The organism is Brevundimonas sp. FV1ye29L, assembly GCF_058681095.1.
In genome coordinates this window covers 1,063,809-1,117,086 of sequence record NZ_CM178730.1, presented here as the reverse complement: position 1 = coordinate 1,117,086, position 53,278 = coordinate 1,063,809, and the positions used below count along the sequence as shown (strand labels likewise).

Below are 53,278 nucleotides of genomic sequence, written 5' to 3'. Positions count from 1 at the left end.
GTGATGCGGACGCCGAAGACTGCGCCGCCGCCAGGGACGGCGCGGTCGCAACCAGGGTGGCGAGGCCGACGGCGGCCGCGAGATGAGGTCGGGAAGCAGCGTTCTTCATGGGCCGTAATTCACCCGGGAAAGGGGGCGACAGCAAGGCCGTTCAGGCCGCAGGAATCTCGACCCAGAAGGTTGCGCCCTGGCCCGGCGACGAGATGACGCCGATCTCTCCGCCCTGCAACTCAACCAGCCGCCGCGCGAGGGCGAGGCCCACGCCATGTCCCTCGACGGAGGTCCGCTCCAGGCCCAGCCGGTTGAACGGCTCGAACAACTGCGCCTGCTGGGCCTGAGACAATCCTGGCCCCTTGTCGGCCACCTCGATCCGGACGCCGAGCGCGCAGTGTTTGACGCGGAAGATCACCGAGCCGCCCGTGCCGCCGTACTTCAGGGCGTTCACCGCCAGATTGTCGATCACCTGCCGCAGACGCTGCGAGTCCGCCTGGGCGATCAGGCTCGACGCTTCCGGCACGACTTCCATGATGACGTCACGCGCCTCGGGTCGCAGGGCCGCCGTACGACGCACATCCTCGACCAGGTTGACGATCTCCGTCGGCCGGGGGTCGACCTTGACCGTTCCGGCCTCGGCCCGCGCCACATCCAGCAGGTCATGAGCCAGGGTTTCCACCTGTCGCGCCGTCTTGACCAACATTCCGGCCATTTCCGCCTGGGTGGCGTTGACCTCTCCCAGTTGACCCGAGGCCCACATCTCGCCGATGCCGATGACGCCGGCGACGGGGCTCTTGATCTCGTGCGCCACATTGGCCAGCAGACGCGACTTGGCCTCCGACGCCCTTTCGGCCGCCGCCAGGGCGGCTCTGGCCTGGGCCCAGAGCCGGTCCCTTTCCTCGATCAGGGCCGCGACCATAAGATAGGGAACACAGGCGAAAATCAGGACCAGCTGGGCCATGACCACGCGAATCGGGATCGGCATGCCCGCCGTCGCCGCCGGCCCCCGCCCGAGGAGGATCCCTCCCAGAAGGCAGATCGACACCGCCAGCATCGCCACGGCGAGGCCATTGATCCGCAGGCGCACGGCAATGACCAGCAGCAGGGGATTGATGAGAAAGGCCAACGGGGAAGAGATGGTGAAACTCAACACATAGGCGGCGCCAATCGTCAGCCCGAGGAGCACGACCGCCTCGACCAGACGGATCGGCGAGCGGAATTGCGCGATCGCCTGCCGATCCACCGACAACAGCAGGGGGGTGACGATCACCAGACCCAGGGCGTGCCCGAAGCTCCAGACCTGAAGGCCTGTCGCCAGAGGCGTACCGCGCAGCCCGGCCAGGACAAGGGCGCCCACGACCCCGCCCAGCAGGGCGGCCAGACCCAGAGCCGCCATGACCTGCAAGGCCGAACGCACCGAAACGATCGACAGACCCGGAGACAGACGGCGGATCAGCAGCACCGCCGCCACGACCTCGACCATATTGGCCAGGGTCAGCAAGGCCGCCTCTGCCGGCGAATAACCTGACAGGAACTCGCCCGCCATGATGCCGAACGCCATCAGGGCGCCGAAGCACAGGTCATAGGCGCCGCCCCTGCCCGATCTCAACCAGACGCCGGCGGCGACCGCATTGGTGATCCACAGCACCACAGTCCTGTCCGGAGCATGACCCAGGCGGATGGTCAGCATGGTCAGGACGGCGACAACCAGAGCCGTCGCAATCGGGATCAGCGGCTGGTCAAAGACCTCCCCCCTGCCGCTGCCCGGCCGCAGGACGGGATCTTTCATCGGGGTGGGGCGCGCGGAAGAGACAGCCGCGATGACGGCGGCTTCACCCATATCCATGGCGCGGCTGAGGTTCATGAGAATTCCGGCAGAGCTTCAAGTCCCGCACCAGAACATCAGCTTCCTAAATATCCCCTGAAGTCACCCACAGGAATCGTGAGTGTGGGTGCATCATGACCGGATCACAGGGCGGTCAGCGCACCCGCGAGGCCTGCATTGAGCGCCCTGACCCCGGCCGCAGCACCGTCGGGGTGGCGCCAGACCGCCGCACTGACGGCGACGAAGTCGGCGCCGGCCCGCGCCAGCTGTCCCGCTGTCGCGGCTGTGATGCCGCCGATGGCGACACAGGGGATTTCGACGGTCTCCTGCCAGACGGTCAGGATCTCGGGATCGGGCCTGTGGGTCGTTGTCTTGGTGTCGGTCGGGAAGAAGGCGCCGAAGGCGACATAGTCGGCCCCCGCCTCCGCCGCCTCCATGGCCAGGTCGCGGCTGTCATGACAGGTCGCGCCGATCATGGCGTTCGCCCCCATGATCCGTCGCGCAGAGGCCACCGAGGCGTCCGACTGTCCGACATGCACCCCGTCGCAGCCCAGGGCCTGGGCCAGGTCCGGCCGGTCATTCAGGATCAGGGCCACATCGCGGGCCCGCGCGATCGGCCCCAGTCGTTCGACCGCCGCCCGGATCGTCGCATCGTCGGCGGGCTTCAGCCGCACCTGCAGGGCCGCGACGTCTCCTGCCCCAAGCGCGGCCTCCAGATCCTGCGCGAAGGCGTCCAGATCATCAATGACGGGCGGGGTGATCAGATAGAGCCGCGTGGGCGGACGGTCGGGGATTTGCGGGGTTCGGGCCATGTCGCGGAAGTGGCGCGCTGGGCCGCTGTCGTCAATGCCGCAGCCTTCTGCGAACGACTTGCACTCGCTCTGGCATCGCGATAGAGAATGATTATCAGTCGGATTAAACCGGATTCGCCGCTCTTGTACGTCTGCAACTGCAACGGTCTGCGCCAGCGTGATGTCGCCCTCGCCATCGAGGCGGGGGCCTGCCGTCCGCGCGACATCTTCGCCGCCAACCAGTGCCAGGCCCAGTGCGCCAAATGCGTCTGCGAAATGCGCGAGATGATCGACGAAAGCCGTCAGGCCTTCGCCATGGCGGCGGAATAGCCGGGCGGTCACCGCGTTCAGACGCGACTCTCGCCGCCAAAAGGCATCAAAAATCACTCGCAATATCAATGCGGTGATATTCCGACTCAAAAGCCCCGCCCGGCATTTTCCGTGGTATTTCTGTTGGACCCGTCGATGGGGATCCAGATTCGCCGCCCGGGCGGTCACTCCGTCGCCAGACCAGAAGAAGAGGCCTGACCATGAAGGGCGATCCTGCGATCATCCGCACCCTGAATGCGGTTCTGACCAATGAACTGACGGCGGTGAACCAGTATTTCCTGCACGCCCGCATGTTCGAGAGCTGGGGCCTGGCCCACCTGGGCCAGGTCATCTACGAGGAATCGATCGGCGAGATGAAACACGCCGACATGCTGATCAAGCGCGTCCTGTTCCTCGACGGCCTGCCCAATCTGCAGGACCTGCACAAGCTGAAGGTGGGCGAGGACCCCATCGAATGCCTGGGCGCCGACCTGCAGCTGGAGCTCGACAGCCGCGAGACCACCGCCGCCGCCGTGACCCAGTGCGAACAGGCCCGCGACTATGTCAGCCGCGACCTGCTGATGAAGATCCTGGCCGACACCGAGGAGCACATCGACTTCCTCGAGAACCAGCACAAGCTGATCGAACTGATGGGCGCCCCGAACTATCTGCAGTCGGCGATGAAGGAGATCGTCACCGACAACGGCGCCACGGGGGGCTGATCGGGGTCAGAGCACCTCGCGCCGGGCGAGGTGCAGGATCGCCAGCGCCAGAACGACCAGACCCAGGCCGCCGCCGAGGCCCAGTGCGGTGTTCACCCGCCAGGCCTCGGAGGCCATGATGTTGACCGGCATCTGCCAGGGCATGAAGACCCCCTGTTTAGCCGCTGTGGCCACCACGGCGAAGAAGGTCCCGCCGATGCCGACGACCAGGGCCGGGACGAAGCTGGCGAAGCGCAGCGCGACCCAGAACTGGATGGCGATCATCAGGGTCCCGGCCAGCGCCATCAAACCCAGGGCCCTGGCATAGGCCGCCAGTTCGAACGCCCCGGACGGCGCCACGACGGGCTTGATCTGGGAGGCCAGGGCGACAGACCCCGCCGTCAGGACCAGCACGCCCGCGCTCATCAGCAGCACCAGACCGATGACGCAGATCGCCTTGGCGGCGTAGAGTTTCCAGCGCGCCACCGGCAGGGCGCGCAGATGATCCCAACTCTTCGGCCCATGCTCCATATGGGCCACAAGCGCAGTCAGGGCGGTGACGCTCATGGGCATCATGAAATAGGCCCATATCGCCGACGCAGCGCCGATCCACATGTCCCAGGGCTGGGGCCTGTCGCCTCGCAGCACCATGAAGAAGCCGAAGACGGCGATCAGGCTCGGCGCCGCCACGGCCAGCAGCAGGGCCAGAGACCGGTTCAGCTTGCGGATCTCGACATTCAGGACGGCGAGCATCAGGCGGCCTCTTCGGTTCGGACGGACGTGGCGGCGGCCACGCTATGATACAGGCCCTCCAGCGAGCGCGGGCGGGGACCGATGGCGAACACCGCCACACCGGCCTCGACGAGGGCCGCATTCAGTCCGGCAGAGGCGGCGTCAGCATCCGCGCCGGGTTTGAGGTCGACGGTCAGGCCCTCGGAGGCCGGATCGCCCGACAGGCCCCGGGCAGCGATCACCGCCCTCGCCTTTTCCGGATCGGCCGTCCGGATCAGGATTTGAGGCGCCAGTCCCGCCTTCAACGCCGCCAGTTTCCCCTCCAGCACCAGCCGTCCGTCGTTGATGATGCCGACATGGGTGGCCGTCTGTTCGATCTCGCCCAGCAGGTGGCTGGACAACAGGACGGTCGCCCCGGTCCGGTCCGGCAGGTCTCGCAGGAAGCGGCGCATGTCGGCGATGCCGTCGGGGTCCAGCCCGTTGGTCGGCTCGTCCAGAACCAGCACCGGCGGAGCGCCCAGCATGGCGCGGGCCAGACCCAGCCGCTGACGCATGCCGAGGGAATAGTCGCTGACCCGGCGCGGGGCGTGTTCGGCCATCTCGACCACCTCGATCACCCGCCCGATCTCACTGGCAGGCAGGCCCAGCAGGGTGCGGGTCAGGTCCAGGTTCTCGCGCCCCGTCAGATTGCCGTAGAAGCCGTGGGCCTCCAGCAGGGCCCCGACCCGGCGCGAGGCCCCGATCCGGTCGCGCGCCACATCGACGCCGCAGATGACGGCCGAACCCGAGGTCGGCTGGATCAGGCCCAGCAGCATCTTCAGCGTCGTGGTCTTGCCGGCCCCGTTGCGACCCAGAAAGCCATAGACCGCCCGATCCGGCACCGTCATCGACAGGGCGTCCACGGCCGTTCGACTCCTGAAACGGCGGGTGAGCGCGTGGGTTTCTATGGCGGCGGCCATCGGGCGGCCCTCCCGTTTGTTTAAGTCAGATATAAAGTTGCGCAGGCCTGCTCTTTAAGTCAAGATTAAAGACAAGACAGGTTTCCAGCCCCGGACAGACCCCATGGCCGCCGACGATCTCGCCCGTTTCCGCCGCATGTGCCGCCAGTTCCGCTGGCTGGCGATCTTCATGGTGTGCAGCGTGGGGGCGGTGCTGGCGCTGATGTATGTGATCGCGCCCCTGGTGTTTGTCCTGCGGGGAGAAAGCCGCCAGATCGACCTGCTGCTTCGAGAGGTCCTCTGGGGATCGCCCGCCCTGCTCTATCTGTTCGCGGTCTGGTCGATCGGGTCGGCGTTGGGGCAGCTGTCCCGTGGGAGGCTGATCCAGCCGACGCTATCCGCGGCCCTGCGCCGGGTCGGGCTGGCCCTCGGGGTCGGCGGCCTGCTCAGCGTCTTCGGCATCACCAATATCGTGCGGCTGCTCGGGGACGGGCGCGGCAGCTGGGCCTATTTCGACGTGGCCGGCATGACCCTCGGCATGATCGGCGGCGCCCTGTTCCTGCTGGGCCGGGTCATCGATCAGGCCGGCCGGCTTCAGGCCGAGCTGGACGAGATGGTCTGATGGCGGTTCGCGTCACCCTCGACGCCCTGATCGTCAAGAAGGGGCTGAAGGCGCGCGATCTCGCCGCACAGGTCGGCATCAGCGAGACCCAGCTGTCCCTGTTCCGCTCCGGCAAGGTGAAGGGAATCCGCTTCCGCACCCTGGGCCGGCTGTGCGCGGCCCTGGGCTGCAAGCCCGGCGACCTCCTCGACTACGACCTCGACCCGGCCGACCTCGCGCCGCCGGAGGGGGATGAGGAGGCAGTCTGAGGGAACCGTCCCCAAGTCCGCCCATTGAACCTTCACGGTTAAGGAGGCGGGACCATGAGCAGCATCGACGACAGACTGGACGACGTGGCCGATGCGGCGACGGAGTTTCTGAACAGCGACGGACGCAGCCCCGGGCATGTGGCGTTGGGCATTGCCGTGACGGCCGGCTTCGCCATCCTGGCCACCGCTCTCGCCACGGGGGCCATCAAGCCGCGCCGCACGCCGCGTCATCTGCGTGACCAGGCCGGCCCCATCACCGAACGGCCGACGGGTTCGCTGAGCCTGATCCTGCCCGCGGTCTTTTCCGCCACGACACTGTCGGCCTTGCGGGTCTGGAATGCGCCGTCGCGGCCGGGGCGCAACCGCTCGCTCGGCCTGTGGGCGATGGCCCAGGGCGTCAACGCCCTGTGGCTGGCCGCCCGCCCCTCGACCCTGTTCGGCCAGATGGCTGCGGCCATGACCAGCGCCGGCCTCGCCGCCGCCTTCGCCCACGAGGCGCGCAAGCTGGATGACGGCGCGGGCAAGGCCGCCGCGCCTGCCGGCGCCGGAGTCCGGATCGCCAACATGGTCGAGCGCAAGATCGACGAGCAGCGCGCGTCCGTGCACTGAAGGCCGGGTGAAGCCGCCCCCATTGCCCTTTTGAACCGCTTCCTCTAGGGATCGCGCCCTCTTTTGCGCGCCCGTCACGGGACCGGCGCGTCCTTCAGACAGTGAATCTCCGATGGCCAAGATCAACGGCAATACCATCAAGCCCGGCATGGTCCTTCAGCACAACGGCGGCCTCTGGGTCGTGACCAAGGCCAGCCACGTCAAGCCCGGCAAGGGCGGCGCCTTCGCCAACGTCGAGGCCAAGAACCTTGAGACCGGCAACAAGCTGAACGAGCGTTTCCGGTCGGAAGACAAGGTCGAGCGGGTGACGCTGGAGCAGAAGGACTTCTCCTATCTGTTCGACAACGGCGACAGCCTGGTCTTCATGGACGACGCCACCTACGAGCAGATCGAACTGCAGAAGGACTGGGTCGGCGAAGACCGCATCGCCTATCTGCAGGAGGGTATGAAGGTCGTCATCGAGATGCACGAAGAGCGCCCGATCGGCCTGTCGCTGCCGGATCAGGTGACCCTGACCGTCGCCGAGACCGAGCCGACCGTGAAGGGCCAGACCGCCTCGTCCTCCTACAAGCCCGCCCTGGCCGACAACGGCGTCCGCATCATGATCCCGCCCTATATGTCCGCCGGCGAGCGCATCATCGTCGACACGACGACCGGCGAATACGTCCGCCGCGCGGAATAGGGGGTCGGGGGGCGCAGTGCGTTTCGGTGGTTAGTGGTTAGTGACGAGTGATTGTCGCTGCAGCACCAGTGCCGATCCCGAGAGACCGGCACCCGAGCCAACAATCACTAATCACTAGCCACTAATCACCCACCAGCCACCGATCACCAGCCACCCGGCTGACCCCCACATCGTAAAGCACCCCCGCCCATGGCCCTCGCCTCCGCCCTCGTTTCCGTCATGATCGACGCGGTTCGCAAGACCGCCCGGCCGATGCTGCGCGACTTCGGCGAGGTCGCCCAGCTGCAGGTGTCGCGCAAGGGCCCCGGCGACTTCGTCACCGCCGCCGACATCAAGGCCGAGGACACCCTCTACGAACTGCTGATGAAGGCGCGCCCCGGCTATGGCTTCCTGGGCGAGGAGCGCGGCCTGACCGAGGGCACCGACAAGTCCCACCTGTGGATCGTCGACCCGATCGACGGCACGACCAACTTCATGCACGCCATGCCCCATTTCGCCATCACGGTGGGGCTGCAACGCACCGCGCCGGACGGCAGTTCGGAAATCGTGGCCGGGGTCACCTACAACCCCGTGATGAACGAGCTGTTCTGGGCTGAAAAGGGCAAGGGCTGCTATCTGAACGACCAGCGCATCCGCGTCGGCGGCCGTCGCGACCTGTCGGAAAGCCTGATCGCCACCGGCCTGCCCTTCATCGGCAAGTCCGGCCACGCCCAGGCCATCAAGGATATTCACGGCATCGGTCAGCGCGTCGCGGGCATCCGCCGTCTGGGCGCGGCCTCGCTGGACTTCGCCTGGGTCGCCGCCGGGCGGTTCGACGCCTATTACGAGCGCAACCTCAAGCCCTGGGACGTGGCGGCGGGCATATTGTTCGTCACCGAGGCCGGGGGTCAGGTCACCACCATCGAGGCCGACGGCGACCCCAAGACGGGCGTGTCCATCCTGGCGACCAACGCCGAGCTTCATCCCCAGCTGCGCCGGGTGCTGCAGGCCAGTTGACCCGACGTCGGACGATGAACGTCATCCGCCTGTCTCGGTCGCAGTCTATCCGGCGGTCATGTTTCGCCTCATCCTGTCTCTCGCGGTCCTGATCATGGCGACCCCTGTCGTGGCCCAGCCCGTCCCCTCGCCGCTCGTCATCGCGCATCGCGGCGCCTCGGGCGAACGCCCCGAGCACACGCGCGCGGCCTATGAACGGGCCATCGAACAGGGGGCGGACTTCATCGAGCCGGATCTGGTCATGTCAAAGGACGGCCATCTGGTCGTCCGGCACGAGAACGAGATCGGCGGCACGACCAATGTCGCCGACCATCCCGAATACGCAGATCGCCGCCGCCGTCAGGTCATCAACGGCCAGACGGTAGAGGGCTGGTTCACCGAGGATTTCACCCTGCTGGAGCTGCGCTCCCTGCGCGCCCGGGAGCGGCTGCCCGAACTGCGTCCGGCCAATACCGCCTTTGACGACCAGCGCCTCCTGACGTTTCAGGACGTCATCGACATCGCCCGCGACGCCTCCGTCCTGGCGGGTCGCAATGTCGGGGTCGCGCCGGAGCTGAAGCATCCGTCGCATTTCGCCGCCCATGGCCTCGACATGGAGGCGGCCCTGCTGAAGGCCCTGCGCGCCAACGGCCTGACGGGCGCCGACGCCCCGGTGATCATCCAGTGTTTCGAGGTCGGCCCCCTGCAGCGGCTCCGGACCATCATCGACACGCCCCTGCTGCAGCTGATGGCGGTCAACGAAAGCCCGGCGGACCGGCCGGATCTGAAATGGGGCGACCGGGTATCGCCCGAAATTCTCGCCGCGATCGCCCCCCACGCGGACTATATCGGCGTCGACACCAGTCTGGTCCTGCCCCGCGATACGGACGGCCGCACCACCGCCCCGACGACCCTGGTGGCCGACGCGCACGCCGCAGGGTTGAAGGTCGTGGTCTGGACCCTGCGCGCCGAAAACGCCTTCCTGCCGCTGGAGCGTCGGCTCGGCGAGAAGCCGGGCGGCCGGGGCGACATGGCGGGCTATGCGCAAGCCTTCGCGGATCTTGGCGTCGACGCCGTCTTCACCGACTTCCCGGGCCTGCTCAAGGCCGACTGATCAGATATTCGTCACCCTCGGGCTCGACCCGAGGGGTGGCTTCAACTTCCGATCCCCGGGTCAAGCCCGAGGAGGACGGAGGGGACAGACGTTTTCACACCCCCCAGGCGGCCCCGCCGGCGCCATAGGCGTCGATGGTGCGGAACAGGGTCTCGACCAGTTCACGCTCTTCGGCCGTCAGTTCCGGCTTCCAGACGTCGAAGATCAGGATGGTGCGGTCCCGGCCGCTGCGATTGACCGCTTCGTGTTCGATGGTGTCGTCGAAGGCCCATGCCCGGCCCTGCTCCCATTCGCGCACGTCGTTGCCGACGCGGAAGCTGCAGCCCGGCGGGGTGATCAGCGGCAGGTGGCAGATCAGACGCGTATTGATCAGCCCGTGATGCGGCGGAATCCTCGCTCCCGGCGTCAGCCGCGAAAACAGGATGGACGGGGTCCGGCCCTCGATCCGGCAAAGGGGGACGTCGGCCAGGACCTCCATGGTGCGCGGGCAGCGGCGGGCGATGTCCGGCTGCTCCGTCCCGTCCTTCCAGAGAAACAGGGCGCTCCAGTCGGGATTGGCCATCATTCCGGCCTGATCCGAGTTGGGCCGGTCGTCGCGGGGCTGGATATAGGGCTGGAACAGGCCCGGCTCGTCCAGCAGGCCCCGCAGCTCGGCGGCGATGTCGTCCGTCGCCTGCTCCACGGCCGACAGCCAGGGCAGGGTCTCGCGCGGCTGGAACTGCACCTGCGGCAGGCCGGGAAACAGATAGAAGCGCGGCTGCTGGAAATACAGCTGTTTACGTCCGGCCATCAGGTCCAGCGACAGGGCGAAACGATCGCTGGAGGTCGCCGGTTCGAAACCGGCGGCCGCCAGACCCTCGGCCAGATGGGTCTGGAAGGCCTCGGCCTGGGCCTTCACCGCCGCCTGGGCCCGCCGCAGCTCGGGCACGAGTTGAGGCGGCAGGGCCCGGCCTTGTCCCTGCGCCTGCCCGGCCGATCTGAGCGCCGCGTTGTAGAAGGTTGAGGCCGCACGGGCGTCGCCAAGCCCTGCCAGCGCGTCGCCCTTTGCAATCAGGCCGCCCATGTCGCCGGGATCAGCCGCCAGCCGTCCTTCGGCCTCGGCCAGCCGCCTCTGGAGGTCTTCCCTGTCGCTGAACGCCATCCCCGGATCGGATGTCGCCGATCCGTGATCGTCAAGCCCAAAACGAGAGGTTCAAGCGGTTAGCGTCAACCGTGGCTACTCGTCTGCGTCGGCCACGTCGCGACCTTCGGTCTGGTCAAGGGCGTCCGGATCAGCATCCTCGTCTTCAGTCGGGGTCACGACGCCGCCGGGATCGCGCTGGGCGGCCAGTTCCCGTGCGCCGACGCCCAGACCCTGTTCAATGGCCAGGTTGGCGTCGACCTCGTCGGTCTCGAAATGCGGGGTCTCGGCGTCGCGATTGTCAACGTCGGTCATGTCGGTCTCCTTGAGGTCCAGATGAGACAACCGGTCGGCCCCGCCGGGGTTCCATATCGTCAAATGCGCCGCCGGAATGGCCTGGGGAATGAACCTTTGCCGTCAGTCCGGCGTATGGGGTGTTCAAGCGTCACCGAAAGTCCGCCCATGTCCTCCATCGCCCGTCCTACCCCGACCCAGCGCACCCGACGCCTGGTCGTCCTCTCCGCCGCCGTCTTCGCGGTCGTCGTGCCGTTGGTCCAGAACCTCGCGGGGCTGGGACTGACCCAGGCCGAGTTCGCCGCTGACGGCAATACGACCCTTCGGGTCGCGGGATATGCCTTCTCGATCTGGGGCCTGATCTACCTGGGGCTGATGGCCTATGCGATCCGGCAGGCCCTGCCCCAGACGGGCGAGAGCACCCTGATCAACCGGATGGGCTGGCCCTCGGCGGTCGCCCTGTTCGGGATCGGCTTCTGGATCATCGTCGCGGCCATGAACCTGAAGGTCGCCAGTGTGGGCGTCATCTTCGCCTCCCTGCTGGCCCTGCTGGTCCCTCTGTTGATCAATGCCGGAACGATCCGCAGCCTGCCGCGCGTCGACCGGGACCGTTGGCTGGTGGCCTGGCCGCTGGCGGCTCTCGCCGGCTGGCTGACGGTGGCGGCCCCGCTGAACCTTATCACCACGGCGACGGCGCTGGATGCGCTTCCCCCCGCCCTCTCGCCCACCGGCTGGGCGATCCTTGCGGTTGCCGTCGTGACCCTGGTGGCCCTGGTCGTGACCTGGCGGCTGCGGCTTCTGGCCTATCCCCTGCCCATCGCCTGGGGTCTGATCGGGGCCTTCGCGGCCGAACAGGAACGCAACCCGACCCTGGCCTTTACGGCTCTTGCGGCTGCCGTCATCCTGATCGTGGCGGGCGTTCTTCTGGCCTTCCGCCTGAAACCCGGAGTCGAGCGCGCGCTTTAGCCGGAACGGAAGGCCGACCATGGCTGACTCTCGTCGCGAGTCCGTCTAGAAGGCGCGGCCATGAGCGCTTCTGAAAAGACCCCCGAAAAGTCGATGGCCGAGCTGGCCGCCGAATACGGCCTGGCCCCCAATGAATACGCCGTCGTGCTGGAACGGCTGGGGCGTGAACCCAACCATGTCGAGCTGGGGGTCTTCTCGGTCATGTGGTCCGAGCACTGCTCGTACAAATCCTCCAAGATCCACCTGGGCAAGTTCCCGACCACCGGACCCCGCGTCATCTGCGGGCCGGGCGAGAACGCCGGGGTGATCGACATCGACGACGGCGACGCCTGCATCTTCAAGATGGAGAGCCACAACCACCCCTCCTATATCGAGCCCTATCAGGGCGCGGCGACGGGCGTGGGCGGCATCATGCGCGACGTCTTTACCATGGGCGCGCGCCCGGTGGCCCTGCTGAACGCCCTGCGCTTCGGCGATCCGTCGCACGAGAAGACCAGGCGCCTGGTCAAGGGCGTCGTCTCGGGCATCGGCGGCTACGGCAACTGCGTCGGTGTGCCGACCGTGGCGGGCGAGACCAATTTCCACGCCGGCTACAACGGCAACATCCTGGTCAACGCCATGTGCGTGGGTCTGGCCAGGGCGGACAGCATCTTCTATTCCGCCGCGCCCTCGGCCGGCCTGTCGGTGGTCTATTTCGGCTCCAAGACCGGCCGTGACGGCATCCACGGCGCGACCATGTCCTCGGCCGAGTTCGACGACGAGTCGGACAGCAAACGCCCGACGGTGCAGGTCGGAGACCCCTTCGCCGAAAAGCTGCTGATCGAGGCGACCCTCGAACTGATGGCCTCGGGCGCCGTGGCCGCCATCCAGGACATGGGCGCGGCGGGCCTGACCTCCTCCTCGGTCGAGATGGCCGGCAAGGGCGGCGTCGGCATCGAGCTGGATATGGGCGCCGTGCCCCAGCGCGAAACCGGCATGACGGCCTATGAAATGATGCTGTCGGAAAGCCAGGAGCGGATGCTGGCCGTTCTGAAACCCGGCCGTGAGGAAGACGGCCACCGCATCTTCAAGAAATGGGGACTGGACGCCGCCGTCATCGGCGTGACCACCGACACCGGACGTCTGGTGCTGAAGCATCACGGCGAGACCGTTTGCGACGTGCCGCTCGCCCCCCTGTTCGACGATGCGCCCCTGTACGACCGGCCGTGGGTCCAGCCCGAGCTGCACCCGCGCCTCGCCGCGGCGGACGTGCCCGCGCCGGAGAACTGGGCCGATGCGGTGATGAAGGTCATCGCCTGCCCCGACATGGCCTCCAAACGCTGGATCTGGGAACAGTACGACCGCCACGTCATGGCCGATACGCTGCAGGATTCGGCGACGGGCGCCGACGCGGGCGTGGTCCGCGTCCACGGCACGGACAAGGGTCTGGCCGTGACCAGCGACTGCACCCCCCGCTACGTCCAGAACGACCCCTATGAGGGCGGCAAACAGGCCGTGGCCGAGGCCTGGCGCAACCTGACCGCCGTCGGTTCGCGCCCGATCGCCATCACCGACAACCTGAACTTCGGCAACCCGCAGCGGCCCGAGATCATGGGCCAGATCGTCCGCGCCATCGACGGCATGGCCGAGGCCTGCCGCGAACTGGCCTTCCCCGTCGTGAGCGGCAACGTCAGCCTGTATAACGAGACCAACGGCGTCGCCATTCCGCCGACCCCGACCGTGGGCGCCGTGGGCCTGTTGCCCAACTATGATGTCGTCGTCGGCTTCGGCGGGGCGGTCGAGGGCGATGTTCTGGTGCTGATCGGCGAGACGGTCGGCGAACTGGGCGCCTCGATTTATCTGCGCGAGGTGCTGGGCCGCGAGGACGGCGCCCCGCCGCCGGTCGACATGAAGCTGGAGCGCAGGACGGGCGACTTCGTCCGCGATCTGATCGAGGCCGGCGACCTGACCTGTGTCCACGACCTGTCGGACGGCGGCCTGATCGGCGCTGCAGCCGACATCGCCCTGGCCTCGGATGTCGGTATCGAGCTGGACGCAACGTCGGCGACCCACGCCCACATCTTCCTGTTTGGCGAGGATCAGGCCCGCTATCTGACGGCGGTGTCGGACCCCGCCGCCCTGATCGCGGCGGCGCAGGAAGCCGGTTTGCACGCCTCGGTCGTCGGCCGGGTCGGCGGAGCGGACTTCGCCTCGGGCGACCTGTTCCGTATCCCCCTCACCCACCTGCGCGAATGGCACGAGGGCTGGATGCCGGGCTGGATCGAGAGCTGAAGGCGATGCCCGAGGTTTTCCGCCACAAGGGCTACCGCTTTCATTTCTATTCTAACGAGGGCACACCTCGCGAACCCGTCCACATCCACGTCGAGAGCGCGAACGGGAAAGCGAAATTCTGGTTATGGCCGGAGGTTCGCGTCGCATCCGAAAAGGGCTATGATCGCAAGACGCTGGCCGAGCTCACGTGGATCATCCGCAAGGAGCGCGAACGGATCGAACGGAGATGGAATGCCCACTTCAGCGGCTAAGAAGGTTTGGTTCGACGACTACACCATGTGGGTCGATCTCGACGACGGTCGCACGTTGGGGATTCCGTTAGCCTGGTTTCCTCGCCTTCTGGATGCAACGCCGGACCAGCGGAATGCTGTTCGCATAGGCTATGCGGGCGAAGGTCTGCATTGGGACGAAATCGACGAGGATATTTCCGTCGAAGGCCTGATCGCCGGGCGCGGCGACATGACCAACCGGCCGGCAACGGCGGCCTGATCCCGAGCCCTCAACCCAGCCTGTCTTCCCGGCGCCACGTTCGGGGCCTAGGCTTCGCGGCATGGCCGATGGTTCTCCGCTTTTCCGTCCCTGGACGCCGGCGCGACGCACGGCGCCGCTCGGAACATTGCCCTTCATGCTCCAGGCCTGGCGCGACCCTCTGGGCATCTGGTCCGAGCGCCATTTCCGCGAGCCGCAACTTTACGGCAAGGGCCCGCTGGGCGCTGTCATGGTGGTCAGCCACCCCGAAGGCGTCCGCCACGTCCTGACCGAAAACGCCGCCAACTATGAGAAGGGCGCCTTGCAGCGCCGGGTTCTGGGGCCGCTGCTGGCTGACGGCCTGCTGCTGACCGAAGGCGATGTCTGGCGGCGCGCCCGGCGTATCCTCGCCCCCCTGTTCACCCCCGCCCGCACCGTCAGGACCGCCGGCCGGATGGCCGAGGTCTGCGCCCGCCGCGTCGACAGCTGGCGGCTGGATCAGGGCGCTCGCGTCCTGAACATCGACTCGGAGATGTCGGGCCTGACCTTCGACATCCTGTCCGCCACCCTGTTTTCCGATGAACTGGACGGCGATGCGCAGGGTTTCGAGGCGGCGCTGAACCGCTATCTGGGGGTTGGCGCGCGGATCAGCCCGCTGGATGTGATCGGCGCCCCGAACTGGATCCCGCGCCTCGGCCGCCTTGCCGCCGGCGACACGGCCCGTTTTTTCGAACGCAAGGTGGCCGCCCTGGTCTCGGCGCGGCGGGCGCGGATCGAGGCGGGGGAGGCTGCGCCTGACGACCTGTTGACCGCTCTCCTGTCCGCGCGTGACGAAGCCGACGGCGCCGCCCTGACCGACCGCGAGGTCGCCGCCAACATCCTGACCTTCATCCTGGCCGGTCACGAGACCACAGCCCGCACCCTGGGCTGGACCCTGCATCTGATCTCGCGCAGCGCGGACGTGGCGGAGCGCCTCAAGGTCGAGGCCGACGGTCTGGATGTCTTATCGCCCGACTGGACCGATCGCCTGCCCTGGACCCGCGCCGTGATCGAGGAGGCCATGCGGCTGTTCCCCCCGGCGCCGACCCTGGCCCGCCGGGCGCTGGGCGCGGATGTGATCGGCGGCCAGGCGATCGAGGCCGGAACGGCCGTGATCATTTCTCCGTGGGTTCTGCATCGGCACGAGCGGCTGTGGGACGATCCCGCCGCCTTCCGGCCCGAACGGTTCCTGCCTGAGAACCGCAAGTCCATCGACCGCTATGCATGGATCCCGTTCAGCGCCGGGCCCCGCGTCTGCATCGGCGCGGCCTTCGCCATGCAGGAGGCGATGATCGCCCTGGCGACGGTCCTTCGCACCGCCGGAATTGAGGCCGTCACCCCCGTCGAGCCTCACCCGGTCCATCAGGTCACGCTGCGCGGCCGCGAGCCGATATACCTGCGCCTCAGGGCAAGGACGCCGCCTGCGGCCTGATCCCGCGCGGCCGGACGAGGGCGAGCGCCAAAGCGCAGCCGAGGGACGCCACGGCGCTGCTGGCGACCACGATGCCCTGACCGGTGTTCGGGCTGACCACCGGGTGCAACAGGAAGGTGACCGCCGCCCCGAAGGCTGTCGTGGCGAGAACCCAGATCAGGCTCGACCGGATCCATGGCGATGAAAAGGCTGCGGCCAGCCCGGTCAGGATCGAGAAGGGCAGTCCGATCACATAGGCGATGATCACCGTGAAAAAGCCGGACAGCAGCAACAACGATCTCAACTTCGGCTCATCGGCCGGAACCTGCGAGATCGTCCAGCCCAGGGCGGTCAGAAAGCCGATGAACGGCCCCACCAGGGTGAAGACCAAGACGACCGCAAGGGTCCGCCCCCATTCGATCCGCCCCATACTCTGCCTCCGCGCCTGATCCTGTGGAAACTAGGCGGACAAAACTGCCCGCGCACCTGACGGCGGCTGACAGTCGCAAGAGGACTGTCACATGGCCGGGCTAGAAGGGGGCCGAACAGTCGGAGCAGCCCCATGAGCAGGATCGATCTTTCGCGGCGGGGTCTGCTGCTGACTGTGGCGGCGGGCGGCGCGACCCTGGTCGCCGGGCGTCAGGCCATGGCCCAGATGGTCTACGAGGACAATCCGTTCCAGCTGGGCGTGGCCGCGGGCGATCCCCTGCCCGACGGGTTCGTGATCTGGACGCGGCTGGCGCCCCGCCCCCTGGAGCCTGACCACGGCATGCCGTCGCAACCCGTCGCCGTCTCGTGGGAGGTGGCGACCGAGGCCGGCTTCGGAAACAGCGTGGTGCAGAAGGGTGAGGCCGTCGCCCGCCCCGAACTGGGCCACGCCGTCCATGTCGAGGTCGGGGGTCTGGAGCCGGGCCGTCCCTATTTCTATCGTTTCACCTCCGGTCGCGAGCGGTCGGGCGTGGGTCGCGCCAAGACCATGCCCGTCGCCGGCGCGGCCCTGGCAGGGGTTCGGTTCGGCGTTGTCGGCTGTCAGGCCTATGAGAGCGGCTACTATACCGCCCATCGCAAGATCGCCGGCGAGGACCTGGACTTCATCTACTGCTACGGCGACTATATCTACGAAGGGCGCGGCAACCGTCTCTACGGCTCCACCAGCCCGCAGGAGAACCTGCGCACCCACATCGGCGGCGAGGTCTATACCGTCACCGACTATCGCCAGCGTTACGCCCAGTACAAGATGGACGCGGACCTGCAGGCCAGCCACGCCTCGGCGGCCTGGTTCACCGTCTGGGACGACCACGAGATCGACAACAACTGGGTCTCCGGTATCGATCAGGACGGCACCGACCCGCAGGTCTTCGCCCTGCGTCAGGCAGCCGCCATGCAGGCCTACTACGAACATATGCCGCTGCGGAAATCTTCCTTCCCGCGCGGATCGGCCATGCAACTGTACCGCCGTGCGGTCTATGGCGACCTGCTGGACCTCAACCTGCTCGACACCCGCCAGTTCCGTACCGACCAACCCTGCGAGGACCGGTTCAACGCCGGTTGCGACGGCATCAATGACCGCGCGGCCCAGGTGCTGGGCGAGGCGCAGGAAGCCTGGCTGCTGAGCAATCTGGATCGCTCGGAGGCGACCTGGAAGGTGCTGGCCCAGCAGATCATGGTCATGGATCTGGATCGCAACCCCGGCGCGGACTATGGCGTCAACACCGACAGCTGGGCCGGATATCGCGTGCCGCGCGCCCGCCTTCTGCAGCACGTCAAGGACCGCCGCATAGACAATGTGGTGGTCCTGACCGGGGACGAGCATCAGAACTATGCCGGTGAACTGTACATCGACGGCCGCAATCCGGAAGGCGCGCCGATCGCCACGGAATTCGTCTCAACCTCGATCAGTTCGGGCGGCGACGGATCGGACCAGCGGCCGGATCAGGAGGCCTTCCTCGCCGCCAACCCGCAGCTGAAGTTCCGCAACAGCCAGCGCGGCTATGTGATCTGTGACGTAACGAAGGAACGCTGGCAGACCGAGTTCAAGGTTCTGGACCAGATCCACGACCGCAACGGCGTCCTGTCGACGCGGCTGAAACTGGCCATCGAGGCCGGCGACGCCCGGCTCGTCAGCGCCTGATCACCCGCACTCGCGGACGACGCCTGCTCAGGCGCCGTCCTTTGCGGTCAGGAACAGCATCAAGGCAGCCCGGTCGCCGTCGAACAGGCGGTCGGTCAGGGCGTCCACCTCGGCCCGGACCCACGCCTGACGCTCAAAGGCGGGGTGGTAGCGCTGGCGACCATCCTCCCGGACCGACCGGACCGCCCCCTTGTGCATGAGCCGGTTGAGGAGGGTCTTTATGGTGGCGTCGGCCCACGGCCGGGTCGCCTTCACCTCCTCGATCAGCGAGACGTAGGACAGGGGCCCGCGCCTCCACAGGGCGGCCATGACCTCGGCCTCGGCCTCGGTGATCGCAGGAAATCCGGCCTGTCCCATCAGGCTTTCAGCACCATGCGGTCGATGCGCGATTCGATGACCCAGTGACAGATCACGGCCACCACCCCGACGGTCAGGCCCAGCACCATGAGAAACATGGCCTCCGCCAGTCCCGGCGCCAGCACATTCATCGGCTGCGGGCCGACGTTTGACAGGCCGATGAACATCATCAGACCGTTGAAGGCGGCGCCCAGCAGGCCCAGCAACGGCGCGCCCAGCCTCAACGCCGACACGAAGGCCGATCCGCCCGTCAGGTGATGGCCCGACAGGACCTTTCGCGCCGTCACGACGACGGCGGCGATCAGGGCCAGGATCAGGATCAGCATCACCAGCTTCATCGGCGGGGCGGCGTCGCCGACGACCATGGCCGGATTCATCGGCCGGGTCTGGGCCCAGGCGACGGCGGGCAGCAGAACCGGAAGGGCCGCGATGGCCAGAGCGGATTTCAGGCGGATGACAGGCACGGCGAACCTCAACGACTACGGACGTAATTAGTTCAGATTACGCACGTAATCCCGACTGTCAATCCGTAGGGACGGGGATCGCCTGACTGAGCCGTCCGCCCATCCGGATCGGCTCGATACGGGTCGCCAGGCCGGTCCGGTCGTCGGTCTCGACATAGACGCCGCAGATGGTCGCCGGCCCGTGGGCGGGGACGTAACGACCCTGGGAGATGCGGGTGGTGAAGCGCCGCAGGGGCTCTTCCTTCTCGTTGCCGATGACGGAGTCGTAGTCGCAGCAGCCGCCGGCGTCCGTCTGATAGGCCGTGCCCCCGGGCAGGATCTGGCAGTCGGCCGTGGGCACATGGGTGTGGGTGCCGACCACGAGCGAGGCCCGGCCGTCGCAGAAATGGCCCATGGCCATCTTCTCCGAGGTCGCCTCGGCGTGCATGTCGACGATCACCGCGTCGGCCACAGCGCCCAGGGGTGCGGCGTTCAGTTCCCGGTCCACAGCGCTGAAGGGGTCGTCGTTAGGGTCCATATGGATGCGACCGAGCACATTCATGACCAGAACCGTCTTGCCGCTGTGGGTCTCGAACAGATTGGCCCCGGCGCCCGGGGCGTCCATCAGCCGGGGATAGTTGGCCGGCCGGATCAGGCGCGGCTCGCGCACGATATAGGTCAGGGCCTCGCGCTGGTCCCAGGAGTGGTTGCCCAGGGTCAGGCAGTCGGCGCCCGCCATGAACAGCTCACGCGCCGTGTTCTCGGTGATGCCGAAGCCGCCCGCCGCGTTCTCGGCATTGACCACCACGAAGTCGAGTTTCAGATCGCGCTTCAGCCCGGGCAGGTGATCGGACAGTCCATCGCGCCCGGACTTGCCGATCACGTCGCCAAAAAAGGCCAGTCTCATGTCATCATCTTTGTGGTTGGGCCGGCAGGCCAGTCCTCGCAACGCAGGCCTTCGACCCGCTCGAACTCTCGTAGATTTCCTGTGACGACGATCAGGCCTCGGCTGCGGGCATGGCCGGCGATCAGGATGTCGTTGCCGCCTATGAGCTGTCCCTTGCGTTGAAGATCAGCCTTGATGTCCGCCGCATGTTCAGCGGCCTCGGCGTCAAAATCCAGCACGGACATCCGCGCGATCAGGCTGACGACAAAGCCTTGCTCGCGCTGGGGATTGGCGGACATCGCGGCCCCATGCAGCAGTTCCATGAGCACGACGGTCGATGTCGCAAGACCATGGGCATGGGCGTTCATGCGCTCCTCGAGCACACCGCTGACGAGGGGTCGATTTCGAATGAGACGGACGCAGATGTTTGTGTCGAGGCAATAGCGCGGCATCAGAACCCGGCGACCGAGTCGTCGATCGGATCATCCGGCTCGACAATGTCCCCGCCAGGTCCTGCGAGAAAGTCGGACCAGACGGCGTCCGCCGGGACGAGCACAAGGCTGCGCCCCTCCCTGATGACCCGCAGTTCCTTGACGTCATCGGGAAACGCAGCCGCCTTGGGCAGACGCACAGCCTGGGACCGGTTGGAGGTGAAGATCGTCGCCTTGAGGGGGGCTTTGAAAGGCGCGTTCATGCTTTCAATCTCGAGCTTCCGGCGCCATATGTCAATGGGATATACACAGCCGGTAGCCGAGCTCGGTCAGGACGCCGTGCAGCGCCACGTCATGATCCTCTGCCGACAGGGCTTCGACCTTCTGCCCCGCATAGGCCAGGCCGATCCGGACCACGTCCGTCCGCGCCGCGAAGGTCCGGTCGTAGTAGCCCCCGCCCTGCCCCAGCCGCCCGCCCGCATCGTCGAAGGCCAGTAAGGGCGTGATGATCAGGTCAGGATCGACGGTTTCAGACAGAGGCAAGGGCGCGGGACAGCCGGCGGCGTCCATCTCCAGCGGCTCGCCCGGGGTCCAGGCGCGGAAGATCATGGGGGCGTCGCGTTCCAGCACCACAGGCAGACACAGCCGACGGCCGGCTGCGGCCAGGCCGCGGGCCAGCGGCTCGGGATCCAGTTCCGACCCCATGGCGCGATAGACGGCCGCCAGCGCCCCCGGCGGCAGGTCCGCGACGTGGGCGGCGGCGCGTTCGGCCGCCTCCGGTTCGACCTCGGCCAGACGCTTGCGAAGGGCGCGCATTTCCGCGCGAAGGGCCGCCTTGTCGATCATCCGGACAGACTACACCGCATTTCGAACAGAACGACCAAACACACGCAAGGCGAGGCGCAGAACTCAAGAGCGGAGATAGGGCACGCCGACGGCGCTCAGGCAGCGAGCCGCCGCGCGGCGAACCATAGCGCAAGAACAGCGCTCAAGCAGCGAGCGACCGCGTCGCGAGGGTTAGCGCACTAAAAAAAGGGAGGTTGGCGGCGCCGTAAGAGCCGTGAAGGACGGTTTAAATCCTCTCGAGCCTGGGTAGCCAGGTGGGCTCCGTGTGCCCGACCCCACGAGGTCAGACAGGGACAGATCCCTTCGAGTGAATTAAGGCCGCGAGGATATGTTGCCTTCGACGTGAGCCACAGCATGACCCGCCGTCGATCAAGATAGGCCCTACCCTGTCGCCCCACAAGCGGCGGAGCGCTCAAAGACTATTCCGCGTCCGGCTGATGTTCGGCGGCCGTCAGGCGGAAGGCGTCCAGCGTCAGACATTCGGCCTCGATGGCCTGCAGCCGGGGCCAGCGCATGACGCAGCCGAACCGGCGGGCATTGGCCATCTGGGGCACAAGGAAGACGTCGGCCAGGGTCGGGGCCGCGCCGAAGGCGAAGGGGCCCGGCGCATCGGCCAGCAGGGCCTCCAGCGCATCGAACCCGTCCTCGATCACCTGCCGCGCCCAGGCCTGATCGTCCTGTCCCAGATCGCGCAGACGCTTGAGGATCTTCAGGTTCTGGATCGGATGGATGTCGGCCGCCACCACCAGGGCCGCCGCGCGGACCCGGGCCCGCATCGCCGCGTCGCCCGGCAGGATCGACGGCTCGGGCGCGATCTCCTCGAGGTATTCGCAGATGGCCAGGGACTGGGTCAGGACCTGTCCGTCATCGGTGACCAGGGCCGGCACCAGCCCCTGCGGATTCAGGGCCAGATAGTCGGGCGCGCGCTGGCCGCCGTGGCGCAGGTGATGGGGGACCTGATCAACCGTCAGCCCCTTGAGCGCCAGGACGATCCGCACCCGCCAGGCGGCTGTCGACCGGTAGTAGCCGTGCAGGATCATGCGCCCCCCCCTTCCCTCACGCCGGATCGCCGACTGTGATGGTCAGGTCCGCCAGACCCTCAATCGTCGCCACCATGATGTCGCCCGGAACCACCGGCCCGACGCCGGCCGGCGTCCCCGTATAGATCAGGTCGCCGGCCTCAAGACGATAGAGGCCCGACAGATGGGCGATGACCTCGGCCACGGGCCAGATCTGGTCAGACAGGTCGCCGGTCTGTTTCGTCTCGCCGTTGACCTTCAGGGCAAGGCCCCCGGCGCCGGGATCGAAGCCCCCGGCCGGTCTCAGCTCGCCCAGCGGCTTGGACTGTTCGACATTCTTTCCGGTATCCCAGGGCCGCCCGGTCTTCCTGGCCGCGCCCTGAAGATCGCGCCGGGTCATGTCGAGCCCGACGCCATAGCCGTAGACGTGGGTCAGGGCGTCGGCGGCAGCGATGTTGCGGCCGCCCTTGCCGATGGCCACGACCAGCTCGACCTCGAACTGATAGTCCTTCGTCGCCTGCGGATAGACGATGGTCGTCCCGGACGGCACGACCGCCTCGGCCCAGGCGGTGAAGAAGAACGGGGGCTCACGGTCAGGGTCACTGCCCATCTCACGCGCATGGTCGGCGTAGTTCCTGCCGACGCAGAAGACCCGGCGCACCGGGAATTGCTCGCCGTTGGACACGACCGCCAGGACGGTCGGGGCAGCCTCAAAAGCCAGGGTCATGCCTCATCCTCCGCTGTGGCCGCTTCGGACGCCGCCGCCTCGACCGCCAATGCCTTAAGATGCGCGTCCCATTCGCCGGTCCAGACCTTGATCTCCTTGGACGAACCGCCGCCCAGGATGGCGATGGATTCGCGCATCCGCTCGCGGGCGATGTCGCGGCCCATCAGCTCCATGGAGCGGAACAGCGGCAGGGACTGGGGCTTGCCGGTCATGACGATGAACATGTGGCGGGCCAGGTCCTTGAACTTCGCGCCGGTGATCTCGGCGACGATGCGCAGCACGCCCTCTATGGCCGCCTGCGTCCAGTCGGCCTCGCGCTCGAACCCGATGGAGGCCAGGTTCAGGGCGCGCTTCAGGGTCGGCTGGTCAAGCTTGCCGTCCAGCAGGGTCTCCAGCGACGGCTCCAGCCGGCCGGCGAACAGGAAGGCCGTGGTCGGCCCCAGGTCGGACAGGCGGGTGATGCGCGACTGGGCCATATCGGCCACCTGATCCAGATAGGCGGGCGTCAGCCAGGCGCCGATCACGGCCTTGAACCCTTCCGGCGACAGCACCTCGCGCAGCCAGCGGCCGTTCAGCCAGTCCAGCTTGGACACATCGAAGATCGGTCCGCCCAGCGAGATGTTGGACACGTCGAACCGCGACTGCAGGGTGGCGAAATCCATCAGCTCGTCGCCGTCCGCCTGCGAAACCGCCGACAGACCCAGGAAGTTGGTCAGGGCCTCGGGCAGATAACCCATCCGCTCATAGAACAGGACGCTGGTCGGGTTCTTGCGTTTGGACAGTTTGGACTTGTCCGGATTGCGCAGCAGCGGCAGGTGGAAAAGCTGCGGCATGTCCCAGCCGAAATAGCGATAGAGCAGCTGGTGTTTGGGCGCCGACGGGATCCACTCCTCGCCGCGCAGCACATGGGTGATGCCCATCAGATGGTCGTCGATGACATTGGCCAGATGATAGGTGGGGAAGCCGTCCGACTTCATCAGCACCTGCATGTCGACGCTGTCCCACGGAATCTCGATGTCGCCGCGCGCCATGTCGTTGAAGACGCAGACGCCCTCGGTCGGGACCTTCATACGCAGGACGTGGGCCTCGCCCGCCGCGACGCGCGCCTCGGCCTCGGCCGGCGGCACGTGGGTGCAGCGGCCGTCATAGCGGGGCGGCAGACCCTCGGACGACTGACGCGCGCGCAGGGCGTCCAGCCGCTCGGGCGTGCAGAAGCAGCGGAAGGCATGGCCATTGGTCAGCAGTTGATCGGCGTATTTCGCATAGATGTCGCTGCGCTCCGACTGGCGGTAGGGGCCGTTCGGGCCGCCGACGTCGGGGCCTTCGGACCAGGACAGGCCCATCCATTTCAGGGCCTTCAGAATGACCTGTTCGGACTCCCGCGTGCTGCGCGCCCGGTCGGTGTCCTCGATACGCAGGATGAACTCGCCGCCGTGCTGTTTGGCGAACAGATAGTTCATCAGGGCGACATAGGCGGTGCCGACGTGGGGATCGCCGGTGGGCGACGGCGCCACGCGCGTCTTGACGGTCATTGCAGGAACTCCAGAGATCAGGCGCGTCCTATAGCCCGCGCGGCGACGGTCTCAACAACAGTTTCCGGGCTCAGGCCCGCCTCGCGCATGTCGCGCAGGGACGGCGAGCCCAGGCGTTTGGCCAGACGACGGCCTTCGTCGTCGACGACCAGCAGATGGTGATCCCAGACCGGAACCTCCAGCCCCAGCAGGGCCTGCAGCAGTCGATGGGCGTGGGTGGCGCCCAGCAGGTCCTCACCGCGCGTCACCCGCGTCACGCCCTGGGCCGCGTCATCGACGGTGACAGCCAGGTGATAGGAGGTCGGCGTCTCCTTCCGCGCCACCACGAAGTCGCCCAGCCCGGCCAGGGAGACAGCGAAGGTTCCGCGATGGACGTCGGTCCAGTGCAGCGGCCCGGTCAGGTCCAGTGCACGACCGCCGTCGATCCGGATGGCATAGGCCTGCCCTCGCCCGATCCGTTCGGCGCGCTCGCTCGACGACAGGGCGCGGCACCGGCCCGAATAGGCATGGCCGACGTGCTCCTGGGGCGCCCCGCCCATCGCCTCGATCTCGCGCCGGATATCGGCCCGGGTGCAGAAACAGGGATAGAGCACGCCCAGCCCTTCCAGCCGATCCAGCGCCTCGCGATAGACGGACATTCGTTCCGACTGGCGCCATACCGGTCCCTCTGAAACCAGACCCAACCAGGCCAGATCTTCCAGATTGCGCTCAATGAACTCCGCCCGGCTGCGGCCCTGATCGATGTCCTCGATCCGGATCAGGAAGCGCGCGCCGAACGCCCGACCGGCGCGAGCGGCATAGGTCGCCGAGAAGGCGTGTCCCGGATGCAGGTCGCCGGTGGGGCTGGGAGCGAAACGGACGGCGAACATGGGCCCTTGTTCGCATGGCGACCGGGCGCGATCCAGAGGCGCACTGGCCGCGACCGCTGGCCAGGGGCGATCCCGACTACGCGGTCTGGCGCGACGGGACAGGCACGAACTGCCGCGCCGCCAGACGATGGTGTTCGACGTCGACAGCCGTATGACCGACGAGCCGCGCGGCCATCAGCGGGCGTTCTTCTCGACGGCTCCCCACGTGCAGCCGGGGACGTGACCAGAAGTCCTCCCCGTGCCGCTGGCGTGGGGAGGTGGCGCGGCGCCCTTGCGCCGTGACGGGGCGAGGCAGCCCTGGACATCGGCGTTGTTTTCGCTGACGGAGTCGCCCCCTCCGTCTCCTCGCAAGCGGCTCGGATCCACCTCCCCATTCGCCAGCGGCGAACGGGGAGGACCTTTTTACTCAGGCCCGCACCGCGCCCCGCGCCGCATCAACCCCCAACGCCGTCAGCGCCGAGGCCGCGATCTGTTCGGCGTTGAGTCCGGCGGCGGCGTACATGGCGGCCGGACTGTCCTGGTCCTGGAAGATGTCGGGCAGGTTCAGGGTGCGGACCTTGAGCCCGGCGTCCAGGGCGCCTTTTGAGGCCAGAAGCTGCAGCACAAAGGCGCCGAAGCCGCCCATGGCGCCCTCCTCAACCGTGATCAGGCATTCGTGCTCGCGCGCCAGACGCAGGATCAGATCGGCGTCCAGAGGCTTGGCGAAGCGGGCGTCGGCGACCGTGGCCGAGACGCCGCGTGCGGCCAGCAGGTCGGCGGCCTTCAGCGTCTCCTGTAACCGCGTCCCGAGCGACAGCAGGGCGACGGTCGCGCCTTCGCGCACGATGCGTCCCCGGCCGATCTCCAGAGGCGCGGCCAGTTCCGGGATCTCGACCCCGACCCCATCGCCGCGCGGATAGCGGAAGGCGCTCGGCCGGTCGTCGATCTCGAGGCTGGTGGCGATCATGGCGGCCAGTTCGGCCTCGTCCGATGCCGCCATCAGCACCATGCCCGGCAGGGCCCCCATGAAGCCGATGTCGAAGCTGCCCGCATGGGTCGCGCCGTCGGCGCCGACCAGACCGGCCCGGTCCATGGCGAACCGCACCGGCAGCGACTGGATGGCCACGTCATGGACCACCTGGTCGTAGCCGCGCTGAAGGAAGGTCGAATAGATGGCGCAGACCGGCTTCATCCCGTCGGCGGCGAGGCCCGCGGCGAAGGTGACCGCATGCTGCTCGGCGATGCCGACGTCATAGGTCCGGTCAGGGAAGGCCTGGCCGAACAGGTCCAGACCGGTGCCCGAGGGCATGGCGGCGGTGATGGCGACGATCGAGGGATCAAGCGCGGCACGCTTGATCAGCTCGGTCCCGAACACCTTGGTGTAGCTGGGGGCGTTGGAGACGGACTTCGACTGTTTGCCGGACACGACGTCGAACTTGACGACCGCATGAAGCTTGTCGGCGCTGCTTTCCGCGGGCGCATAGCCCTTGCCCTTCTGGGTCACGACGTGGACCAGAACCGGGCGGTCGGTGATGGCGGCGGCGTTCCTGAGGATCGGCACCAGATTGTCGAGGTCATGCCCGTCGACCGGACCGACATAGTAGAAGCCCAGCTCCTCGAATAATGTGCCGCCGACGATCATTCCGCGGGCGTATTCCTCGGCCTTGCGCGCCGCATTGCGGAACGGGCGCGGCATATGCTCGGCCACCTTCTTTCCGAACTTGCGGAAGTTCTGATAGGCGCCGCCCGACACCTGTTTGGCCAGGTAGGCGCTCATGCCGCCCACCGGGGGCGCGATGGACATGTCGTTGTCGTTGAGAATGACGGTCAGCTGGCCGGCGGTCTCGGCCGCATTGTTCATCGCCTCATAGGCCATGCCGGCGGACATCGAGCCGTCGCCGATCACGGCCACCACCTTGTTCGACCCGCCCTTCTGCTCGCGGGCGGCGGCGAAACCGAGCGCCGCCGAGATCGAGGTCGAGGCGTGGGCCGCGCCGAACGGGTCGTATTCGCTCTCGCTGCGTTTGGTGAAGCCCGACAGGCCCCCGCCCATGCGCAGGGTGCGGATCCGGTCGCGGCGCCCCGTCAGAATCTTGTGCGGATAGCACTGGTGGCCGACATCCCAGATCAGGATGTCTGTCGGCGTGTCATAGACATGGTGCAGGGCGACGGTCAGCTCGACCACCCCCAGACCCGCGCCCAGATGACCGCCAGTGGTGGACACGGCGTCAATCGTCTCGGCCCGAAGCTCGTCCGCCAGCTGGCGCAGCTGGGGAAGGTCGAAGCCGCGCATATCGGCGGGAAGACGGACCTGATCAAGAAGCGGGGTGTCGGGCATGTTACTCAGAAGTCGCAGAACGGGCGGACGATCCCTTACGCCCACATTCCGGCACTGCGAAGGGCAACCGGAACGGGCGCGAGGTCGTCAGGACCTGCGGTTTAGCACGAAGTCCACGCTCGCCTTGAGGTTTTCCGCATCCGGACCGAACAGATCGAGATGCCCCCGGGCCTGATCCGCCAGATGCGCGACCCTGTGACGCGCCTGATCGACGCCCAGAAGCGTGACGAAATTGGTCTTGCCCAGGGCCGCATCCTTGCCGCCGGCGGCCTTGCCCATCTCCTCGGCCGAGCCCTCGACGTCCAGCAGGTCGTCGACGATCTGGTAGGCCAGGCCGATGTCGTTGGCGAAACTCATCAGGGCGTTGCGATGCGCCTCCCGGGCGCGGGCGATGACGATGGGAATTTCAAAGGCGTGCGAGAACAGCGCGCCGGTCTTCAGTCGCTGCATCCGCGCTGCCCCGCCCAGATCGTCCCGCACCCCCAGCAGGTCGATCATCTGGCCGCCGGCCATGCCAAGGGCGCCCGACGCCACGGCCAGACGCCGGGCCAGCTCGCAGCGGATGGCGGCGTCGTCGTGGGTGTCCTCATCCAGCACAATCTCGAAGGCCGCGCTCTGCAGGGCGTCGCCGGCCAGCACCGCCGTCGCCTCGTCATACTGCCGGTGGACCGTCGGGCGACCGCGCCGCACGTCATCGTCGTCCATACAGGGCAGGTCGTCATGAACCAGCGAATAGGCGTGGATGCATTCCAGGGCGCAGGCGGCGCGCAATACAGCGCCCTCGTCCGCGTCCAGCAGCCGCCCGGCCTCAAGGGCGAAGAAGGGCCGCAGCCGTTTGCCCGGACCGAGGGCGGCATAGCGCATGGCCTCGGTCAGCTTCGCCTCCGGCCCCTCGCCGCGCGGCAGCAGGCGATCGAGGGCGATAGTGACCAGGTCGGCGACCTCGGCGACACGGTCGATGACGGCCTGTTCGGGGGAGTTGGCGGCGCGGGGGTTGGGGCTCAGAACAGCCTCCCGCCCACGACGGCGTCGCGATCGACCCCGACCAGCACGACCTCGCCGTCCGCATCCGGAAAGCCGAGGGTCAGGACCTCGGACATGAAGGGGCCGATCTGGCGCGGCGGAAAATTGACCACGGAGGCGACCAGACGATCCTGAAGCTGGTCCAGCGTATAGTGCCGCGTGATCTGGGCCGAGGATCGCCTGACGCCAATGGAGGGGCCAAAGTCGATGGCCAGTTTGAAGGCCGGCTTTCTCGCCTCAGGGAACGGCTCGGCCTTGACCACCCGGCCAATGCGGATGTCGACCTTCATGAAGTCATCGAAAACGATGCCCGGCGCGACGGGCGCGTCCAGTCCCGGGGTCATCAGCCGAACTCGGCCGGTTCGACGCCCTTTGCAGCACCGTCGGGACCGACGACGATCTTTTCCACCCGCAGCTGGGCGGCCTTCAGCCGGTCCTCGCAATGGGTCTTCAGGCGCGCGCCCTCCTCATACAGGCTGATGGATTCCTCCAGCGGGGCCTGTCCGGACTCCAGGCGGGAGACGATGGTCTCCAGCCGGGCGAGGGCGTCTTCGAAGCTGAGGTCGGCGAGTTTGGCGGCGGCGTCGGTCATGGCCGGAACCCTAAAGGCGGCGCCGCCCCGGTTCAATGTTCAATCCCGGCTCTGAGCGGCTCAGTTCTGCGGCGCGGCCCCGGTCGTCGCCAGGCGGCGGGCCGAGAGAATGCGAATGCGCGGCTCCAGCATCTGTCCGACCATGAAGCCCTCGCCCTCGGTTGGCGATTTCGGCGCGGCCAAAATGGTCCGCACGATGTCCATCCCCTGAACCACCCGGCCGAACACGGCGAAACCGGGGTCGCCGGGCGCGGTCCGGTCGGCGTCGAGCGTCGAGACATTGCCGACGATGATGAAGAAGTCCCCCGTGGCCGAGCCCGGCTCGTTGCGGGCCATGGAGACGGCGCCGTCCGTATGGCTGAGCCGGGTCGCGCTGGTCGGTTCGTGGGCTATGGGCGGCAGCACGCGGTCGGGCGCGTTCTGTGTCCCGCCCTGGATCAGGCCGACGTTCGACCCCAGCACCATGGAGCGGTAGAAGTCTGTCCCGTCGAACCGCTTCTCATCGACATAGCGCAGAAAGTTCACGGCCGTGACGGGCGCCGCCGGCTCAAGCGCAATGACGATGCCGCCGGCCGTCGTTTCGATCATCACCCGCTCGCGCGTATCGGCGGCGGACGGAGAGGGCGCCCCCGCCGCCAAGGTCTGCGCACGGGCCACGAGCGGAACACAGGAAAGGGCCAAGGTCAGCCCCAGAACGATGGAGAAAAGGCCGCGCCGGTCCATCACACCTCCCGCACAGTCAGGATTTTTCGAAGCGCCGCTGCGACCAGTATTTGAAGCCCTGGTTTTCAGCCAGACGCCAGCCGCGGGACTTCAGCACGGTCCCGACCATATGGTTGAAATAGCCGTGGGCGAAGACGACGACGTCCTGGCCGGCGGCTGCGGCGGCGATGACGTGGTCGGCGGCGCGCTCTGCCCGGGCTTCGGCCTCGACGCGCGTCTCCTGGCCGCCATGATGGTCGAAGACGTGCCACCAGAAGCGCGACACCACGCCCCACAGGCGCGGCGAGAGCTTGATCCACTCGGGCAGGGGCGGCGGCGGCAGGGGCGCCTCGATGAACAGGGGCTCGATCTGGAGGTCGCAACCGGGCGCCGCCAGAGCCGCAGATTCGCGGGCGCGCGGGCGACTGGAGGCGATCAGGGTTCCGGCGACCACGGCCCGGCTGGCCACAGCCTCCGGCGCGGTCTGGCCCGGATAGAGACCCAGCCGCTCATACTCGGCCCACCAGCGGCCATAGCCCTGGGCGGTCAGCAGGCAGTCGCGCGACAGGGCGGGCTTGCCATGACGGGTCAGGATGATCGCACCCGGAGGCCCGGGCGCCACGGCGTCTCCGACAGGATCAGGTGAGAGGGCGGGCAAGGTCATGATGCAAGGCGGCAGGCGACAGGTCGGTCGTCGGCGTCCCTCAATCCTCCCCGAATATCTCGACATGGCGTCCGCGAACCGCCGACCCCGTCCGGGTCGTAACCGGCTGCGGGGGCGGACACAAGCGCCTCGGCGTTGGCGGGGGCCAACTGACCCGGACAGGACCGCCAGCTGAAATTGGAGACGCGGTGGATGACGCGCCTACGCCCCCGGTGTAGTCGGCGCCCATGACCGACGCGCTGATCCGCCCTGCTCGCCCCGAGGACGCCGCCGCCCTGGGCGCACTGGGACGACGGACCTTCATCGACACCTTTGTCGACGGGTTCGGCATCCCCTATCCGCCGGACGATCTTGCGGGCTTTCTGGACGCCAGCTTCAGCCCGGCGGCGACGTCGGCCCGGCTGGCCGAGCCCGGCGCCGCCTGGTGGGTGGCCGAACGCACGAACGCCGGCGGCGGCGACCTTCTCGCCTTCGCCAACGCCGGACCCAATACCCTGCCCCATCCGCAGGCCTCGAGAGACCACGCCGAGCTGAGGCGGCTCTATGTGTCGAAGGCGGCGCAGGGGCTGGGTCTGGGGACGAAGCTTCTGGGCCTGTCGCTGGAGTGGATGGAGGTCCACAGCACAGGTCCGCTGTGGATAGGGGTCTGGAGCGGCAATCAGAAGGCCCTGAAGCTCTACACCGCCTTCGGGTTCGAAAAGGCGGGGGAGTATCAATACCCCGTCGGGCGCTGGATGGACGACGAGTTCATCTTGCGGCGCGGATAGACTATACCGGGCGCATGGACCGCGCCGAACTGCTCGAAAAACTGCGCGAACTGAAGCCCTGGCTGGAGGAGCAGGGCATCGTCAATGTGCGCCTGTTCGGCAGCTATGCCCGCGACGAGGCGGGGCCGGACAGCGACGTGGATTTGCTGGTAGATGTCTCCAAGCCGATCGGATGGGATTTTTTCAGCCTCAAGGACGAGCTCGCTTTGCGACTTGGCCATAGGGTCGATATGTGCCCGGCTGATGGGCTGAATAACCCGTATATCCGGCGGACAGCATTGCGAGATGCGATTGTCGTCTGATCGCCCGGATCCCGTCCTCTTCTCGGAACTCCGCGAGTCGGTCACCCGGATCGAGGAGTATCTGGCCGGGCATTCGGCCGGGAGTTTTCGGTCCGACATGCGGACACGCGATGCCGTTTGCATGCGGTTGATCGTCATTGGCGAGGCCGCCAATCGTCTCACCGACGACGGCAAAGCCAGACTGCCTCACCTGAATTGGCACGGCATGGCAGGCCTGCGCCATATGCTGGCGCATGACTACGGCGCAGCCAGCCCCTCCCTGCTCTGGAGCATCGCCACCGTCAGCGTCCCTCAACTCAGGGACGCTCTGTCCCAAATCACGGAAAACTGATGCTCATCCCCTTCTTCACCGCCCTCAAGGACGCCAGGGTTCCGGTGTCGATGAAGGAATGGCTCCATCTGATGGAGGCCATGGACCGGGGGCTGGCCAGCGACCGGGTGGACGACTTCTATCACCTGTCCCGCGCGGTGCTGGTCAAGGACGAGAAACACTATGACCGGTTTGATCAGGCCTTCGGCAAGGCGTTCAAGGGCATAGAGAGCCTCGGCGCCGGCGAGGACCTGACCACGGCCATTCCCGAGGACTGGCTGAACCTGCTGAACCAGAAATTCCTGACCGACGAGGAAAAGGCCGAGATCGACGCCCTGGGCGGGTTCGACAAGCTGATGGAGACGCTGAAACAGCGTCTGGAAGAACAGAAGGAGCGCCATGAGGGCGGATCCAAATGGGTCGGGACCGGCGGGACCAGTCCGTTCGGCCACGGCGGCTACAACCCCGAGGGCGTGCGCATCGGCGGGCCGGGCAAACAGGGCCGGGCGGTCAAGGTCTGGGAAAAGCGCGAATACAAGAACCTGGACGACACGGTCGAGCTGGGCACCCGCAACATCAAGATCGCCCTGCGTCGGCTGCGCCGGTTCGCGCGCCAGGGGGCGGCCGACGAACTGGATATCGACGGCACCATCGACGGCACGGCGCGTCAGGGCTGGCTGGACATCCAGATGCGGCCCGAGCGGCGCAATACGATCAAGGTCCTGCTGTTCCTCGACGTCGGCGGCTCGATGGACGGCCATATCAGGATGGTCGAGGAGCTGTTCTCGGCGGCGAAGACCGAGTTCAAACACCTGGAGTTCTTCTACTTCCACAACTGCCTCTACGAAGGCGTGTGGAAGGACAACCGGCGGCGCCATGCCGAAAAGACCCCGACCTGGGAGGTGCTGAACACGTTCGGCGGCGACTGGCGGGCCATCTTCGTCGGCGACGCGACCATGTCGCCCTATGAGATCACCATGCCCGGGGGATCGGTCGAACACTGGAACGAGGAGGCCGGCGCGGTCTGGCTGAAACGGGCCCGTCAGCAGTGGGAGAAGTCGGTCTGGCTGAACCCCGTGGCCGAACGCTACTGGCCCTATACGGCCTCGGTGAAGCTGATCGGCGAGGTGATGGAGGAGCGGATGTTCCCCCTGACGCTGGACGGACTGGACAAGGCCATGCGGCTGCTGAGCAAATAGCCGCGCATACGAAGGAGAGAACGTGGTGACCTCGACCCTTCTGGTAGTATTGGCCGCCATTCAGGTCGCGGCCGGCGGCGGCATCGTCTGGGAAACCCCGGTCGAACCCTCGGCTATTGAGGAGACGGCGGCGGAAGCGGCCACGACGGCGGTTGACGTCCCTGACCTGCCCGGCTGGGCCCTGGCGGATCCATTTTCCTGGGAGAGGTCCCGGTGCAACCCTGTTCTCCGGGGAGCGGAGGCGATGGACCGGTGCCAGGTCCGGGTGCGCACCCAGCTCAAGGCCGCCCTGGGCGACCGCCTGCCGGCCGGCCTGCAACCCGAGGGCATCGCCTCGTGCCGGCAGGTCTCGAACGGCGCGGGCGGCTATGACCTGTCCTGCGCGCCCGAGGAACGCAGCCTGACCGTGCGGACGGCGCCCGCGCCCGAGATCTGCGAGGAACGGCCGCGCGCCGTGCCCGGGGGCGGCGTCACCTTCGAGCGCATCTGCCGGGCCGAAAATGCACCGTCGCGCGACGGTCTGTCGCTTCGCCTGTTCGGCGGCGACTGACGCTCGACAAACGAAAAGGGCCGGCCCCGGGGCCGACCCTTCCGGAAGAACGAGGGATCCGCGATCAGCTCTTGTGATCGGCGTCCCGGACCGCGTCCTTGACGCCGCCGACCGTGTTCTGAACCTTGCCTTCGACCTGGTCGGCGCGACCCTCGGCCTTCAGCTTCTCGTCACCGGTGACCTTGCCGGCGGCTTCCTTGATCTTGCCGCCCATATTCTTGGCGGCGCCTTCGACGCGATCATGATCGGCCATGGGACTTACTCCTGAACTGGGGCCCGCCCGGTCGGCGCGCCTTCAGGATATGAACGGACGTCAGCGCGGCCCGTTCCCGTATTTCTGCCGGAGCCCCGTCGGACGGCGCCTCGGCTTTACTGCCTGAGCCACCGGGTCACCGCCCAGGCATGGGCGTCATGACGCAAGGCATCGAGAGCCGCGTGGGGGTCCAGCCAGACCAGCTCGTGATCGTCCTCGACCTTGGAGTCCGGGTCCCAGGACACCGACTCCACGATCCAGAGGCCGCCGGTATTGTTGACCGGGACGTCATCGGACTTGCGAAAATACTGCCCGGCCTCGAGCAGTCGCGTGACCGGCCGGACGGTCAGGCCTGTCTCCTCCCGGAACTCGCGGATCAGGGCCTGTTCCTCGCTCTCGCCCGCCTCCACGGCGCCGCCCGGCAGGTCGTGGTAGGGCGTGCCGCGGGTCACACGGACGGTCGCGATCCGGCCGTCCTGCACGAGGATTCCGAATACCGCATGGCGTTCCGCATAGGCGACATCGGGATCGGCGAGGCCGAACTGCAGCATGGGCGCTTTCAAAGGTCGAAGGAGAGCTGGGCGCGGACGCCGCGGTGGGCGGGATCGTAGGACAGGGAAGACCGCAGACCCGAAGCCATGGCTCCGATGATCTTGCCGCCCAGACCCGTGCCCTTGACCGCGCCGTCGCCGAGGCCCGGACCATCGTCCTCGACCGTCAGCAGCGCCCGCGCCTCACCGTCCGCCCGGATCCGGACGCGAATTTCGCCGCCCTGATCGGGCTCATAGGCGTATTTGAAGGCATTGGTCACCAGCTCGGTGACGACGATGCCAAGAGACACCGCCTGATCGACGCTGACGCGCAGCGGACTGGCGTCCAGAACCAGACGGGGCGACCGTTCCCCGGCGGCGAGCGAGGCGGAGAGCTCGTCGACCAGCCCCTGCAGATACTCATCGACCGCCACGCCGGAGACATCGCCGGAGGTGTAGAGACGGCGATGCACCTGGGCGACAGCCTCGATCCGCGCCTGGGCCTCTTTCAGGGCCGTGCGCGCCCCTTCATTCTCGACGTGTCGCAACTGCAGCGACATGAAGGTGGACACCAGCTGGAGCGAGTTTCCCACCCGGTGATTGACCTCGCTCAGCATGATCTCGGCCCGATCGCGGGCGAGGCGAATCTGGTCCTGGGCGGCGGCATTCTCCCGCTCCAGCCTGGCGCGGAACAGGGCGTCATCAAGCGCCGAACGCAGCAGGGCGGTGAAATTCTCCGACACGTCCTTGATGACATAGTCGGTCGCGCCGGCGCGCAGCGCCGCCACCGCCAGCCGCCCTTCCTGGGCGCCCGTGACATAGACGACCGGCGGCGCGCCGGGGTGGGCGAGAATGTCCGGCAGCACATCCATGCCGTCACGCCCGGGCATATAGTGATCCAGGGCGATGACGTCGAACGGCTGGCCGGCGAGCAGGGCCAGACCCTCATCCCCGTCGCCGGCGCACACGACGTCATAGCCGTGGCGGCCGAGGTCCTTCTGGACCAGCCGCGACAGGCCGCGATCATCGTCGATGTACAGGACGCGAACAGGAGATCCGGCGCCCGGCGAAGGTTCCCTCATTCGATCTCCGGGGCCTGGATCACCGACAGGAACAGGCCAAGCTGGCGAATGGCCGTGCCGAAGGACTCATAGTCGACGGGCTTGGTGATGTAGACGTTGCAGCCCAGGTCATAGCAGCGCTGGATCTCGGTCTTGTCGTCGGTGGTGGTCAGGACCACCACGGGCGCGCGCTTGAGCCGGTCATCCTTCTTCACCTCGGCCAGAATATCCGTGCCCTGCATGTCAGGCAGGTTCAGGTCGAGCAGGATCAGCAGGGGACCGTTGGCGCGCACCTCGTCCGAAAACAGATAGTCGAGCGCGGGCTGGCCTGCGTCGAAATGCATGATTTCGTTGTTGATGTTCGCCCGTCTGATGTTTTTCTCGATCAGTTTGGCATGACCGTGGTCATCCTCGATCATCACGATCTTGACGGCGGTGCTCACAGATCATCTCCAACATGCGACTGTGCCAGCCGTTTGGGGAATTTCAGGCGGAAAGTCGAGCCTTCGCCCGGTCGGGACTCAACCGCGATCTCGCCCCCGAGTCGCCGGACGCTGTTGCGGACAAAGGCCAGACCGAGGCCCTCGCCCGGCCGGTCCTGGCGTCCGGCCCGCCGGAACAACTCGAAGATGCGTTCAAGATCGCGCTCCGCCACGCCGCGGCCATTGTCGGCGATGGCGTATTCGACCCGGCCGTCGTCGAGCGCGCGGCCCGACACGACGATGCGACCCGCCCGGCCGGGCTCCAGATATTTCACGGCGTTGTCGATCAGATTGCCGAGGATCTGCTCGATCGAAAGACGGTCGTTCTCGAAGACGGGCAGAGGTTCGACGACAATTTCCGCCCCGGCCTCGTCAAGCTGGTGGCGCAGGCTGTCGCCGATGCGTTGGACCATGGCGGCCACGTCCAGAACCTCGGGCACCGGTATGCGACGGCCCTCGCGCGACATCTTGAGGATGGCATTGATCAACCGGTCCATCTTCTCGGTCGAGGCGCGAATGAAGCCGATGGCCTCCGGCATGTCCTCGCGGACGGCTGTAATGACCTCGGGATCGACCTCGCCGTCGGCGCCGGCCCGGACAAGAGCGCGGTCGATCGTCCGGCCCGCCTGCTCCAGCTCGGCGGTATAGCCCATGACGTTGACCAGCGGGGCGCGCAGGTCATGGCTGACGATATAGGCGAAGCGCTGGACCTCCTCATTGGCGCGCACCAGGGCGGCGGTGCGGGCCTTCACCGTCTCTTCCAGCCCCGCGTTGACCCGGTCCAGTTCGTCCCGCGCGCGCTCCACATCGACGAGATAGCGGCGGACAAGAAGGGCGATCGCGACGGCGAGAATCAGGGTGAGCAGACCGGACAGGGCGTTGACCCCCACCGCCCAGGCGGCGGAGCGGCGTGACCTGGCCGTTAGCGCCGCCACCGCCCGGCCCGTGAGTCCGTCGGCCGCGGCGATCTCGGCATTGATCTGGCCCATCAGGATCTGGCCGCGCCCGCTGCGGACGATGCTGACAGCCTCACCGATCCGCCCCCGCCGCACCGCTTCGAAGGTCAGGGCCATCTCCTCGAACTTGGCACGGGAGAGCGAGGTCAATCGCTGGAGAGAGGCAGCGACTTCAGGATCGTCGGCGGCGACGGCGAGTTCAGCCAGGGCCTCGGCATTGCGTCGGCGGGCGTCATTGTGGGCGGCGACCAGACCGGCCTGTCCGGTGAGCAGGAAGCCGCGCTGGGCGGTCTCCGCCTCCTGAACCGTGATGAGGACGGTGCGCGTGAGGCGGCGCACCCGCCAGCTCTCTTCGATGCTCGCGTTGATCTCGACCGTCCGGCGGATCATCACGAAGGTCGAGATATTGACCACCAGCAACAGGACCAGCACGCCCGCCAGCAACAGAATGACCGACCGTCCGAGCGACGGCGTGCGCAGAAACCGGAGCGCGTCACCCAGACGCCCGCGGTCAGGACGCGCCTGTGAGGCGAAGGACGTGGCTTTTTCCAATGTCATGCCGCAAGGATTAGCGTGGTCGTGTGACCTGTCCAGCGCCGTGGGGGCCGCCGGACCAGAGGATCGTCGGTGACGACGGTCGGGCGCGCACCCACAGGAGTGACAGGATGGTGCATTGGTGGTGGATTCCGCCGGCGGCGATCGGATTTCTGGGCGTAATCCTGGCCTTGAACGGGCTTGCCGCCTTCCTCGGCGGTCGCTGGGTGAGCGGCCCGCTGAAGCTGATCGGGGGCACGGCGGTCGCCTGGGGCGCTCTGGGTCTCGCCCTCGTGGGGTTTAACGTCCAGACCTATGCCAGGCTGTCGTATGAGCGCCCGGTGGCCACCCTGTCCCTGAAACAGGTCGGACCGCAGTATTTCGAGGCGACCCTGACGCGTCCCGGGCGCGACGGCATGATCGAGGACGTCCGCACCTGGCCCGTCAACGGCGACGACTGGCGCATGGAGGCGCGGGTACTGAAATGGAAGCCGTGGGCCAATGTGCTGGGTCTCGACAGCCAGTATCGACTGGAGCGACTGGCCGGTCGTTATGAGGATATCGAGCAGGAACGCCACGGCGCCCGCAGCGTCCACGACATTTCGGGCGGTGAGCCGGCGCTGGACCTTTCCGGCTTCACCCTGCCCTGGCGGCCTACCGTCTGGACGACCGCGCAGAGACTCCGGCCTCATTTCGACGCCGTGGACACCCTGTACGGCGGGGCGGCCTATATGCCGATGGTCGACGGCGGCCGCTACGAGGTCTGGATCACCCAGTCCGGCCTGATCGCCCGGCCGGTGAATGCGGAGGCGATGTCCGCCTCGTCCGGGGGATGGGCGCAGCGCTAGAGCGACCTCTGGCCTCAGACCGATCCCACGGTCCGGAGACGCGCCTTGGGGTGGACCTCGTTCTGGCTCATGACGACGGTCTGGCCGCGGAACCGTTCGATGATCGAGCGGACATACGGGCGGGTCTGGGGGCCGGTGAGCAGGACGGCGCTTTCCCCCGACAGGGCGATGCGCTCGAAGGTGTCGCGCACGGCGCGGATGAAGTCCTGCAGGCGGCTGGGGGCCATGGCCAGTTGCTTGTCCTCGCCGGGTCCGACCAGACTGTCGGCGAAGGCGGCCTCCCATTCCGGCGACAGGGTGACGATGGGCAGGGCCCCGTCGTCGCCCTTGTACTGCCAGCACAGCTGACGGGCGAGCCGGCTGCGGACATGTTCGACCAGGGTCGTCACAGAGGTCGAATGCGGTGCGGCCTCGGCGAGCCCCTCGAGGATGCCGCCCAGGTCGCGGATGGAGACCTTCTCGCGCAGCAGGGACTGCAGGACGCGCTGTAGCGTCGTGACGGTGACCACCGAGGGCACCAGTTCGTCGACCAGCTTCTTCTCCTCGTCCGGGAGCTCCTTGAGCAGCTTCTGCACCTCCGCATAGGAGAGCAGGTCGGCCATATTCTCCTTCAGGATCTCCGTCAGATGGGTGGTCAGCACCGTCGAGGGATCGACGATGGTGTAGCCTCTGAAGGTCGCCTCTTCCTTCAGGCTGTCCTCGATCCAGGTCGCGGGCAGGCCAAAGGCGGGCTCGCGCGTGTGTTCACCGGGCAGCTCCACCTGACGGCCCGCCGGATCCATCGCCATCAGATGGCCCAGACGGACCTCCCCGGCCCCGGCCTCCATCTCCTTGATGCGGATGGCGTAGCCCTGGGCCGGCAGGCGCATGTTGTCGAGAATGCGCACCGACGGCATGACGAAGCCGTACTCCTGGGCGAGGGCGCGTCGCAGCGCGCGGATCTGGTCGGTCAGACGCCGTCCTTCCAGATCGTTGATGAGCGAGAGCAGGGAATAGCCCAGTTCGATCTTGACGTCGTCGATGGTCAGGGCCGTGCTGATCGGCTCCTCGACATCCTCGCGTGGCTTGACGGAGGCCGGATCCACCTCTGGCGCCTTGGGCTTCAGCAGACCCCGGCCCAACCGCCAGGCCATGAAGCCGGCCCCCAGCGACAGGGCCGCGAAGGGGATGATCGGCATGCCGGGGATCAGGCCCATCAGGCCCGAGGCGGCCGAGACCATGCCGAGGCTGATCGGATTGGTCGCCAGTTGCTGGACCAGGGCCTTGTCGGCCGAGCCCTCGACCCCCGCCTTGGACACCAGGAAGCCGGCGGCGATGGAGATGATGATGGCCGGGACCTGGGTCACCAGACCGTCGCCGATGGTCAGCTGGATATAGGTATTGGCGGCCTCGGCGAACGGCAGGTCGTGCTGGATGACGCCGATCAGTATGCCGCCGATCACATTGATGAAGACGATGATCAGCCCGGCCATGGCGTCGCCGCGCACGAATTTGGACGCACCGTCCATGGCCCCGAAGAAGGTCGATTCCTGCTCCAGTTCCTTGCGTCGCAGCTTGGCCTGATCTTCGCTGATCAGGCCCGAGGACAGGTCGGCGTCGATCGCCATCTGCTTGCCCGGCATGGAGTCCAGGGTGAAGCGGGCCGAGACCTCGGCGATGCGGGTCGAACCCTTGGTGATGACCACGAAATTCACCACCAGGATGATGGCGAAGATGATGATCCCGATGATGAAACTGCCGCCCATCATCAGTTGGCCAAAGGCGTTGATGACCTGACCGGCGGCGTCGTGGCCCTCGTGGCCGTGGCTGAGGATCAGGCGCGTGGAGGCCAGGTTCAGACCCAGCCGGAACAGGGTCGAGACCAGCAGAACCGTCGGGAAGATGGCGAAATCCAGCGGCCGCTTCATCATCAGCGCCGTCATCAGGATCAGGACAGACGAGACCAGTGAAATGGCCAGCAGCAGGTCCATCAGGATGGCCGGGACCGGCAGGATCAGCAGCAGGATGACGCCGATCACCCCGACCGCCATCCCGACCTCGCCGCGCAGCAGCCAGCCGCGCACATCCGACCCCGTCGGAGGCGCCATTCCGTCCTTCATCATGCCGGGTGCGGCGGGGATGTCGGTCATGCGGGAGCTGTCTCAAGGCCCAGGGCGGCCAGGGCGCGGCGCGTCGCGTCGGCGATGACGGCGTCCCGATCGGCGGCCGGCGCCGTCCCCGGCGCCTCGAAATAGACCGCGATATGCACAGGGTCGCCGGTGGGCGGCTGGATCAGACCGATGTCGTTGGTCTGGCCTGTACCCCCGGTTCCGGTCTTGTGGGCGACCGTCCAGCCAGCCGGCGCACCGGCCTTTATGCGTCCGCGGCCGGTCGGACTGTCGATCAGCCAGCGACGCAAAAGGGCGGCGTGAGCCACGTCCAGCCGACCGGCTGCGAAGACCGCGTTCAGGTTGGCCACAGCCTGTCGGGGCTGGATGGTGTCCTTGTCGCCGTCCTTCAGGTTCATGGTCGGTTCGAAACGATCCACCGTGGTCGTTTCGTCGCCGATGGAGCGATACCAGGCGCGCCAGACGTCGAGCCCGCCCAGCTCGCGGATCAGCAGATTGGCGGCCGGATTGTCGCTGACCTCGACCGTGGCCTTCATCAGGTCCGCAATGGTCAAGACGCCGCCGACCGCTTGCCCGGTCACCGGGGCATGGGTGACGATATCCGCAGCCGTCACCGGGACGGCGCGATCCAGCGCCTCCTCACCACGCTGCACCCGCTCCAGGGTGGCCGCTGCGAGGAACAGTTTGAAGGTCGAGCAGTAGTTGAAGCGCTCGGCGGCGCGCCAGCCGACCCGTCCCTGCCGGCCCTCGGCGCAGAGGCCCAGCCGGCCGCCATGACGCCGCTCCAGATCCGCCAGGTCCAGATTGAGATCGAAGGCGGTGACGTCCGTCACGGGCAGCTTGCCGCAGCCGGCGGCGCCCAGGGCGGCAAGGCCGGTCAGAACGCGCCTGCGGTCCGGTGCAGGGCTCATCTCAGGCGGCATGGGTCGCGGCGATGCCGGATTGCGGGGCCGGGATGGAGACCCCCTCGTCTGCATATTCGTTGAGCTTGTTGCGCAGGGTCCGGATCGAGATGCCCAGGATGTTGGCCGCATGGGTGCGGTTTCCAAGGCAGTGGGTGAGCGTATCGAGGATCAGCGTCTTCTCCATCGCCGCCACGGTCTGGCCGACAAAGGCGCGGCTCATGGCGTCGGCGGTCTGGGCCGCGCGGGCGGCCGGCCCGGCATCCGGACTATGACCGATCCCCGTCAGGGGCTGGCCATCCGGCAGGCGGATCGCCTCGACGTCGATTTCGGCGCCGACGGCCAGCAGCACCGCCCGGTGCATGGCGTTCTCGAGTTCGCGCACATTGCCCGGCCAGCGGTGGCTGGTCAGGGCCTGGCGCGCTGACGCCGAGACGGGCCGGACCGGAACGCCATTGGCGGCGGCGTATTTGCGCACGAAATGGTCGGCCAGAACCGCGATGTCGCCGGGCCGCTCGCGCAGGGACGGCAGCCGCAGGTTCACGACATTCAGGCGATAGAGCAGGTCCTCGCGGAAGGTCCCCTCGCTGACCGCGCGGGCCAGATCGCGGTTGGAGGTGGCGATGATGCGGATGTTGACCGGCACCGGACGCGACCCGCCGACCCGGTCGATGACCCGTTCCTGGATGGCGCGCAGCAGCTTGGCCTGAAGCCGGGCGTCCATCTCGGAGATTTCATCCAGAAGCAGGGTGCCGCCTTCGGCCTCCTCGAACTTGCCGATACGGCGGGCGACGGCGCCGGTGAAGGCGCCCTTCTCATGCCCGAACAGTTCGGATTCCAGCAGGTTGTCGGGAATGGCGGCGCAGTTGACGCTGATGAAGGGCCGCTCGGCCCGCTTCGAATGGCTGTGCAGATAGCGGGCCATCACCTCCTTGCCGACGCCGCTCTCGCCGGTGATCAGGATGGAGGCGTCCGAACGCGCCACCTGATCGGCCAGCTGGGTCACGGCCTTCATGGACGGGTCCGCCGAGATCATGGGGCGGTCGTCGTCGGCCACCGCCGACAGCACCGCAGCGATCAGGTCGGCGTCGGGCGGGAGCGGGATGAACTCCTTGGCCCCGGCGCGAATGGCGGCGGCGGCCTTGTCGGCGTCATTGTCCACGCCGCAGGCGACCACGGGGACGAAGATCCGCTCGGCCTCATTGGCGGCGATCAGGGCGGCGATGTCGAGGTTGTAGTCGACCATCAGCAGGTCGGCGCCCTGCCCCCGACGCAGTTGCTCGGTCGCCTGATCGGCCCGTTCGACGTGCTGGACCTTGGCCCCGTGCGCCATGGCCATCTTCACCGCCGAGGCGAGTTGACCGTTGATTTTCCCGACCACCAGAAGCCGCATGGGTCTTCTCCCTTAAATCTCTACAGACGGTCGCCGATCAGGCGCCCGAGTCCTCGGTCTTGATGATTTCCGTCATGGTCACGCCCAGACGATCCTCGACCACCACCACCTCGCCGCGGGCGACGAGCCGGTTGTTGACGAAGATGTCGATGGCCTCGCCGACCTTGCGATCCAGCTCCAGCACCGATCCGCGGTTGAGCTTCAGCAGCTGGGCGACCGTCATATGCGCCTTGCCGAGGACGGCGGAGATGTTGACCGGCACGTCAAAGACGGTCGCGAGGTCCATGGCGCTCTTGCCCCCCGCGTCGTCGGCGGGAGCGAGGGCGGTTGAGGAACCGAATTCCTCAAGGGCGAAGTCTTCGGCCATCAGACAGGCCTCCTGTGATCAGATGACGCCTCGGCCAGGGCCTCGGCATGGCCCGCCTCGGCGGCGAGGGCGGCGACCAGCGCCTCCTCGATACGCGCGGCGGTTTCAACGGGGTCGAAGTCAGCGCGCCCGTCAGCCCATTCCAGCTGGAAGGCGGCCACGGACATGGACGGGTCGTCGCGGAAGGCGATGAGACCCGGAAAGCCGGCCTCGACGGCCACCGCCTGCAGCTGGTTCTGTCCGGCCTCATCCAGTCCCCGCGTGCGGATGACCAGACGCGGGGCGGCGTTGATCTCGGAGCCGAGAGACTCCATCGCCTCCTGAAGGGGGCCCGTCGGGAAACGGTCCAGCGCGGCGCCGGCGACAACCCTCGCCGCGGCCAGGGCGAGCCCGGCGGACTGTTCGCGATGGGCCTGGGCCAAAGAGGCCAGGGCCGGCGCGGCGCCGGCCACGGCCCGGGCGATCTCGGCCATGGCCATGACGCGCATGGACTCGATCTCGGCCAGGGCGGCGTCGCGTCCCTCCAGTCGCGCCTGGGCGGTCAGGGCCTCGACCTCGGCCGGCAGATAGGCGCGTTTGGTCGGACGGAAGCCTGCGCCCGGCCGTACGCCGCCCACGTCGTCGAACTCGGTGTCGAAGCTGAAGGGCCGGCTGACGCTCGATCCACGGGTGTCGGGGCGGGTGTTCATGTCAGTAGATCAACTCGTCGTCGGCCCCGCCGGCGCCCGCCAGCATGATCTCGCCCTTGGCCGCCAGATCCTTGGCGACCTGGACCATGGCCATCTGGGCGGTGTCGACGTCCTTCAGACGGACCGGCCCCATCGACTCCATGTCCTCGCGCATGATCTTGGAGGCGCGTTCGGACATGTTGGAGAAGAACATCTCCCGCACCGGCTCCGAGGCGCCCTTCAGCGCCATGGCGAGCTGGTCCTTCTCGACCGCGCGCAACAGGGTCTGCACGCCGCCGGGGTCGAGCTTGTTCAGATCCTCGAACACGAACATCAGGGCGCGGATGCGTTCGGCGGACTCGCGGTTGCGCTCCTCCAGGGCCCCGATAAAGCGGGCCTCGGTCTGGCGATCGAACGAGTTGAAGATGTCGGCCATCATCTCGTGGCTGTCGCGCTTCGACGTCCGGGCGAGGTTGGACATGAACTCGACCCGCAGGGTCTGTTCGATCTTGTCGAGGATCTCGCGCTGCACCGGCTCCATGCGCAGCATCCGCTGGACGCACTCCAGGGCGAAGTCTTCCGGCAGCGACGTCATCACGCGGGCCGCGTGTTCAGGCTTCACCTTGGACAGGACGACGGCGACGGTCTGGGGGTATTCGTTCTTCAGGTAGTTGGCGAGAACAGCCTCATTCACATTGCCGAGCTTGTCCCACATGGTCCGGCCGGCGGGACCCCGGATTTCCTCCATCAGGCTTTCGACACGGTCCGGCGGCATGAAGGCGGCCAGCAGCTTCTGGGTCTGTTCGAAGGACCCCAGAACCGCGCCCGAGCCGCTCATTCCCGAGACGAACTCGACCAGAATCTCCTCGACCACCTCGGACGTAACCGTGCCGAGGCCGGCCATGGCCTGGGAGATTTCCTTGATCTCCTCGTCGTCCAGCGCCTTCCAGAGGCCGCCATGTTCCTCGCCGAGCGCCAGAAGCACGACAGCAGCCTTTTCAGGCCCCGACATTCTCTTGACGTCGTCGATCGAGGACTTTTTTCCAGCGGCCCTGGCCATCAGCTTTCGTGCACCCAGCCGCGCAGGATAGTGGCGGACTCGTCGGGGTGTTTGTCGACGAATTCAGCGACTTTTCTGACTGATGAGGCCTTCACCTGACCCTGGACGCGGGCGATATCGAGCCGCTGCTCGATCTCGGACGGAGGCCCGGACAGCTGGCCGGCGATACCGCCCATTTCAGTGGTTTGGAGCATGGTGGCGGGCATGCCGCCAGGACCCGCCAGCTGAGACGTCATGCCCCCGCCGCCGCCCTGGGTCGCCTTCAGGAGCGGTCGCAGGACGAAGAAGATCAACAGCAGGCCGGTAATCAGCAGCACCAGCAGTTCCACGCCGCGCATGATGTCGGCCTTGGTGAAATCCAGAAGCGACGACTTCACTTCTGTGCCGCCCTGGGCCGAGGCATCGCGGCTGAAGCGGGTCTGTTCGACCTTCACCTGGTCGCCGCGCGTCTGGTCGAAACCGATGGCGGCCTTCACCAGGGCGTCGATCTTGGCGATATCCTCGGCGGAGCGGGCGGCGTAGGTGGGCTCGCCCTTGCCGTCGGCGGCGGGCGTCCAGATGCCGTCCACCGCCACGGCGACCGCCAGCTTCTTGACCTCTCCGGCCTCCTTGACCGTCGTCGTCGTCGTGTTGGAAATCTCGTAGTTTGTGGTTTCGGTCGTCGCCTTTTCGGCGGAGCCGGCGGGGGTCACAACCGGCGGAGCGCCGCCCGGAATATTGTTGGCCGCCGTCGCGCCGCCGGCCGGGTCGCCGCTGGTATCGGTCGATTCCGAGCCATTGGCCGAGGTCGAGCGAACCACCTGACCGTCCGGATCGAACTTCTGCTCCTGGGTGGTCGAGCGGCTGTGGTCGATGTCAGCCGTCACCTGGACCCTGGCGTTTCCGGCGCCCACAACGCCCTCGACAATGTCCTTGATCCGGGCCTGAAGCTGGGCCTCGGTCGTCGTCTTGGCGTCGGCGGCCGAGGCGGCCGAGAAGCCGCCGTCGTCCGTGCCGGCCGCCAGGGTGCGGTTGGCCGTGTCCGTAACCGTGACCTTCTCGGGCTTCAGGCCCGGTACGGAAGAGGCCACCACATTGCGAATGCCCTGGATCTGGTCGGCGGTCAGGGCCCGGCCGCCCACGCCCACGACCACCGCGGCCGTAGGCTCCCCGGCCTCGGAGGCGAACATCTCGCGACGCGGCAGGGCGATGAGGACCTTGGCCGACGAAATTCCGCGATAGGACAGGATGGTTCGCGACAACTCCCCTTCCAGGGCGCGCTTTTCGTTGAGGTTCTGCTGGAATTCGGTTTGACCCAGCACCGACTGGTTGTCGAACAGTTCGTAGCCGACAGACCCCGAGGTCACGAGCCCCTTGGAGGCCACCATCATACGGGCGGCGCCGACGTCGTCGCGGCTGACCATGATGGTCGAGCCGTCGCCCCGGGTCTTGTACTTGATCCCCGCCTGTTCGAGCGAGGCGGTGATGTCCCCGGCCTCTTTCAGGTCCAGATTGGAATACAGGAGCGCGTCCGGGGCCTGGCCCACGCGCAGCATCAGGGCGACCATGACCGCCGCCACGCCGGCGGCGACGCCCAGCACAGCGGCCAGCCGGCCGATCCCGAATCTCTGCAACGCCGCCGTAAAGCCGCCCACCCACACCGCCTGAAAAACGCTGGCCCGCCAGAACTCGACGGGAGCCCAGTCACCGCCCGCTAGGCAGAAACTGCCGCCTGCCTGGTAAACGGCGCGTTAAGGCGGTTAACGATTGTCCGGAAAGCGCGACGGTATCGGGCCCGCTCCCGACGGCAGGGCCGCCCTGTCGAGGTCCCCGACCGGCGCAGCCAGCCAGGCGGCCACATCACCGTACACCGCCGCCGCCCCCAGATCGCGGTTCAGCAGATGCCACCCCTCGGGATACCAGGCCGTGCGAAGGTTACGCGCCGAGACGGCGCGAGACAGGGCCCGCCGCATCGGCCCCTTCTCCACCACCTGATCATGGCCGCCGTACATCAGCAGGGTCGGCCGCTTCTGCACGCCCAGACTGTCCGACGCCGTCTGCATCAGATCAACCAGTCCATAGATGGCGTCGAACCGGGTCGATAACAGGCTGTCGGGATCGCGGCCGTTGCGGACAAGCTCCAGCAGATTGTCGGACGCGAGGATATTCCGGGCGATGAAGTCGGGCGGCTCCACCGCGACATCACCAAACGTTCTCGCCGTGATCCACAGGCTGGTCCGGTTGATCAGGTTCTGGCTCTCCCAGCCCCAGACCCCGGGCGCCAGCAGCACCACACGATCGGCGTCGGGGGGCATCCCCGATGCAAAGGCGGCGGCGGCGACGGACCCGCCCATGCTCTCGCCCACGACGGCCACAGTCGCGCCCGGCCGGGCGGCCCGGACCAGGGCGACGACGTCGCGCAGGTCCTGGACCATCCGGTCCGCCCCGGCCCAGACGCCGCGCCCCGGCGCCTGGCCGAAGCCGCGCTGGTCATAAGCCCAGGTCTCGATGCCCTGTTCCGCCCACCACGGTCCGGCCAGTCGGAACGAGGCGTTGTGATCGTTCATGCCGTGCAGGGCGACGATCACCACCTTCGGATCGCCCTGGGCCGGGCTCCAGCGCAGGAAGGGCAGTTGCCCGCCGTCGCCGACGACAAAGGCGCCGGGCGTCCCCGGACGCGCGGGTTCGATGACACGGACGCCCGCGAAGCCCGCTCCCGGCGTCAGCGGCGGCTGGACATAGGGCGTCGCGCACCCCGCGACGACGAAGGCGACGGCAAGGGCCAGGGAGCGGAGCGCAAGGCGACGCATGACTTCAATCCGGGCCCGTCAAACTGGCGACATGGAGAGATCAGTCGTCGTCGTCAGACACGACCGGAGGATTGGCGGCCAGGGCGGCGGCGGTCTCTTCCGCCGTCGGCAGCCGCAGGCGGATCACGCCCTTGAAGGCGGTCGGATCGATCGGCTTGCCCTTCTTGGTGATCGTCAGCCGGCCCTGCCGCATCATGCCCAGCGCGGCGCCGCGCACCTTGGGCAGCATCCGCTGCCATTGCTCGGGCTGAAGCGCCTTGGCGACTTCGGAGGGTTCGATGCTCTTGCCATTTGTCCCCTTGGGATCGACGGCGGAGAGTTTTTCAAGGATGGCAGCTTCGATGGGGTCGCTCATTCCTGCATTATGCTGCATGGCGAGGGCGATAAGAAGCCCATCCGGAGAACAGGGAAAAACAATGGTCGCAAAGATCACGGTAAGCGATGGCGAATTCGCCGGCTGGCAGACCTATGACCTGCATGGAACCTTCGACCAGACCGTTGGCCCGTTCTACTTCCGGCCCGACCCCGACGGACGGATGCGCTGCGCCTTTCGCGCTGAACAGAAACATATGAACGCCGGCCACCGGATGCACGGCGGCTGCCTGATGACCTTCGCCGACATCGCCCTGTTCCAGACGGCCTATCAGGAGATGGAGGGGCGCAACGGGGTGACGGTGCAGCTGGACTCGACCTTCATCGACGGCGCCGTGGTCGGCGACCTGGTCGAGGCGACGGGAGAGGTCGTACGCGCCGGCGGCAGTCTGATCTTCGTGCGCGGCCAGATCACCACAGGCGAAAAGATGCTGATGACCTTCTCGGGCGTGATCCGGAAGTTCACGCCGAGGGTGTAATCAGATCAAGACATTCGCCACGCCGTAAGCAGGCAAGATCCGGTCGCTCGTAATCAGGGTGGCATGTTCGACAAAGGCTTGAGCGACAATCAATCTGTCGAAAGGGTCGCGGTGAATCAGCGGCAGTTCGGCGACCCGCCATGCATGCTGCGCCAGGACGGGCAGGATGGTGCAACCGAGACCCGACAACGTTTCAACCAGGTCAAAATCAAGCTTCAGCTTGCTAACCGAGACCTTGATGGCGATCTCCAGGATCGACACCGTGCTGATCATCACCTCGTTGTCCAGATTCTCGATCATCGTGACCGCAACATCCGGCAGACGCCATGGCTGATCGAGCAGCCAAAGCACCGCGTTGGTGTCGAGGAGCAACCTCACTCTTCCGCGAAGCCCTTACGATCGGGGAATATTTCGCTTTCATAGAAGCTTCGTTCAATTTCGGCGTTGGTCTCGGGGCTGTCCCAGTCCGGCGCGAACCAGATTCGGCCCTCCCTGCATCCGACGATGTTCCGCTTGCCTGACGCGGCCTGAGCCACCGGCGTCAGATGCACCAGCGGCTTGCCGGCCCGGGCGATGATGACGTCCTCGCCGGCGAGCGCGCGGGCGATCAGCTTCGAAAGCGTGGTCTTCGCTTCATGGATGTTCGCGGTCACAGCCATGGCAGCAAGCTAACCTGGCTAACCCAAATTTTCAATCCGGGCTGACGTCAGGCCCCGGCCTTCGCTGCCGGGCGGGCGCGGGCTTCCTCGAGCCAGCGATTGAGGTGCGTCAGCTCTTCCGGGGGCCGGTATTTCACCAGTCGCGCGAAGTCGAGGCCCACCACGGCGACGATGTCGGCGATGGTGAACCGGTCGCTGGCGATGAAGGCATTCTCGGCCAGACGCCGGTCGAGGGTGCGCATGAAGCGCTCGGCGCCGACGCGGTTGTACTCGGCCACCTGGGGCACCTGCATCGCCTCCAGCGCCGCCAGGGCCGGGTGGGAATGGCGCACGCTGAGCATCAGGGGATTGGCCAGATAGAACTCGCAACGGCGGGTCCACATCTCGATGACAGCCTGTTCCCGCGCGTCGCGACCGAACAGGTTGGGCTCGGGGTTCAACGCCTCCAGATAGCGGCAGATGGCCACGGACTCCGACAGGGTTGTCCCGTCATCCAGTTCCAGCGCCGGCACATGGGCCACCCCGACCCGGTTGCGATATTCGGGACGGCGATGTTCGCCGGTCATGATGTCGACCTCCACCAGCTCCACGTCCTCGATGCCTTTTTCGGCCATGACCCAGCGGACCCGGCGAGGGTTTGGCGCGCGGTGGGAGGTATAGAGCTTCATCGTCCCGTCTCCTGTTGCCGATCTCAGCGGAATATGGCGGCCGGCATGGCGCCCACAACCGCCGCCGTCATCAGGGTGGCGACAAAGCCGGCGAACAGCGCCTTCCAGATCAGGCCCAGAACCTCTTCACGGCGCTCGGGCATCAGGACCGACAGGCCGGTGACCGTGATCCCGACCGAGCCGATGTTGGCGAAACCGCACAGGGCATAGGTCATCAGCATCCGTGTGCGCTCGTTCATGACCTCGACCGGAACCTTGCCCAGTTCGATGAAGCCGACAAACTCGGTCAGGGTCAGTTTGACGCCCAGCAGCCAGCCGGCCTTGCCCGCCTGCGACCATTCCACCCCCGTCAGCCAGGCCACCGGCATGAACAGCCAGCCCAGGGCCCGTTCCAGGGTCAGGGGGGCGTCATGGATGACAATGCCGCCAATCATCACGTTCACCAGCGCCACCAGGGCCACGAACACGATGAGCACCGCCGAGATGTTCATGACGACCATCAGGCCGTCGGCCGTGCCCTTGACGATGGCGTCCACCGCCGAGTCGTATTTCAGGGCCGAACCATAGTCCGCAACCGCCCCGCCCTCGCCCGGCTTTTCGGGAATCATGATCCGGGCCAGCAGGACGCCGGCCGGGGCGGAAACGATGGAGGCGACCAGCACATGGCCGGCGGCATTGGGCAGGACCGCCGACAGGATGGCCGCATAGGCCACCATGGTCGAGCCGGCGACGGTGGCCAGACCCACCACCATCATCAGAAACACCTCCGAGCGCGTCAGCTTGTCCAGATAGGCGCGGATGACGATGGGGCTTTCGATCATGCCGAGAAAGATGTTGGCCGCGACCGCCAGGGCCGAGGCGCCGCCCAGCCCCATGGTCTTCTGGAACAGGAAGCCGAAACCCAGGGTGATCCACTTCAGAATCCGCCAGTGCCACAACAGGGCCGACAGGGCCGAGATCACCAGAATCAGAGGCAGGACATTGAAGGCGAAGGTGAACAGGGCGCCCTGGTTGCCCACCACATAGGGTTGGTCCCCCCCCGCCAGATAGCCGAACACGAACTGGGTGCCTTCGGCCGTGGCGATGGCGATGCCGTCCACCGCCCCGGTGATGGCCGCCAGCACGACCTGGGACCCGGGAATGCCGAACAGGGCCAGCACCAGCAGGGCCTGGACCCCGATGGCGCCCAGGGCCAGCCGCCAGGGGAAGGCCCGACGGTTCTCGGACATGGCCCAGGCGATCGCGACAATGACGACAAGACCAAAAAGGCTCTGCAGATTGAGCAGGCTGAACATCAAGACTATCCCCGATCCGGCGACGCCGGTTCCCGTTTCCTTTTGAGCCCGGATACGGCCCTTACCGCAAGAGGCCCTGCGCGGCGCCGGCGTTCTTGCCTCGCCGGCGCCCGGCGGTCACGCTGAAGGGTGGAACTTCGCCGGGATCACCGTATAGGTTGACCGAAAGCGCCAATGTGACCGATGGAGAGATGCGCCTGAAAGCGCACGGATTTCGACCATGAGCCATGAAACCCGCGGCAGCCGTTCCGGCCCGGTCGCCGGCGCCGGAGTCGGGCGACACCTGCTGATCGTCGACGACGACGACCGCATCCGGGAGCTGTTGAAAGAATATCTGGCGCGCGAGGGCTATCGCACGACCGGCGCCGCCCACGCGCCTGCGGCCCGCCGGCTGATGGAACTGATCGAGTTCGATCTGGTGATCATGGACATCATGATGCCGGGCGAAAGCGGGCTGGAGCTGACCAGCTGGGTCCGCAACAAGGCGCAGCTGTCGAAAACCCCGGTGCTGTTGCTGACCGCGCGCGGCGAGGCGGCTGACCGGATCGAGGGCCTGTCGCGCGGGGCCGACGACTACATGGCCAAGCCGTTCGACCCCAAGGAGCTGGCCCTGCGCGTCGACGCCATCCTGCGGCGGACCGGCGTAAAGCCGATCATGCCGCGCGAGATGCGGCTGGGCGCGGCGACCTTCGACCTGGAGCGGCTGGAGCTGACCCGGGATGGCGTGCCCCAGCGTTTGACCGAGGCCGAGGCGCAGTTGCTCAAGACCCTGGCCTTGCACGCCCACGCCCCGGTCGAGCGGATGGACCTGTCGCCCGACACGGCGGACATCACCGGCCGCGCCGTCGATGTCCAGGTGACCCGCCTGCGCCGCAAGCTGGAAGCCGATCCCAAGAACCCCCGCTACCTCCAGACCGTGCGGGGTGTCGGCTATATGCTGGCGCCGGATTGAGCGGCGCGCCGGGCAGGTTCACGTGAGACTGGTCCCCTTTCCCGTCCTTGGCCGGTTCATCAAACGAAGGCTGCCGTCGTCCCTCTGGGGGCGATCCCTGCTGATCATCGTCCTGCCGGTGCTCATCATGCAGGGGGCGGTGACATGGGCCTTCTTCGACGCCCACTGGCAGACGGTGACCGCCCGCCTGTCTGAAGGGCTGGCGGGAGACATCGCCTGGGCGTCCGAAAGCTATCGCGACGACCCGACCCCCCAGAATCTGGCCGTGATCGCGGGCCGGGCGCAGCGGTCCATGCAGTTGTCGATCGCGCTGGACGCCGGCGAGACCCTGCCGACGGACCAGAGGCGGGGCCCGGTGGGGATTGTCGACCGCACGCTGGAACAGGCGCTGGCCTCACGGCTGGACCAGCCCTTCTGGTTCGACACCACCCGCTATCCCGCTGTGATCGACATCCAGGTCCAGGAGGCGGACGGCGTGTTGCGCATCATCGCCCCGCGCGAGCGGGCGGTGGCGACCCAGGCCCACATCTTCGTCCTGTGGCTGACCCTGGCGACGGTCCTGCTGATGTCGGTCGCCATCCTGTTTATCCGCAACCAGGTCCGAGCCATTGAGCGACTGGCCGAGGCGGCGGAGGCCTTCGGGCGTGGCGAGGTGTCGCCCCGGTTCAAGCCGCATGGCGCGCGCGAGGTGCGGCAGGCCGCCACCGCCTTCCTGGCAATGCGTGACCGTATCCAGCGCCACATCGAGCAACGCACCGCCTTGCTGGCCTCCGTCAGCCATGACCTGCGAACGCCCCTGACGCGGCTGAGGCTGGAGCTGGCGCTCGCCCCGCCGTTCAAGCGCGCGGCCGCGATGCAGGGCGATCTCGACGAAATGGAGCATATGATCGACGAATATCTGGCCTTCGCGCGCGGCGAGGCGGGAGAGGCGGCCCAGACGATCGAGATCGCCGGCCTGCTGAAGGCCGCCGGAGATGATGCGCGCCGCGCCGGGGCGGACGTCAGGATCGCGGCGCCGGCGGGCCTGACCGCCGTCCTTCGCCCTATCGCCTTCAAGCGCGCCCTGACCAACCTGGCCGGCAATGCCGCCGCCCACGGCGACCATGTGCGTCTCAGCGCCCGGGCG

At 67.2% G+C, this 53,278-nt stretch carries 65 protein-coding genes and 1 other RNA gene (2 of these 66 only partly in view); 24 read left to right on the top strand and 42 right to left on the bottom strand.

Annotated features, from left to right (window positions below; genetic code table 11):
- On the top strand, window positions 1-86 hold the 3' end of the coding sequence (locus tag ACW17W_RS05565) for a hypothetical protein (protein ID WP_492079747.1). 535 nt of this gene lie to the left of the window's left edge; only the last 86 of its 621 coding nucleotides appear in the window; its start codon lies off the left edge, out of view; its stop codon occupies window positions 84-86.
- A 65-nt stretch (window positions 87-151) separates the two neighbouring features.
- Here ACW17W_RS05565 and ACW17W_RS05560 read toward each other — a convergent pair whose 3' ends face one another.
- Both ACW17W_RS05560 and thiE read right to left on the bottom strand, forming a co-directional pair.
- Window positions 152-1,858, bottom strand: coding sequence for a sensor histidine kinase (locus ACW17W_RS05560; protein ID WP_492079745.1), 1,707 nt, complete (start codon window positions 1,856-1,858; stop codon window positions 152-154).
- A gap of 104 nt (window positions 1,859-1,962) precedes the next feature.
- Entirely contained in the window at window positions 1,963-2,631 is a 669-nt protein-coding gene (gene thiE / locus ACW17W_RS05555) for a thiamine phosphate synthase (RefSeq protein WP_492079744.1), read from the bottom strand.
- A 123-nt stretch (window positions 2,632-2,754) separates the two neighbouring features.
- Between thiE and ACW17W_RS05550 the strand changes: the two genes are divergently transcribed.
- A complete protein-coding gene (locus tag ACW17W_RS05550; protein ID WP_444598238.1) occupies window positions 2,755-2,940 on the top strand; it encodes a (2Fe-2S)-binding protein in 186 nt (61 codons plus the stop codon).
- A 200-nt stretch (window positions 2,941-3,140) separates the two neighbouring features.
- Window positions 3,141-3,641 carry a bacterioferritin gene (bfr, locus tag ACW17W_RS05545; protein WP_492079743.1) on the top strand — a complete coding sequence of 167 codons (501 nt, stop codon included), beginning with the start codon at window positions 3,141-3,143 and terminating at the stop codon, window positions 3,639-3,641.
- A gap of 6 nt (window positions 3,642-3,647) precedes the next feature.
- Here the strand turns inward: bfr and ACW17W_RS05540 are convergent, their stop codons facing one another.
- A complete protein-coding gene (locus ACW17W_RS05540; protein WP_492079742.1) occupies window positions 3,648-4,373 on the bottom strand; it encodes an ABC transporter permease in 726 nt (241 codons plus the stop codon).
- Complete coding sequence (locus ACW17W_RS05535) at window positions 4,373-5,311, bottom strand: ABC transporter ATP-binding protein (protein WP_492079741.1); 939 nt, start codon at window positions 5,309-5,311, stop codon at window positions 4,373-4,375. The genes ACW17W_RS05540 and ACW17W_RS05535 overlap by 1 nt, the downstream gene beginning before the upstream one ends.
- Window positions 5,312-5,414: 103 nt before the next feature.
- Here ACW17W_RS05535 and ACW17W_RS05530 point away from each other — a divergent pair, with 103 nt between their 5' ends.
- The 6 genes from ACW17W_RS05530 to ACW17W_RS05505 all read left to right on the top strand — a co-directional run bounded on the left by ACW17W_RS05530 (window position 5,415) and on the right by ACW17W_RS05505 (window position 9,540).
- Window positions 5,415-5,912: a DUF2975 domain-containing protein gene (locus ACW17W_RS05530; protein WP_492079740.1), complete on the top strand. Its 498-nt coding sequence runs from the start codon at window positions 5,415-5,417 to the stop codon at window positions 5,910-5,912.
- Window positions 5,912-6,160 carry a helix-turn-helix domain-containing protein gene (locus ACW17W_RS05525; RefSeq protein WP_492079738.1) on the top strand — a complete coding sequence of 83 codons (249 nt, stop codon included), beginning with the start codon at window positions 5,912-5,914 and terminating at the stop codon, window positions 6,158-6,160. The genes ACW17W_RS05530 and ACW17W_RS05525 overlap by 1 nt, the downstream gene beginning before the upstream one ends.
- A 54-nt stretch (window positions 6,161-6,214) precedes the next feature.
- Window positions 6,215-6,769 (top strand): tryptophan-rich sensory protein, encoded by a 555-nt coding sequence (locus ACW17W_RS05520; RefSeq protein WP_492079737.1) that lies wholly within the window; start codon window positions 6,215-6,217, stop codon window positions 6,767-6,769.
- Between the two features lie 112 nt (window positions 6,770-6,881).
- A complete protein-coding gene (gene efp, locus ACW17W_RS05515; RefSeq protein WP_492079736.1) occupies window positions 6,882-7,451 on the top strand; it encodes an elongation factor P in 570 nt (189 codons plus the stop codon).
- 189 nt (window positions 7,452-7,640) lie between these two features.
- Window positions 7,641-8,447: an inositol monophosphatase family protein gene (locus tag ACW17W_RS05510; protein ID WP_492079735.1), complete on the top strand. Its 807-nt coding sequence runs from the start codon at window positions 7,641-7,643 to the stop codon at window positions 8,445-8,447.
- A gap of 58 nt (window positions 8,448-8,505) precedes the next feature.
- The gene (locus ACW17W_RS05505) at window positions 8,506-9,540 is read left to right on the top strand and encodes a glycerophosphodiester phosphodiesterase family protein (protein WP_492079734.1); all 1,035 of its coding nucleotides are present in this window, start codon (window positions 8,506-8,508) and stop codon (window positions 9,538-9,540) included.
- A 94-nt stretch (window positions 9,541-9,634) separates the two neighbouring features.
- Here ACW17W_RS05505 and ACW17W_RS05500 read toward each other — a convergent pair whose 3' ends face one another.
- Both ACW17W_RS05500 and ACW17W_RS05495 read right to left on the bottom strand, forming a co-directional pair.
- Complete coding sequence (locus ACW17W_RS05500; protein ID WP_492079733.1) at window positions 9,635-10,681, bottom strand: aspartyl/asparaginyl beta-hydroxylase domain-containing protein; 1,047 nt, start codon at window positions 10,679-10,681, stop codon at window positions 9,635-9,637.
- 75 nt (window positions 10,682-10,756) lie between these two features.
- Window positions 10,757-10,975, bottom strand: coding sequence for a hypothetical protein (locus tag ACW17W_RS05495; protein WP_492079732.1), 219 nt, complete (start codon window positions 10,973-10,975; stop codon window positions 10,757-10,759).
- A gap of 147 nt (window positions 10,976-11,122) precedes the next feature.
- Here ACW17W_RS05495 and ACW17W_RS05490 point away from each other — a divergent pair, with 147 nt between their 5' ends.
- From ACW17W_RS05490 to ACW17W_RS05470, 5 genes are all read left to right on the top strand, one after another.
- Window positions 11,123-11,920, top strand: coding sequence for a TspO-related membrane protein (locus tag ACW17W_RS05490; protein ID WP_492079731.1), 798 nt, complete (start codon window positions 11,123-11,125; stop codon window positions 11,918-11,920).
- Between the two features lie 60 nt (window positions 11,921-11,980).
- A complete protein-coding gene (gene purL / locus ACW17W_RS05485) occupies window positions 11,981-14,191 on the top strand; it encodes a phosphoribosylformylglycinamidine synthase subunit PurL (protein WP_492079730.1) in 2,211 nt (736 codons plus the stop codon).
- Window positions 14,192-14,196: 5 nt separating this feature from the next.
- Complete coding sequence (locus tag ACW17W_RS05480) at window positions 14,197-14,442, top strand: DUF4160 domain-containing protein (RefSeq protein WP_492079729.1); 246 nt, start codon at window positions 14,197-14,199, stop codon at window positions 14,440-14,442.
- The gene (locus tag ACW17W_RS05475) at window positions 14,423-14,680 is read left to right on the top strand and encodes a DUF2442 domain-containing protein (RefSeq protein WP_492079728.1); all 258 of its coding nucleotides are present in this window, start codon (window positions 14,423-14,425) and stop codon (window positions 14,678-14,680) included. The genes ACW17W_RS05480 and ACW17W_RS05475 overlap by 20 nt, the downstream gene beginning before the upstream one ends.
- A 136-nt stretch (window positions 14,681-14,816) precedes the next feature.
- The gene (locus ACW17W_RS05470) at window positions 14,817-16,130 is read left to right on the top strand and encodes a cytochrome P450 (protein ID WP_492079727.1); all 1,314 of its coding nucleotides are present in this window, start codon (window positions 14,817-14,819) and stop codon (window positions 16,128-16,130) included.
- Here ACW17W_RS05470 and ACW17W_RS05465 read toward each other — a convergent pair.
- Window positions 16,102-16,539 (bottom strand): hypothetical protein, encoded by a 438-nt coding sequence (locus tag ACW17W_RS05465; protein ID WP_492079726.1) that lies wholly within the window; start codon window positions 16,537-16,539, stop codon window positions 16,102-16,104. The genes ACW17W_RS05470 and ACW17W_RS05465 overlap by 29 nt on opposite strands.
- 132 nt (window positions 16,540-16,671) lie before the next feature.
- Between ACW17W_RS05465 and ACW17W_RS05460 the strand changes: the two genes are divergently transcribed.
- Window positions 16,672-18,240: an alkaline phosphatase D family protein gene (locus ACW17W_RS05460; protein WP_492079725.1), complete on the top strand. Its 1,569-nt coding sequence runs from the start codon at window positions 16,672-16,674 to the stop codon at window positions 18,238-18,240.
- Window positions 18,241-18,267: 27 nt separating this feature from the next.
- On the opposite strand, the gene ACW17W_RS05455 is transcribed toward ACW17W_RS05460, so the two are convergent.
- From ACW17W_RS05455 to ACW17W_RS05375, 17 genes are all read right to left on the bottom strand, one after another.
- Complete coding sequence (locus ACW17W_RS05455) at window positions 18,268-18,597, bottom strand: BlaI/MecI/CopY family transcriptional regulator (protein WP_492079723.1); 330 nt, start codon at window positions 18,595-18,597, stop codon at window positions 18,268-18,270.
- Window positions 18,597-19,061: a MotA/TolQ/ExbB proton channel family protein gene (locus ACW17W_RS05450; protein WP_492079722.1), complete on the bottom strand. Its 465-nt coding sequence runs from the start codon at window positions 19,059-19,061 to the stop codon at window positions 18,597-18,599. The genes ACW17W_RS05455 and ACW17W_RS05450 overlap by 1 nt, the downstream gene beginning before the upstream one ends.
- Window positions 19,062-19,119: 58 nt before the next feature.
- Entirely contained in the window at window positions 19,120-19,947 is an 828-nt protein-coding gene (locus ACW17W_RS05445; RefSeq protein WP_492079721.1) for a TIGR00282 family metallophosphoesterase, read from the bottom strand.
- Window positions 19,944-20,378 carry a PIN domain-containing protein gene (locus tag ACW17W_RS05440; RefSeq protein ID WP_492079720.1) on the bottom strand — a complete coding sequence of 145 codons (435 nt, stop codon included), beginning with the start codon at window positions 20,376-20,378 and terminating at the stop codon, window positions 19,944-19,946. Before ACW17W_RS05440 ends, ACW17W_RS05445 begins: the two co-directional genes overlap by 4 nt.
- Window positions 20,378-20,620, bottom strand: a complete 243-nt coding sequence (gene vapB, locus ACW17W_RS05435) for a type II toxin-antitoxin system VapB family antitoxin (protein WP_492079719.1) — start codon at window positions 20,618-20,620, stop codon at window positions 20,378-20,380. Before vapB ends, ACW17W_RS05440 begins: the two co-directional genes overlap by 1 nt.
- Window positions 20,621-20,651: 31 nt before the next feature.
- Window positions 20,652-21,203 (bottom strand): 5-formyltetrahydrofolate cyclo-ligase, encoded by a 552-nt coding sequence (locus tag ACW17W_RS05430; RefSeq protein WP_492079718.1) that lies wholly within the window; start codon window positions 21,201-21,203, stop codon window positions 20,652-20,654.
- A 196-nt stretch (window positions 21,204-21,399) separates the two neighbouring features.
- A non-coding RNA gene (ssrS, locus tag ACW17W_RS05425) (6S RNA) lies at window positions 21,400-21,562 on the bottom strand.
- Window positions 21,563-21,622: 60 nt separating this feature from the next.
- Entirely contained in the window at window positions 21,623-22,243 is a 621-nt protein-coding gene (maiA, locus tag ACW17W_RS05420; RefSeq protein WP_492079717.1) for a maleylacetoacetate isomerase, read from the bottom strand.
- Between the two features lie 16 nt (window positions 22,244-22,259).
- Complete coding sequence (locus tag ACW17W_RS05415; RefSeq protein ID WP_492079716.1) at window positions 22,260-22,949, bottom strand: fumarylacetoacetate hydrolase family protein; 690 nt, start codon at window positions 22,947-22,949, stop codon at window positions 22,260-22,262.
- Window positions 22,946-24,481, bottom strand: a complete 1,536-nt coding sequence (gltX, locus tag ACW17W_RS05410) for a glutamate--tRNA ligase (protein WP_492079715.1) — start codon at window positions 24,479-24,481, stop codon at window positions 22,946-22,948. Before gltX ends, ACW17W_RS05415 begins: the two co-directional genes overlap by 4 nt.
- A 17-nt stretch (window positions 24,482-24,498) precedes the next feature.
- Window positions 24,499-25,350, bottom strand: coding sequence for a tRNA glutamyl-Q(34) synthetase GluQRS (gluQRS, locus tag ACW17W_RS05405; protein WP_492079714.1), 852 nt, complete (start codon window positions 25,348-25,350; stop codon window positions 24,499-24,501).
- Between the two features lie 406 nt (window positions 25,351-25,756).
- The gene (dxs, locus tag ACW17W_RS05400; RefSeq protein WP_492079713.1) at window positions 25,757-27,667 is read right to left on the bottom strand and encodes a 1-deoxy-D-xylulose-5-phosphate synthase; all 1,911 of its coding nucleotides are present in this window, start codon (window positions 27,665-27,667) and stop codon (window positions 25,757-25,759) included.
- 87 nt (window positions 27,668-27,754) lie between these two features.
- Complete coding sequence (locus tag ACW17W_RS05395; protein WP_492080265.1) at window positions 27,755-28,627, bottom strand: polyprenyl synthetase family protein; 873 nt, start codon at window positions 28,625-28,627, stop codon at window positions 27,755-27,757.
- A 41-nt stretch (window positions 28,628-28,668) separates the two neighbouring features.
- Window positions 28,669-29,034 (bottom strand): tRNA-binding protein, encoded by a 366-nt coding sequence (locus tag ACW17W_RS05390; protein ID WP_492079712.1) that lies wholly within the window; start codon window positions 29,032-29,034, stop codon window positions 28,669-28,671.
- A complete protein-coding gene (locus ACW17W_RS05385; RefSeq protein WP_492079711.1) occupies window positions 29,034-29,282 on the bottom strand; it encodes an exodeoxyribonuclease VII small subunit in 249 nt (82 codons plus the stop codon). Before ACW17W_RS05385 ends, ACW17W_RS05390 begins: the two co-directional genes overlap by 1 nt.
- A gap of 60 nt (window positions 29,283-29,342) precedes the next feature.
- Window positions 29,343-30,005 carry a peptidylprolyl isomerase gene (locus ACW17W_RS05380; RefSeq protein WP_492079710.1) on the bottom strand — a complete coding sequence of 221 codons (663 nt, stop codon included), beginning with the start codon at window positions 30,003-30,005 and terminating at the stop codon, window positions 29,343-29,345.
- Between the two features lie 16 nt (window positions 30,006-30,021).
- Window positions 30,022-30,606, bottom strand: a complete 585-nt coding sequence (locus ACW17W_RS05375; protein ID WP_492079709.1) for a histidine phosphatase family protein — start codon at window positions 30,604-30,606, stop codon at window positions 30,022-30,024.
- Between the two features lie 269 nt (window positions 30,607-30,875).
- Here ACW17W_RS05375 and ACW17W_RS05370 point away from each other — a divergent pair, with 269 nt between their 5' ends.
- Genes ACW17W_RS05370 through ACW17W_RS05350 form a run of 5 tightly spaced genes read left to right on the top strand, consistent with a single transcriptional unit; the run spans window position 30,876 to window position 33,776 of the window.
- Window positions 30,876-31,415 (top strand): GNAT family N-acetyltransferase, encoded by a 540-nt coding sequence (locus ACW17W_RS05370; RefSeq protein ID WP_492079708.1) that lies wholly within the window; start codon window positions 30,876-30,878, stop codon window positions 31,413-31,415.
- Window positions 31,416-31,429: 14 nt separating this feature from the next.
- Window positions 31,430-31,717: a nucleotidyltransferase family protein gene (locus tag ACW17W_RS05365; protein ID WP_492079707.1), complete on the top strand. Its 288-nt coding sequence runs from the start codon at window positions 31,430-31,432 to the stop codon at window positions 31,715-31,717.
- Entirely contained in the window at window positions 31,707-32,048 is a 342-nt protein-coding gene (locus tag ACW17W_RS05360) for a HepT-like ribonuclease domain-containing protein (RefSeq protein WP_492079706.1), read from the top strand. Before ACW17W_RS05365 ends, ACW17W_RS05360 begins: the two co-directional genes overlap by 11 nt.
- Window positions 32,048-33,226 carry a vWA domain-containing protein gene (locus tag ACW17W_RS05355; RefSeq protein WP_492079705.1) on the top strand — a complete coding sequence of 393 codons (1,179 nt, stop codon included), beginning with the start codon at window positions 32,048-32,050 and terminating at the stop codon, window positions 33,224-33,226. The genes ACW17W_RS05360 and ACW17W_RS05355 overlap by 1 nt, the downstream gene beginning before the upstream one ends.
- A 25-nt stretch (window positions 33,227-33,251) precedes the next feature.
- Entirely contained in the window at window positions 33,252-33,776 is a 525-nt protein-coding gene (locus ACW17W_RS05350; protein WP_492079704.1) for a hypothetical protein, read from the top strand.
- A gap of 64 nt (window positions 33,777-33,840) precedes the next feature.
- Here the strand turns inward: ACW17W_RS05350 and ACW17W_RS05345 are convergent, their stop codons facing one another.
- The 5 genes from ACW17W_RS05345 to ACW17W_RS05325 form a co-directional block, all read right to left on the bottom strand.
- Window positions 33,841-34,029 carry a CsbD family protein gene (locus ACW17W_RS05345; protein ID WP_492079703.1) on the bottom strand — a complete coding sequence of 63 codons (189 nt, stop codon included), beginning with the start codon at window positions 34,027-34,029 and terminating at the stop codon, window positions 33,841-33,843.
- 116 nt (window positions 34,030-34,145) lie between these two features.
- Window positions 34,146-34,580, bottom strand: coding sequence for an NUDIX domain-containing protein (locus tag ACW17W_RS05340; protein WP_492079702.1), 435 nt, complete (start codon window positions 34,578-34,580; stop codon window positions 34,146-34,148).
- An 8-nt stretch (window positions 34,581-34,588) separates the two neighbouring features.
- Window positions 34,589-35,641, bottom strand: coding sequence for a sensor histidine kinase (locus tag ACW17W_RS05335; protein ID WP_492079701.1), 1,053 nt, complete (start codon window positions 35,639-35,641; stop codon window positions 34,589-34,591).
- Entirely contained in the window at window positions 35,638-36,039 is a 402-nt protein-coding gene (locus tag ACW17W_RS05330; RefSeq protein WP_492080264.1) for a response regulator, read from the bottom strand. Before ACW17W_RS05330 ends, ACW17W_RS05335 begins: the two co-directional genes overlap by 4 nt.
- Window positions 36,040-36,059: 20 nt before the next feature.
- Window positions 36,060-37,616, bottom strand: a complete 1,557-nt coding sequence (locus tag ACW17W_RS05325) for a sensor histidine kinase (protein WP_492079700.1) — start codon at window positions 37,614-37,616, stop codon at window positions 36,060-36,062.
- A 107-nt stretch (window positions 37,617-37,723) separates the two neighbouring features.
- Here ACW17W_RS05325 and ACW17W_RS05320 point away from each other — a divergent pair, with 107 nt between their 5' ends.
- Window positions 37,724-38,440 (top strand): hypothetical protein, encoded by a 717-nt coding sequence (locus ACW17W_RS05320; RefSeq protein ID WP_492079699.1) that lies wholly within the window; start codon window positions 37,724-37,726, stop codon window positions 38,438-38,440.
- A 14-nt stretch (window positions 38,441-38,454) separates the two neighbouring features.
- On the opposite strand, the gene flhA is transcribed toward ACW17W_RS05320, so the two are convergent.
- The 9 genes from flhA to ACW17W_RS05275 form a co-directional block, all read right to left on the bottom strand.
- Window positions 38,455-40,542, bottom strand: a complete 2,088-nt coding sequence (gene flhA / locus ACW17W_RS05315; RefSeq protein WP_492080263.1) for a flagellar biosynthesis protein FlhA — start codon at window positions 40,540-40,542, stop codon at window positions 38,455-38,457.
- Window positions 40,543-40,565: 23 nt separating this feature from the next.
- Complete coding sequence (bla, locus tag ACW17W_RS05310; RefSeq protein ID WP_492079698.1) at window positions 40,566-41,459, bottom strand: class A beta-lactamase; 894 nt, start codon at window positions 41,457-41,459, stop codon at window positions 40,566-40,568.
- Between the two features lies 1 nt (window position 41,460).
- The gene (flbD, locus tag ACW17W_RS05305) at window positions 41,461-42,843 is read right to left on the bottom strand and encodes a sigma-54-dependent transcriptional regulator FlbD (RefSeq protein ID WP_492079697.1); all 1,383 of its coding nucleotides are present in this window, start codon (window positions 42,841-42,843) and stop codon (window positions 41,461-41,463) included.
- Window positions 42,844-42,880: 37 nt separating this feature from the next.
- The gene (fliN, locus tag ACW17W_RS05300; protein ID WP_492079696.1) at window positions 42,881-43,210 is read right to left on the bottom strand and encodes a flagellar motor switch protein FliN; all 330 of its coding nucleotides are present in this window, start codon (window positions 43,208-43,210) and stop codon (window positions 42,881-42,883) included.
- Window positions 43,210-43,899 carry a FliH/SctL family protein gene (locus ACW17W_RS05295; RefSeq protein WP_492079695.1) on the bottom strand — a complete coding sequence of 230 codons (690 nt, stop codon included), beginning with the start codon at window positions 43,897-43,899 and terminating at the stop codon, window positions 43,210-43,212. Before ACW17W_RS05295 ends, fliN begins: the two co-directional genes overlap by 1 nt.
- Before the next feature lies 1 nt (window position 43,900).
- Window positions 43,901-44,938: a flagellar motor switch protein FliG gene (gene fliG, locus ACW17W_RS05290; protein WP_492079694.1), complete on the bottom strand. Its 1,038-nt coding sequence runs from the start codon at window positions 44,936-44,938 to the stop codon at window positions 43,901-43,903.
- Entirely contained in the window at window positions 44,938-46,572 is a 1,635-nt protein-coding gene (gene fliF / locus ACW17W_RS05285) for a flagellar basal-body MS-ring/collar protein FliF (RefSeq protein ID WP_492079693.1), read from the bottom strand. The genes fliG and fliF overlap by 1 nt, the downstream gene beginning before the upstream one ends.
- A gap of 105 nt (window positions 46,573-46,677) precedes the next feature.
- Entirely contained in the window at window positions 46,678-47,727 is a 1,050-nt protein-coding gene (locus ACW17W_RS05280; protein ID WP_492079692.1) for an alpha/beta fold hydrolase, read from the bottom strand.
- A 40-nt stretch (window positions 47,728-47,767) separates the two neighbouring features.
- On the bottom strand, window positions 47,768-48,082 hold the full coding sequence (locus ACW17W_RS05275; RefSeq protein WP_492079691.1) for a DUF3253 domain-containing protein: 315 nt from the start codon (window positions 48,080-48,082) through the stop codon (window positions 47,768-47,770).
- A 61-nt stretch (window positions 48,083-48,143) separates the two neighbouring features.
- On the opposite strand from ACW17W_RS05275, the gene ACW17W_RS05270 reads away from it, so the two are divergent.
- Window positions 48,144-48,578: a PaaI family thioesterase gene (locus ACW17W_RS05270; protein ID WP_492079690.1), complete on the top strand. Its 435-nt coding sequence runs from the start codon at window positions 48,144-48,146 to the stop codon at window positions 48,576-48,578.
- Here ACW17W_RS05270 and ACW17W_RS05265 read toward each other — a convergent pair whose 3' ends face one another.
- From ACW17W_RS05265 to ACW17W_RS05250, 4 genes are read right to left on the bottom strand one after another with little or no spacing between them, the layout of a single operon-like run.
- Window positions 48,579-48,950 (bottom strand): type II toxin-antitoxin system VapC family toxin, encoded by a 372-nt coding sequence (locus ACW17W_RS05265; RefSeq protein WP_492079689.1) that lies wholly within the window; start codon window positions 48,948-48,950, stop codon window positions 48,579-48,581.
- 2 nt (window positions 48,951-48,952) lie between these two features.
- Window positions 48,953-49,237, bottom strand: a complete 285-nt coding sequence (locus tag ACW17W_RS05260) for a type II toxin-antitoxin system Phd/YefM family antitoxin (protein WP_492079688.1) — start codon at window positions 49,235-49,237, stop codon at window positions 48,953-48,955.
- A 47-nt stretch (window positions 49,238-49,284) separates the two neighbouring features.
- Window positions 49,285-49,905 (bottom strand): glutathione S-transferase family protein, encoded by a 621-nt coding sequence (locus ACW17W_RS05255; RefSeq protein WP_492079687.1) that lies wholly within the window; start codon window positions 49,903-49,905, stop codon window positions 49,285-49,287.
- A 23-nt stretch (window positions 49,906-49,928) separates the two neighbouring features.
- Window positions 49,929-51,200, bottom strand: a complete 1,272-nt coding sequence (locus ACW17W_RS05250; RefSeq protein ID WP_492079686.1) for a NupC/NupG family nucleoside CNT transporter — start codon at window positions 51,198-51,200, stop codon at window positions 49,929-49,931.
- 220 nt (window positions 51,201-51,420) lie between these two features.
- Here ACW17W_RS05250 and ACW17W_RS05245 point away from each other — a divergent pair, with 220 nt between their 5' ends.
- Window positions 51,421-52,152, top strand: a complete 732-nt coding sequence (locus ACW17W_RS05245; protein ID WP_492079685.1) for a response regulator — start codon at window positions 51,421-51,423, stop codon at window positions 52,150-52,152.
- Window positions 52,153-52,174: 22 nt separating this feature from the next.
- Window positions 52,175-53,278, top strand: the 5' portion of a protein-coding gene (locus tag ACW17W_RS05240) for an ATP-binding protein (RefSeq protein WP_492079684.1). It continues 240 nt past the right edge of the window; 1,104 of the gene's 1,344 nt are visible here — the first part of the coding sequence; it begins with the start codon at window positions 52,175-52,177; the stop codon falls past the right edge of the window.

Bases quoted from the DNA above. Each gene is read 5' to 3' on its own strand.
- ACW17W_RS05560 (WP_492079745.1), bottom strand. From the start codon at position 1,858: ATGAACCTCAGCCGCGCCATGGATATGGGTGAAGCCGCCGTCATCGCG.
- thiE (WP_492079744.1), bottom strand. From the start codon at position 2,631: ATGGCCCGAACCCCGCAAATCCCCGACCGTCCGCCCACGCGGCTCTAT.
- bfr (WP_492079743.1), top strand. From the start codon at position 3,141: ATGAAGGGCGATCCTGCGATCATCCGCACCCTGAATGCGGTTCTGACC.
- ACW17W_RS05540 (WP_492079742.1), bottom strand. From the start codon at position 4,373: ATGCTCGCCGTCCTGAATGTCGAGATCCGCAAGCTGAACCGGTCTCTG.
- ACW17W_RS05535 (WP_492079741.1), bottom strand. From the start codon at position 5,311: ATGGCCGCCGCCATAGAAACCCACGCGCTCACCCGCCGTTTCAGGAGT.
- ACW17W_RS05530 (WP_492079740.1), top strand. From the start codon at position 5,415: ATGGCCGCCGACGATCTCGCCCGTTTCCGCCGCATGTGCCGCCAGTTC.
- ACW17W_RS05525 (WP_492079738.1), top strand. From the start codon at position 5,912: ATGGCGGTTCGCGTCACCCTCGACGCCCTGATCGTCAAGAAGGGGCTG.
- ACW17W_RS05520 (WP_492079737.1), top strand. From the start codon at position 6,215: ATGAGCAGCATCGACGACAGACTGGACGACGTGGCCGATGCGGCGACG.
- efp (WP_492079736.1), top strand. From the start codon at position 6,882: ATGGCCAAGATCAACGGCAATACCATCAAGCCCGGCATGGTCCTTCAG.
- ACW17W_RS05510 (WP_492079735.1), top strand. From the start codon at position 7,641: ATGGCCCTCGCCTCCGCCCTCGTTTCCGTCATGATCGACGCGGTTCGC.
- ACW17W_RS05505 (WP_492079734.1), top strand. From the start codon at position 8,506: ATGTTTCGCCTCATCCTGTCTCTCGCGGTCCTGATCATGGCGACCCCT.
- ACW17W_RS05500 (WP_492079733.1), bottom strand. From the start codon at position 10,681: ATGGCGTTCAGCGACAGGGAAGACCTCCAGAGGCGGCTGGCCGAGGCC.
- ACW17W_RS05495 (WP_492079732.1), bottom strand. From the start codon at position 10,975: ATGACCGACGTTGACAATCGCGACGCCGAGACCCCGCATTTCGAGACC.
- ACW17W_RS05490 (WP_492079731.1), top strand. From the start codon at position 11,123: ATGTCCTCCATCGCCCGTCCTACCCCGACCCAGCGCACCCGACGCCTG.
- purL (WP_492079730.1), top strand. From the start codon at position 11,981: ATGAGCGCTTCTGAAAAGACCCCCGAAAAGTCGATGGCCGAGCTGGCC.
- ACW17W_RS05480 (WP_492079729.1), top strand. From the start codon at position 14,197: ATGCCCGAGGTTTTCCGCCACAAGGGCTACCGCTTTCATTTCTATTCT.
- ACW17W_RS05475 (WP_492079728.1), top strand. From the start codon at position 14,423: ATGCCCACTTCAGCGGCTAAGAAGGTTTGGTTCGACGACTACACCATG.
- ACW17W_RS05470 (WP_492079727.1), top strand. From the start codon at position 14,817: ATGCTCCAGGCCTGGCGCGACCCTCTGGGCATCTGGTCCGAGCGCCAT.
- ACW17W_RS05465 (WP_492079726.1), bottom strand. From the start codon at position 16,539: ATGGGGCGGATCGAATGGGGGCGGACCCTTGCGGTCGTCTTGGTCTTC.
- ACW17W_RS05460 (WP_492079725.1), top strand. From the start codon at position 16,672: ATGAGCAGGATCGATCTTTCGCGGCGGGGTCTGCTGCTGACTGTGGCG.
- ACW17W_RS05455 (WP_492079723.1), bottom strand. From the start codon at position 18,597: ATGGGACAGGCCGGATTTCCTGCGATCACCGAGGCCGAGGCCGAGGTC.
- ACW17W_RS05445 (WP_492079721.1), bottom strand. From the start codon at position 19,947: ATGAGACTGGCCTTTTTTGGCGACGTGATCGGCAAGTCCGGGCGCGAT.
- ACW17W_RS05440 (WP_492079720.1), bottom strand. From the start codon at position 20,378: ATGCCGCGCTATTGCCTCGACACAAACATCTGCGTCCGTCTCATTCGA.
- vapB (WP_492079719.1), bottom strand. From the start codon at position 20,620: ATGAACGCGCCTTTCAAAGCCCCCCTCAAGGCGACGATCTTCACCTCC.
- ACW17W_RS05430 (WP_492079718.1), bottom strand. From the start codon at position 21,203: ATGATCGACAAGGCGGCCCTTCGCGCGGAAATGCGCGCCCTTCGCAAG.
- maiA (WP_492079717.1), bottom strand. From the start codon at position 22,243: ATGATCCTGCACGGCTACTACCGGTCGACAGCCGCCTGGCGGGTGCGG.
- ACW17W_RS05415 (WP_492079716.1), bottom strand. From the start codon at position 22,949: ATGACCCTGGCTTTTGAGGCTGCCCCGACCGTCCTGGCGGTCGTGTCC.
- gltX (WP_492079715.1), bottom strand. From the start codon at position 24,481: ATGACCGTCAAGACGCGCGTGGCGCCGTCGCCCACCGGCGATCCCCAC.
- gluQRS (WP_492079714.1), bottom strand. From the start codon at position 25,350: ATGTTCGCCGTCCGTTTCGCTCCCAGCCCCACCGGCGACCTGCATCCG.
- dxs (WP_492079713.1), bottom strand. From the start codon at position 27,667: ATGCCCGACACCCCGCTTCTTGATCAGGTCCGTCTTCCCGCCGATATG.
- ACW17W_RS05390 (WP_492079712.1), bottom strand. From the start codon at position 29,034: ATGACCCCGGGACTGGACGCGCCCGTCGCGCCGGGCATCGTTTTCGAT.
- ACW17W_RS05385 (WP_492079711.1), bottom strand. From the start codon at position 29,282: ATGACCGACGCCGCCGCCAAACTCGCCGACCTCAGCTTCGAAGACGCC.
- ACW17W_RS05380 (WP_492079710.1), bottom strand. From the start codon at position 30,005: ATGGACCGGCGCGGCCTTTTCTCCATCGTTCTGGGGCTGACCTTGGCC.
- ACW17W_RS05370 (WP_492079708.1), top strand. From the start codon at position 30,876: ATGACCGACGCGCTGATCCGCCCTGCTCGCCCCGAGGACGCCGCCGCC.
- ACW17W_RS05365 (WP_492079707.1), top strand. From the start codon at position 31,430: ATGGACCGCGCCGAACTGCTCGAAAAACTGCGCGAACTGAAGCCCTGG.
- ACW17W_RS05355 (WP_492079705.1), top strand. From the start codon at position 32,048: ATGCTCATCCCCTTCTTCACCGCCCTCAAGGACGCCAGGGTTCCGGTG.
- ACW17W_RS05345 (WP_492079703.1), bottom strand. From the start codon at position 34,029: ATGGCCGATCATGATCGCGTCGAAGGCGCCGCCAAGAATATGGGCGGC.
- ACW17W_RS05340 (WP_492079702.1), bottom strand. From the start codon at position 34,580: ATGCTGCAGTTCGGCCTCGCCGATCCCGATGTCGCCTATGCGGAACGC.
- ACW17W_RS05335 (WP_492079701.1), bottom strand. From the start codon at position 35,641: ATGAGGGAACCTTCGCCGGGCGCCGGATCTCCTGTTCGCGTCCTGTAC.
- ACW17W_RS05330 (WP_492080264.1), bottom strand. From the start codon at position 36,039: ATGATCGAGGATGACCACGGTCATGCCAAACTGATCGAGAAAAACATC.
- ACW17W_RS05325 (WP_492079700.1), bottom strand. From the start codon at position 37,616: ATGACATTGGAAAAAGCCACGTCCTTCGCCTCACAGGCGCGTCCTGAC.
- ACW17W_RS05320 (WP_492079699.1), top strand. From the start codon at position 37,724: ATGGTGCATTGGTGGTGGATTCCGCCGGCGGCGATCGGATTTCTGGGC.
- flhA (WP_492080263.1), bottom strand. From the start codon at position 40,542: ATGATGAAGGACGGAATGGCGCCTCCGACGGGGTCGGATGTGCGCGGC.
- bla (WP_492079698.1), bottom strand. From the start codon at position 41,459: ATGAGCCCTGCACCGGACCGCAGGCGCGTTCTGACCGGCCTTGCCGCC.
- flbD (WP_492079697.1), bottom strand. From the start codon at position 42,843: ATGCGGCTTCTGGTGGTCGGGAAAATCAACGGTCAACTCGCCTCGGCG.
- fliN (WP_492079696.1), bottom strand. From the start codon at position 43,210: ATGGCCGAAGACTTCGCCCTTGAGGAATTCGGTTCCTCAACCGCCCTC.
- ACW17W_RS05295 (WP_492079695.1), bottom strand. From the start codon at position 43,899: ATGAACACCCGCCCCGACACCCGTGGATCGAGCGTCAGCCGGCCCTTC.
- fliG (WP_492079694.1), bottom strand. From the start codon at position 44,938: ATGGCCAGGGCCGCTGGAAAAAAGTCCTCGATCGACGACGTCAAGAGA.
- ACW17W_RS05280 (WP_492079692.1), bottom strand. From the start codon at position 47,727: ATGCGTCGCCTTGCGCTCCGCTCCCTGGCCCTTGCCGTCGCCTTCGTC.
- ACW17W_RS05275 (WP_492079691.1), bottom strand. From the start codon at position 48,082: ATGAGCGACCCCATCGAAGCTGCCATCCTTGAAAAACTCTCCGCCGTC.
- ACW17W_RS05270 (WP_492079690.1), top strand. From the start codon at position 48,144: ATGGTCGCAAAGATCACGGTAAGCGATGGCGAATTCGCCGGCTGGCAG.
- ACW17W_RS05260 (WP_492079688.1), bottom strand. From the start codon at position 49,237: ATGGCTGTGACCGCGAACATCCATGAAGCGAAGACCACGCTTTCGAAG.
- ACW17W_RS05255 (WP_492079687.1), bottom strand. From the start codon at position 49,905: ATGAAGCTCTATACCTCCCACCGCGCGCCAAACCCTCGCCGGGTCCGC.
- ACW17W_RS05250 (WP_492079686.1), bottom strand. From the start codon at position 51,200: ATGTTCAGCCTGCTCAATCTGCAGAGCCTTTTTGGTCTTGTCGTCATT.
- ACW17W_RS05245 (WP_492079685.1), top strand. From the start codon at position 51,421: ATGAGCCATGAAACCCGCGGCAGCCGTTCCGGCCCGGTCGCCGGCGCC.